The following is a 44,505-nucleotide window of genomic DNA, read 5'->3' on the forward strand; positions in this document are numbered from 1 at the left end:
GAGACGACGACGGAGACTCCTCCACCTACCTGCGCCTGCGCGTCTTCCTTGAAGGGGCGGTGCTCACAAACACCACCACCATCCAGACAAACCCGTAACCCCACACCAGCCCGACCCGTAACCTCGCAGCGTTTTCGGCACAGCCCCCGATTTGCTGTATAGTTTCAGCCGAGGACTCCCCGATGGAACGCAGACTGCCCCACCATATACGCCCGGCGGTGCTGGCGCGGCATCGCACGCGGCTGGAAGGCACTCTGCGCGTCGGCGAATTGCCACGGCTGTCGGAATTGTGCCGCGCGCAGGCGGCGCGCATCGAGGCCGCGCTGGAGTTTGAATACGAAACCGGCAGCGGGCGCCTGATGATGGGCGTGGAACTGCACGGCGAACTGGAACTCACCTGCCAGCGCTGCCTGTCGGCGATGCGCTGGCGTCTTGACCACACCAACCGCCTTGTTGTCGCCGACGGCCCGCAAACCGCCGCAAGCCTGCCGCGCGACACCGACCACATCGTCTGCACGACGGAGGAAATTGCGCCCGCCGGCGTTGTGGAGGAGGAAGTGCTGCTGGCGCTGCCGCAAATCCCGGCGCACGACCACATCGGCCAGTGCGACGCCGCCATGGTCGCGCACCTGGGCGGCGCCGGGCGCGGCGGCGACAACCCCGCAGGCGGCCCCGCCGACGCCCCCGCCGGCAGCCCCGACAACCATCCCGACAACAACCCCGCCAACAACCCGTTTGGAATTCTGCGAAACATCAGACTATAATCCCCACACGACAATCCGCACACCCCCGAGGAACCACACCATGGCTGTCCAGAAAAACAAGAAAACCCGCTCAAAACGCGACATGCGCCGCTCGCACGACGCGCTGAAACCGCCGACGCTGTCGGTGGAACCCAGCACCGGCGTGCGCCACCGGCGCCACCACATCAGCACCGACGGCTTCTACCGCGGGCAGGAAATCATCCCCGACAAGGCCCTGCCCGAAGACGAAGAAGAGGAAGGGGAAGACTGAACCCGCGCACCGGCGCCTGCGGGCGCGCGGGCGCGGCGATGTCGGCACACGATGGGTGAACGCATCCGCGTTGCGATTGACGCGATGGGCGGCGATGTCGGCATCGGCGTCACGATACCCGCCGCCCTCGACGCCATCGCCCACTTCGACGACCTCGACCTGATACTGGTCGGCGACGAACGCCTCATCACCGAAGCGCTCGGCGAGCGCGGCGCGGCGCCGGGCGAACGCCTGCAATGCGCCGCCGCGACGCAGGTCATCGCCATGGACGAGGCGCCGGCCCACGCGCTGCGCGCGAAGAAAGACTCCTCCATGCGCGTCGCCATCAACCTGGTGCGCGACGAACGCGCGCAGGCGTGCGTCACCGCCGGCAACACCGGCGCGCTGACGGCCATCGCGCGCTATGTGCTGCGAACGCTCGCCGGCATAGACCGCCCCGCCATCACCACCGCGCTGCCGACCGTCACCGGCCACACGCAGATGCTCGACCTCGGCGCCAATGTGGACTGCAAGGCCGAGCACCTGTTCCAGTTCGCGGTGATGGGCGCGGTGCTGGCCAACGCGGTGGACAACCTCGACAACCCGCGCGTCGGCCTGCTCAACATCGGCCAGGAGACCATCAAGGGCAACGACCAGGTCAAGGAGGCCGACCACCAGTTGCGCGCCAGTTCGCTGAACTACATCGGCTATGTCGAGGGCGACCACATCTTTGAAGACTGCGCCGATGTCATCGTCGCCGACGGCTTCATCGGCAATGTCGCGCTGAAAACCAGCGAGGGCGTGGCGCGCTTCATCTCGCTCGCGGTTGAGGAGGCGTTTCGCAGCAATCTGCTCTCCAAGATCGCCGCCACCGTGTCCATGCCGGTGCTGAAGTCCATCGCCCGCACGATAGACCCGCGCCGCTATAATGGCGCCAGCCTGCTCGGCTTGCAGGGCGTTGTCATCAAAAGCCACGGCGGCGCCGACGCGCTGGCGTTTCGCCGCGCGATAGACATCGCGCGCATCGAGGCCGTCAAGCAGATACCGAAGTTGATTGACACGCGGCTCGAGGAAATCCTGCTGAACTGACCGATGAAAACCCACGCCGCCATCGCCGGAACCGGATCGCGCCTGCCCGACAAGGTGCTGACCAACGACGACCTTGCGCGCATCGTCAACACCTCCGACCAGTGGATACGCGAGCGCACCGGCATCGAGCGCCGTCACATCGCGGGCGACGGCGAGACCTGCTGCGACCTCGCGTGCGGGGCCGCGCGCAACGCGCTCGACATGGCCGGCGCCGCCGCCGCCGATGTGGACCTGGTGGTGCTGGCGACGACGACGCCCGACAAGATCTTCCCGAGCACCGCGTGCCTGGTGCAGAAGCGCCTCGGCATTCGCGGCTGCCCGGCGTTTGATGTGCAGGCCGTGTGCACCGGCTTTGTCTATGCGCTCGACATGGCGCGGCGCTTTGTCGAGGCCGGCGACGCGCGCTGCGCGCTGGTCATCGGCGCCGAGGTGCTGTCGCGCATCCTCGACTGGAACGACCGCGCAACCTGCGTGCTGTTCGGCGACGGCGCCGGCGCCGTCGTGCTGCGCGCCGCCGACCAGCCCGGCGTGATGACAACGCGCCTGCACGCCGACGGCAGCCACGAGGAACTGCTGCATGTGCCGGACGAACACATCCGCATGAAGGGCAGCGAGGTGTTCAAGATCGCCGTCAAGACGCTGGAGCGCGTCGCCGAAGAGACGCTCGCCGGCGCCGGGCTTGAGCGCGCCGACCTCGACTGGCTGGTGCCGCACCAGGCCAACTACCGCATCATCGCCGCCACCGCGAAGAAACTGAAACTGCCGATGGAGCGCGTCGTCGTCACCGTCGCCGCGCACGGCAACACATCGGCGGCCTCGATTCCGCTGGCGCTCGACACCGCCGTGCGCGACGGCCGCATCCGCCGCGGCGAAACCCTGATGCTGGAAGCCTTCGGCGGCGGCTTCACCTGGGGCTCGGCGCTGGTGAAGTTCTGACGACGCCGCAACCCGCGCACCGGCGCGCGCCGATTCGGTACAATCGGGGGACGATGAACGCGCAAACAACCAGCGGGGGTGCGCCCGCAAAGGCCACGACTGCCGAAGCCGCACCCGCCAAGGCCGCGCCGGACTTCGAGCCGGCGGACTTTCTGAAAACGCTGACCCATCAGCCCGGCGTCTATCGGATGCTCGGCGGCGACGGCGCGCCGCTGTACATCGGCAAGGCCGCCAACCTGAAGAAAAGAGTGTCGGCCTATTTCCGCGGCCACGGCTTGAGCGCCAAGACGCGCCTGCTGATGGAGCGCACCGCCGCCGTTGAAGTCACGGTGACGCGCTCCGAGGCCGAGGCGCTGCTGCTTGAGAACAACCTGATCAAGAAACACCGCCCGCGCTACAATGTGCTGCTGCGCGACGACAAGAGTTATCCGTGGATACGCCTGACAAACAACGACGCCTTTCCGCGCATTGAGTTCTACCGCGGCTCGCGCAAGGCGCCGGGGCGTTATTTCGGCCCCTACCCGAACGCGGCGGCGGTGCGCCAAACGCTGAACCTGCTGCAGAAACTGTTCCAACTGCGCCAGTGCGACGACGCCTTCTTCAGCAACCGCGCGCGCCCGTGCCTGCAATACCAGATCAAGCGGTGCAGCGCGCCGTGCGTCGGCTACATCGGCGAGGACGACTACCGCGCCGACCTGGCGCTCGCCACCGAATTTCTGTCCGGCAACGGCGGCGGGGTCATCGAGACGCTGGCCGCGCGCATGGACCGCGCGGCGCGCGAACTGCGCTACGAAGACGCCGTGCGCTACCGCGACCAGGTCTCGACGCTGCGCCAGGTGTCGGCGCAGCGCGCGGTCAGCGGCGACGGCGGCGACAGCGATGTCATCGCCTGCCACCTGCACGGCGGCTTCGCCTGCGTGCAGGTGTTCAACATCCGCGCCGGCATGAACATCGGCAACAAGGCGTTCCACCCGAAACTGCCCGACGACGAGATGGACGAGGCGGCGCTGCTGACGGCGTTCGCCGGGCAGTATTACCTCGCGCACGACATTCCCGGCGAGATCATCTTCAGCGGCCCGCCGGGCGACGCCGCGGCGCTGAACGCGATGCTGTCGGACAAGGCCGGGCGCAAGGTGGCGCTGACGACGGCGCCGCGCGGCAGGAAGCGGCGCTGCCTCGCCATCGCGCGCAGCAACGCCGAGATTGCGCTGAAGGCGAAACTGTCGTCGCGCGCCGGCATGCGCAAGCGCCTGCACGCGCTGCAAGAGGCGCTCGACCTGCCGCGCCTGCCGGCGCGCATGGAGTGCTTCGACATCAGCCACACGGCGGGCGAGAAACCGGTGGCCGCGTGCGTCGTCTTCAACCAGGACGGCGCGCTGCGGCAGGATTACCGCCGTTTCAACATCGCCGGCGTCACCGCGGGCGACGATTACGCGGCGCTGCGCCAGGCCATTGAACGCCGCTACCGCCGCCTGAAGCGCGGCGAGGCGCAACTGCCCGATGTGCTGTTCATTGACGGCGGCAAGGGGCAGGTCAGCCAGGCGCGGGCGGCGCTGCACGAACTCGGCGTCGGCGGCGTCGAGGTCATCGGCGTCGCCAAGGGCGCGGGCCGCAAGGCGGGGCTTGAAACGCTGATTGTCGGCGACTTCGGCGAGACGATGCGGCTGCGGCACGACTCGGCGGCGCTGCACCTGATACAGCAGGTGCGCGACGAGGCGCACCGCTTTGCCGTCGCCGGCCACCGCCACCGCCGCGGCAAGGCGCGCAAGCGCTCGCCGCTGGAGGACATCCGCGGCCTCGGCCCGGTGCGCCGCCGCCAACTGCTGCGCCACTTCGGCGGCGCGCAGGGCGTGCGGCGCGCCGATGTCGAGGAACTCGGCCAGGCGCCCGGCATCAGCCGCCGCCTCGCCGAGGACATTTACCACAGCCTGCATTCGGAGTAGCGCGGTGACGCTGCCGAACTTTCTGACGCTGCTGCGGATACTGCTGATACCGGTGCTGGTGGTGCTGTTCTACCTGCCGTGGCCGTGGAGCGGCGCGGCCTGCGCCGGCGCGTTCGCGCTGGCGATGCTGACCGATTTGCTCGACGGCTGGCTCGCGCGCAGGCTTGAACAGGAAACACGCTTCGGCGCCTTTCTCGACCCCGTCGCCGACAAGTTGATCGTCAGCGCGGCGCTGGTGCTGATTGTCAGCCGCGAACAGTCGCTGGTGGCGGTGGCGCCGGCGATGATCGTCATCGGGCGCGAGATTGCAGTGTCGGCGCTGCGCGAGTGGATGGCGCAACTCGGGCGCCGCAGCCTGGTGCGCGTGTCGCAACTCGGCAAGGTCAAGACCGTCGCGCAGGCGGCGGCCATCGTGCTGATGCTCTACCACGAGCCGGTCGCCGGCCTCGACACCAACCTCGCGGGCCTTGCGCTGCTGTATGTCGCGGCGGCGCTGACGCTGGTTTCCATGGTGGTGTATCTGCGCTCGGCGTGGCGGCATCTGCGCCCGGACGGGGGCTGACGGGAGATGGGAACGGCGGCTGGAACGGCGGCGCGGGCGGACTGGAGCGGGAAACGAGGTTCGAACTCGCGACCTCAACCTTGGCAAGGTTGCGCTCTACCAGCTGAGCTATTCCCGCATCGCGCCGGGGGGCATGCGCCAATTGTCCATCAACGGCGCGGCGCAGTCAATAGAGGCCATCGGGCCGGAATAATGGTAACCTTTGCGGCGTGGACTCGCCGCGACCCGGCACGGGCTAGTTGGCAGAGTGGTTATGCAGCGGCCTGCAAAGCCGTGTACGCCGGTTCGACTCCGGCACTAGCCTCCATCTCGCGGCGCCCACACGAACGGGGACGTGGCGGAATTGGCAGACGCTTTGGACTTAAAATCCATTGGCCCATGTGCCGTGCGGGTTCGAATCCCGCCGTCCCCATCGGCGGGCGAACGGGCGGCGGACGATGAAAGACAAACAGGCGGGCAAGACGCGGGTTGTCATCGTCGGCGGCGGCTTCGCCGGCGTGTACACCGCCCGCTACCTGCGCCGCCACCGCGCCGACATCTCGGTTGAACTGATCAACGACAACAATTACTTCGTGTTTCAGCCGCTGCTGCCGGAAGTCACCGCGGGCACCATCCATGTAACCGACGCGGTGTCGCCGCTGCGCCTGCTGCTGCCGAAGACGCGCTTCCGGATGGCGCAGGTCAAGGCGCTGGACTTCAGGCGGCAGATGGTGCGCGTCTTGCAGGGGCACAAGACGCGCTATGTGCGCGTGCCCTACGACCACCTCGTCATCGCCTGCGGGCTGGAGGCCGACCTGGCGATGCTGCCCGGCTTCGCCGAGCACGGCCTGCCGATCAAGAACATCGCCGACGCCTACGCCCTTCGCAACCACATCATCCGCTGCCTTGAGCACGCCGATGTCACCAACAACCCGGAACTGAAACGCAAGTTGCTGACCTTTACCGTCGCCGGCGGCGGCTTTTCCGGCGTCGAGACCGCCGGCGAACTCTACGAGATGCTGCGGCGCGCGGCGCGCTTCTATCCGTACATCGAACCCGCCGAGATACGGCTGGTGCTGGTGCACGGCGGGCCGCGGCTGCTGCCGGAGTTGTCGGAGTCGTCGAGCCGCTACATTCACAAACTGTTCGCCAGGCGCGGCATCGAGGTGCGCCTGAACTGCCGCCTCGCCAACGCCACCGGCGGCTCGGTGCAGACGGAGGACGGCGAGCGGATTGACACGATGACGCTGGTGACGACGGTCGGCATGACCGTCGCGCCGGTGGTGTCGTCGTCGCCGCTGAAACTGCAACGCAACCGCATTGTGACCAACCGCATGCTGCAAGCCGAGGGCTTTGACAATGTGTGGGCGCTCGGCGACGCCGCCTGCATTCCGCTCGACGACAACGGCGACCGCTACGCGCCGCCGACCGCGCAATTCGCGGTGCGCGAGGCGCGCCAACTGGCCGACAACATCGCGGCCTGCGCCGCCGGGCGCGCGCCGGCGCCGTTCGCGTACAAAAGCCGCGGCGCGCTGGCGTCGCTCGGCAACCGCCGCGGCGTCGCCGAGATCATGGGCGTGCGCGTGTCCGGCATCGGCGCGTGGCTGCTGTGGAGAAGCCTCTACCTGTCCATGCTGCCGGGCGTCGCGACGCGGCTGCGGATTGCGCTCGACTGGCTGCTCGACTGGTTTCTGCCGCGCAGCATCGTCCAGATCGAGCAGAAGCCGGAGCGCGCGTGCCGCATGCTGCGTTTCAGGAAGGGCGATGTCATCTCGGTGCCGGGGCAGGTGACGCGCGGTTTGTACACGGTGGTCTCCGGCGCGCTCGAGTCCAATGTCAAGGACCCGAAGACCGGCGAGGAACTGGTGCGCGTGCTCGGCGCCGGCACCCACTGGGGCGAGCGCACCATCAGCGACGACACAACCACGGTCGGCACCCTGCGGGCCATCAAGGACAGCACCGTGCTGGTGCTCGACAAGCACGACTTCAACCGCCTGCGGCGCTCGTTCAATGTGCTCGACGACTACTTCTCGCACCTGCCCGAGTCGCTCTACCCGGAGGCGCTGCAACACCACCAGCCTTTCGGCGAAGACGACAGCAAAACCGGCGACCGCGCCGACTGAGCGGCGCGCGAAGCCGGCGGGGTTACATCCAGTCGAAGCGGTATCTGAGGCTCAGCGTAACGCCCCAGTATTCAATGTCGTCGCTCTCGGCGCGCCACAGGATGGTGTTGCTGCGGGCGCCGATGTCGGCCACCCGCGACGGCGGCGCGACGGTGGACTCGTGGCCGCGAAGCGTGTCCCACGGCTCGCGGTCGCCCTCAAACTCGCCGAACTGCGCGTAGCGAAAACGCACGCCCGCCGACAGGCGCTCGTCCACGGCGTAGTCCGCGCCGAGCAGCAGTTGCCAGCCGAAGAGGCTGTCGTCCACGCTCGCCTCAAGGCTGCTGATGGTGCCGCGCGCGGGCACTATCGAGACATCGTTGTCCCTGACGAAATGCAGGCGGATGTCGGCCTCGGTTCTCGACCAGCCGAGACCGGCGCCGATGTAGGGCGTCCAGCGCGAGTCGGTCTTGTGGTCGTAATAGACATTGAAGAAGACATCGTGCGACTCGATGTCTTCCAGGCGGTTGCTGACGCTGCCGCCGGCGCCGGGCATGCCCGCCATCGTCAGGCCGTCGAACTCGGCCAGTTTGGCCGGCGAATTGCCGCCGAGCGGGCGCCAGACATCGTTGTCGTCGTACTCGTTGCTGCGGTGGGAGTATTCCAGTTCCAGCCTGAGCGGCGCGCGTTCAAGGGCGTAGCCGATGCTAAGCCCGGCCAGATGGCCGGCGTCGGCGCCGCCCCAGCGGTTCAGGAAGGAATCGCCGGTCGCCTGCGCGCAGTCGGCGGTCCACGGGCGGTTTGCCGGCGGCAGGTGCAGGTCGCACGCGGTCGGGACGCCGGAACTGAACGATTCAAACTCGGCGCTCGGGGCGACGGCGAATCCCAGGTTCAGGCCGATGTAGGGCTGCCCGGCCAGCGCCTGCGGCGCGAAGAACGGGCACGCCGCCAGCGTCAGAAACAGCGCGGCGGTTGTCGGGGTTGTCTTTTTCATGGATGCCTCCTTGCGGTACCAGGCGGCATTTTATCCGCGGCGCGCGCGCGCGTCCAGCAGCAGGTCGCACGCCTCGCGCGCGGCGCCGCGGCCCGCTTTTGCCGCGGCAACCCAGTCGGCGCGGCGCAGCACTTCGCGGTGGGCGTCGGCGGGCGCGAGCGCGAGGCCGGCGTGCGCCATCGCCGGCAGATCAATGGCGTCGTCGCCCATGAACGCCGTTTGTTCGGCGGCGAGGTTGAAGCGCACCAGCAGCGCGTCGAGCACCGCGGCCTTGTCGCGGCAACCCTGGTACAGATGCTCGACGCCGAGTTCGGCCATGCGGGCGGCGACGATGCCGCTGTCGCGCGCGCTGGCGACGGCGACGCGGACGCCGTGCTGGTGCAGCAGGCAGATGCCGTGGCCGTCCTTGGCATCAAAGCATTTGATCTCGCCGCCGTCGGCGCCGAAGCACAGCCTGCCGTCGGTCAGCACGCCGTCCACATCGAACACAATCAGTTCAATCGCGGCGGCCTTTTGCGGGATTTTGTCGTCCATCGGTGAACAGGTGGTAGAATAGGCCCTTGCGGGCGTTGACCATACTACTATAACCATGCTGCAAAGCACCCCATCGCTGAAAACGGCCCGGCGTTTCGCGCTGACGCCCGGTTTGAAACAATCGCTGCGCCTGCTGCGGCTGTCCGGCGCCGACCTGCGCGAGGAAATCCGCAATCTGCACGAATCCAACCCGCTGCTGGAGGCGGAAAACACCGACCCCTGCGAGGCGCAGGCGTTGTTCCCGTCCGCCGCCGGCGCGCACGCCGGCACGGCGCTCGACCACATTGCCGACGATGGCGGCCTGCGCGAACACCTGTCGCGCCAGGTCGCGCTGCTCGGCCTTGACGAACGCCGCCACGCCGCCGCCGTCGCCGTCATCGAGGCGCTCGACGACGACGGCTACCTGCGCGGCGCGCCGGACGCGGCGCTGACAACGGAGGAAACGGACGCGGCGGTGCGCGTGGTGCTGGCGCTCGACCCCGCCGGGTGCGGCGCGCGCTCGCCGGCGGAATGCCTGGCGGCGCAGATTGCGCGGCGCGACGGCGACGACGCGGCGGCCCTTGCAAGCGCCATCGTCGAACGGCACCTCGACATGCTGGCGGCGCACGACCACGCGGCGCTGCGCCGCGCGTGCCGCTGCACCGACGCCGAACTCGGCGCCGCCGTGCGCCTGATACGCTCGCTGAACCCCAAGCCCGGCGCGCAAATCGGCGGCGACGCGCCGGTGGTCGTGATTCCCGACCTGGTCGCGAGCGACGACGGGCGCGGCGGCTGGAAACTGGAACTCAACCCGAACCTTGTGCCGAAACTCTCGGTCAGGAAAAGTTACGCGCAACTGCTGAAGAAAAGCGGCGCCGAGGGCGACCGCGAATACCTGCAAGAACGCCTGCGCGAAGTGCGCCAGTTGATCTACGGCGTCAGAAGCCGCAACGACACGCTGCTGAAAGTCGCGCGCGCGATTCTCGGGCATCAGCGCGGTTTCATCCGGCGCGGCGAGGAGGGGCTGAAGCCGCTGACGGCGCAGCGCATCGCGCGGCAACTGTCGCTGCACGAGTCCACCGTGTCGCGCGCGACCCGCGAGAAATACATGATGACGCCCGCCGGGCTGCACGAACTGCGCTATTTCTTCTCCAGTTGCCTCGGCGGCGAGAACGGCCATTCGGCGGCGGCGGCGAAGGCCAAAATCCGCGGCCTGCTGTCGGCGGAGAACCGCGCAAGCCCGCTCAGCGACCGCCAGATCGCCGAGCGCCTGAACCGCGACGGCGTCCGCATCGCGCGGCGCACGGTCGCCAAATACCGCGAGAGCATGAGGATACCGGTGTCGTCGGCGCGGCGCGCGATGCCGGCTGCAATCTAACCGTCCGCACCGACAAAACGCGAGGAGGAGCAATGCAAATTCAGATTTCAGGGCAGCACTTTCATGTGACCGACGCCATCGAGCGGCATCTACAGGAAAAACTGGCGCGCCTGACAAAACATTTCGACCATGTCGTCAACATCCATGTCGTTCTGAAGGTGCAGAAAAACCGCCACATCGCCGAGGCAACGATTCATGTCCGCCACCACGACTTCTTCGCCGAGGCGCACTCGGAGGACATGTACGCGACGATTGACACGCTGGCGCACAAACTCGACCGCCAGATCGTCAAACACAAGGAGAAACTCCGGGACCATCACAATCACGAGGGCGCACACCACCCGTCCGGCAGGTAGACCGCGATGCACTTCAGCCGCTATCTGACGACCGCGCAAATCCGGCTGCTCGACTCGGTCAGCAGCAAGAAGAAGACGCTTGAGACGCTGTCCGAACTGCTGACATCGCAAAACGGCGCGCTCAAGGCGCGCCAGGTCTTCACCGCGCTGTTCGAGCGCGAGCAGATGGGGAGCACCGCCGTCGGCCACGGCGCGGCGATTCCGCACTGCCGCATCGCCGGCCTCGAGCGCCCGCTGGCGGCGCTGCTGCGGGTCGGCGCCGGCATTGACTACGACGCCGCCGACGGCCTGCCGGTGCGCCTGTTCTTCGCGCTGCTGGTGCCGGAAAACGCCGACCAGCAGCATCTGGAACTGCTCGCCGGGCTGGCGACGCAGTTGAACGAGCCGGTTTTCGTGCGCCGCCTGCTGGAGGCCGGCAGCGCCGACGAGATACTCGGCCTGCTGCGACAGGGGGCGCAGGCGCAATGAACGACACGCTGACGGTGGCCGAACTCCACGACAAACTGTGCGGCCAGCTGGAACTGGAATGGATCGCCGGCAGGGGCGCCGCCGAACGCAGGTTCGTCAACGCGCGCGAGAATTCGCAAATCGGCATCACCGGTTATTTCAACCCGATTCACTCCAGCCAGGTGCACATCGTGGACAAGGTGGAGATGAACCACCTGCACAAACTCGAGGCGGACATGCTGGAAGTCGCCCTCGGGAAACTGTTCAGCAAGACCTGCCTCGCGGTCATCGTCACCGGCGGCCAGCAACCGATGCGGCAGATGGCCGAGCGCGCCGACGCCAACGACATCGGCCTGTTCACCTCGGACACGCCGGGCGAGCACATCGTCAACGACCTGCGCTACCTGCTGGCGCGCGCGCTGGCCGAGAAGATCACGATGCACGGCGTCTTCATGGAGGTGACGAGCATCGGCGTGCTGCTGACCGGGGCGAGCGGCGTCGGCAAGAGCGAACTCGCGCTGGAACTGATTACCCGCGGCCACCGCCTCATCGCCGACGACGCGCCGGTGTTCACGCGCATCGCGCCCGACATCATCGAGGGCCGGTCGCCGCCGGTGATACAGGACTTTCTCGAGGTGCGCGGCCTCGGCGTTCTCAACATCCGCAAGATGTACGGCAACAGCGCCATCAAGAAAAGCAAATACCTGAAGTTGATCATCCACTTCGAGACCGCGCACCCGGGCAGCGGCGCCGACCGCGACCGGCTCGCCAGCATCCGCGAGACGCGCGATGTGCTGGGGCTGTCGGTGCCGGTGTTCAAACTGCCGGTGGCGCCGGGGCGCAACCTCGCGGTGATGGCCGAGGCGGCGGTGCGCAACCACCTGCTGCAACTCGACGGCGACTACACCGAGCGCGAAATCACCGAGCGCCAGCGCGCCTGCATGGACGGCGGGCCGGCGTGAGAATCGTCATCATCAGCGGCCTGTCGGGCGCCGGCAAATCGGTGGCGCTGCACACGCTCGAAGACCACCAGTTCTACTGCATCGACAACCTGCCGCTGGAGTTTCTCGGCGGCTTCATCGGCGCCGTCGCCGGCGGCGGCGTCGCGCTCGGCGACAACATCGCCGTCAGCGTGGACGCGCGCAGCCTGCGCGCGCCGGGAACCGGCTTCCGGGCGGCGCTTGAACAACTCGCGGCGGCGGCCATCGAGACCGATGTGCTGTTCATTGACGCCGACACCGAAACGCTGCTGCGCCGCTACAACGAGACGCGGCGCCCGCACCCGATGGCGGTTCACAGGCCGGACAGGACGCTTGAGGAGCACATCGCCGACGAGAAGGAACTGCTGAACGACATCCTGATGAGCGCGACGATGAAGATTGACACCGCCGGCCTCAACCAGAACCAGTTGAAGGACCTCGTCTCGCACCACCTGTGCCTCGGCAAGACGGCGCTGTCGGTGCTGATTCAGTCGTTCGGCTACAAGAACGGGGTGCCGGCCAATTCGGACTATGTGTTCGATGTGCGCTGCCTGCCCAACCCCTACTGGCAGCCCGGACTGCGCCGCTACACCGGGCGCGACGAGCCGGTCATCCGCTTTCTCGACGGCGACAAGCGCTGCGGCGAGATGCTCGACGACCTGCGGCGTTTTCTGCGCGCGTGGCTGCCGCAATTCGGTTCCGACGCGCGCAGTTACCTGACGGTCTCGGTCGGCTGCACCGGCGGGCGCCACCGCTCGGTCTATGTCGTCGAGCAACTCCACCGGCGGCTGCGCGACGACATGCCGGCGGAGCGGTGCAGCATCACCCGCCAGCACCGCGACCTCGCCGACGGGCACGCCGCCGCCGCATCGTAGGCGCCCGATGTCCACGGCCATCCTGCTGGTGACCCACGACAAGGTCGGCGAGGACCTGCTCGCGGTGGCGGCGGAGATGGTGCGCCCGCTGCCGACCGACGCGCGCGCGCTGTCGGTGCCGTTCTCGTGCATCCCGGACGAGACCTTCAAGCGGATGAAGCGGATGTGCGACGACATGGACGGCGGCGACGGCGTGCTGGTGCTGGCCGACCTCTACGGCGCGACGCCGTGCAACATCGCGACCCGCCTGTGCGGCGACGCCAGGCGGCGCGTCGTCAGCGGCCTCAACCTGCCGATGCTGCTGCGCGCCATCAACTATTGCGGCCTCGGCGTCGGCGAACTGGCGGCGAAGGCCGCCGAGGGCGGCCACAGCGGCGTCGTCGAGCACCGGTCATGATCGAGAAGCGCATCACCATCATCAACAAACTGGGGCTGCACGCGCGCGCCGCGTCGCGCTTTGTGACGCTGGCGTCGGGGTTTGCGAGCGAGATACAACTGGCGAAGAACGGCCAGGTCATCAACGGCAAGAGCATCATGGGCGTGATGATGCTGGCGGCGTCGAAGGGCACGGTGCTGGAGATGACCGTCAGCGGCGAGGACGAGGACGAGGCCGCGGCCCGGCTTGAGCGCCTCGTTCTCGACCGCTTCGGCGAGGACGAATAATGACGCTGCTGCTGAACGGCCTCGGCGTCTCGCGCGGCATCGCCATCGGCCCGGTGCACATCCTCGAGCGCGGCAAGCCCGAGAGCATCCGCTGCGACATTCCCGGCGAGCGCGTCGGCGACGAGGTCAAGCGCTTCAGAAAGGCGCACCGGCAGGCGGCGCGGCACCTGAGGGACATCCGCAAGTCCATCCCCGGCGACGCGCCGCCGGACATCGCCGCCTTCATTGATTCGCACCTGCTGATGATAGACGATGTGCTGCTGAAGAAGACGCCGGCGGACATCATCCGGCAGCAGAAATGCAACGCCGAGTGGGCGCTGCAAATACAGGCGAACGAACTGGTGCGGGTGTTCGACGAGATGCAGGACAGTTACCTGAAGACCAGGCGCGACGATGTCGAGCACATCATCCGCCTGATACAGGGCTTTCTCGGCGACGAGAACTACTCGCTGAAACAGCGCAACAAGGACCTGAAAGGCTGCATCATCGCCGCCGACGACCTGGCGCCGGCGGACACCATCGTCTTCGAGCACCAGCACATCGCCGGTTTCATCACCGAGTACGGCGGCCCGACATCGCACACCGCGATTCTGTCGCGCAGTTTCGGCATTCCGTCCATCGTCGCGGTCGCCAACGCGCGCGCGCACCTGGCCGAGGGCGAGCGCGTCATCATTGACGGCACGCGCGGCCTGCTGGTCATCGGCGCCGACAACAAAATGCTGCGCGACTACCGCCGCCAGATCAAACTCGACAAGGAACACCGCAAGAAACTCGAGGCCATCAGGAAGAAGCCGGCGCGAACGCGCGACGGCGCCCGCATCACGCTGATGGCCAACATCGAACTCGACGAGGACATCCGCGCGCTGCGGCGCCACGGCGCCGACGGCGTCGGCCTTTACCGCACCGAGTTTCTCTACATTGACCGCCACCACGCCGCCGGCGAGGACGAGCAACTCGCCGCCTACCGCAAGATTCTGCGCGCGGCGGGCGGCAACATCGTCACCATCCGCACGCTCGACCTCGGCGCCGAGAAGGAATTCGACCCCGACTACGCCGGGCCGCTCGCGCCGAACCCGGCGCTCGGCCTGCGCGCGATCCGGCGCTCGCTGAAAAACCCCGATGTGTTCCTGCGGCAACTGCGCGCCATTCTGCGCGCCTCGGCCCACGGCAAACTGCGCATCCTGATACCGATGCTGACGAGCACGCGCGAAATCGGGCAGATCATGGAACTGTACCGAACCGCGCAGCGGCAACTGACGAAGGCGAAAAAGCGCTTCAATCAGACCGTCGCGATCGGCGGCATGATCGAGGTGCCGGCGGCGGCGATGGCGGCGGAGACGCTCGGGCGCGAACTCGACTTTCTGTCCATCGGCACCAACGACCTGATTCAGTACGCCCTCGCCATTGACCGCATTGACGAGGAGGTGAGTTACCTCTACGACCCGCTGCACCCGGGCGTGCTGCAACTGATCGACGCCGTCATCCGCGCCGGCGAGCGCCTGAAGATTCCGGTCGCGATGTGCGGCGAAATGGCCGGCGACCGGCGCTTTGTGAAACTGCTGCTGGCAATGGGGCTGAGGGAGTTCAGCGTCCAGCCCAACGACCTGCTGGAAGTCAAGAGCGTCATCATGGACAGCGACCTGGCGGCGCTGAAACGCAAATACCGCCGCATCGCCGCATCACGCGAACCGGGCAGAGTCGCCGAGATGGTCGGATGAAAAGGAGGATCTTCTGCTTCTGGACGGACAATGCCAAAATGTCGCGCCACCGCCGGGCGTGCCTTGACAGCATCGTCAGAAACAGCAACTGCCGGGTGGAACTGGTGACGCCGGAAAACCTCGGCGGGTTCATTCTGAAAGACCATCCGCTGCACGAGGCGTACCGGTTTCTGCACGCCGCCCACAAGGCCGACTATCTGCGCTGTTATTTTCTGCACCACCACGGCGGCGGCTATACCGACATCAAACAAACCGATTGCGACTGGAATCCGTGTTTTGACGCGCTGGAAAACGAAGAGAATCTGTGGGGCGCGGGTTACCGGTTACTCGAACCCGGAGCCGCCGTAGCCTTGCATGGAGGGGATGAGATGAAAGCACGCCGCAACTGGAAATCACTCATTGGGGGCGGCGCCTTTATTTTCAAGCCTGGCACGCCGTTCACATCGGAGTGGTACCGGCAACTGCTGGAAATCATGGATGAACATTCGCAGGCGCTGCGCAAACACCCCGCCCGCCGCCGCCAGTACCGCTACGAGCTGCTGAAGATGAGCACTTCCAGAAGGGCACGTTTGTGGACGATGCTGCATCCGGGCCACTCCGGATACCCCCTGAGGTGGGTCCAGATACTTGGAGAGATTTTTCATCCGCTGTGCCTGAAACACGCCGACCGGCTGAGCCAGGAATTGCCCGCGCCGGATTTCGGCGCGCCGTGGCGGTAAGCGCCGGGAAATGGCGCCGGCCCGGGTACAATCCGCCAACCGATGAGCCACAAAGCCACAGTCGAGCACCTGACGGAACTGCTGCGCGGCGGCGCCATGTTGCAGGCGCGGGAGATGCTGAACAGCCTGCACCCGGCGGAAATCGCCGACCTGCTGGAGTCGCTGCCGATTCCGCAGCGGCGCATCGTCTGGGAGATGACCGACGACCTGCACAAGGAGGGCGAGGTGCTGGTGCACGCCAGCGACGAGGTGCGCGCCAACCTGATCGAGATGACCAACGACAGCGAACTGGTGCTGGCGACCGGCGGCCTCGACATTGACGACCTTGCCGACCTCATCCGCGACCTGCCGGACACCGTGACCGGCAAGACGCTGGCGGCGATGGACCGGCAGAACCGCGAGCGCCTCGAACGGGTGCTGTCGCACGACGAAAAGACCGCCGGCGGCCTGATGAACACCGATGTCGTCACGGTGCGCGACAATGTGACGCTCGATGTCGTGCTGCGCTACCTGAGAATGCGCCGCGACATCCCCGAACAGACCGACAACCTGATTGTCGTTGACTACTCCAACCGCTGCCTCGGCGTCCTGCCGCTGCGAAAACTGCTGACGAAAGACCCGCACACGCGCGTCGCCGAGGTCATGGAGGCCGATGTCAAGCCGCTGCCGGCGGCGATGCCGGCGTCGGAGGTCGCGACGCTGTTCGAGCACCGCGACCTGGTGTCGGCGGCGGTCGTGGACGACGGCGGCAAACTGCTGGGGCGCATCACCGTGGACGATGTCGTGGATGTCATCCGCGACGAGGCGCACCAGGAACGCAAGGGCCTGACCGGCATGTCCGGCGAGGAGGATTTGTTCGCGCCGGTTACCGCGTCGGCGCGCAGGCGCGCCGTGTGGCTCGGCGTGAACCTGGCGACGGCGTTTCTCGCGGCGTGGTTCATCAGCCTGTTTCAGGACACGCTGGAGAAGATCATCATCCTCGCGGTGCTGGTGCCGGTCGTCGCCAGCATGGGCGGCATCGCCGGCAGCCAGACGCTGACCATCGTCATCCGCGGTTTGGCGACCGGCCACATCGTCGGCGGCAATTCGCCGCTGCTGTTCGCAAAGGAACTGCTCGTCGGCCTGCTGAACGGGCTGTTCTGGGCCGCCGTCGTCGCGCTGCTGACCGTGTTCTGGTTCGGCGACCTGAAAATCGGCGGCATCATCGGCGTCGCGATGGCCGCCAACCTGCTGTGCGCGGCGCTGGCCGGCGTCTCAATCCCGATCTTTCTGAAGAAACTCGGCATTGACCCGGCGCTCGCCGGCGGCGTCGTGCTGACGACCGTGACCGATGTCATCGGCATCATCGCCTTCCTCGGCCTTGCGACGCTGCTGCTGGTTTAGGCGCGGGCGTTTCGACCGGCGCGTTCCTCGAGGCGCTTGGTCTTCTGACAGAAGCGGCTCATTTCCTCCTTGTATGCCGTCAGAATCTTCGCCTTGAAAGGCAGGCGGAAGATTTGTTCCGGGCGGCAATAGCCGGGAGACAGCACCTTGGGGGGGTGGTCAATCAGGTAGCGGTTCAGGTGGCTTTCGTCGTGCCACAGCGCGATGTGGCCGCGCGACAAATCCTTGTCGGTGTTGCGGCGCAACTCGCGCGCCATTTCAAGCACCGCCGATGTAACCCCGCCCCAGAACGCCCCGGCGTAGTACACATCGCCCTCGTCGTCGCCGACATATGCGGTGGATTTTTTGTCGGTCTCAAAACTCCCCCGTATCCTGCGGTAGCCGAACCGGCATGTCAGCGAAGTTCCGCGCAGCGCCTTGAAGAAAAGGCCGGGCTTGCCCGAAAAGGCGAAGGACGGGTGGTCAACCGCCGACAATTGATGGCGCGTTCCGTCCGGAAGAACCTCGTCCGCCACCTCCGACACCATCCGCGCATCCACATCGCAATAGAACAGGTAGTCGAGGCCGTCGAAAAGGTGTCGGTGCGCGTCAATGCACTCGAACTTTTTCAGCGCGACATGCGGCCACGGCTCGTCCTTCATCGCGGTGACGCGCAGCGAGAAATCGCCGTGCTCCTCATCGGCCACATCGTGGTCGGTGAACAGCAGCACCCTGACGGTGTGGCCGGGGAAAAAATACCGCCGAACCGATTCAACAAGGGGCCGGTAAAACCGGATGTAGTCGCCCGTCGCCAGCACGACAAGCCCGACCTTGTGCTTTGCCTGCGCCAAACTACGCGGCGGCTTCCATTGCGGCTTCGTAGGCGCCGCCGGACGCGGCGCCGTTGAGCCGGGCGCGGCGGCACAGCGCCTGCTGCGCCTGCCCCGCCTGCGACGCCTCGCCGCCCCACGCCGTCAGCGCGCACTGTTGCAGCGCGCGCCCGTAGGAAAAGGTGATGCGCCACGGCGCGCCTTCGCGGGCGGCGAGGCGGTTGATGGCGTCGAGGTTGGCGGTGGCCTCGACATCGCCCTGCCCGCCCGACAGAAAGGCGATGCCGGGCACCGCCGCCGGCACCGTGCGCTTCAGGCAGCGCAGCGTCATGTCGGCGACGCGCGCGCTGTCGGCGCGCACGGTGCAGGCCGCGCCGGACACCACCATGTTCGGTTTCAGCACGATGCCCTCAAGGAAGACGCCGCGCGCGGCCAGTTCGGCGAACACCGCGCGCTGCACCGATTCGGTGACCTCGAAACAGCGCTCAATCGTGTGGCCGCCGTCCATCAGCACCTCCGGCTCGACGATCGGCACCAGATCCTGTTCCTGGCAAAGCGCCGCGTAGTCGGCCAGCGCGCGCGCGTTGGCGCGCACGCAGACCGCCGACGGCAGCGCGTCGCCGACGGCGATGACCGCGCGCCACTTCGCAAAACGCGCGCCGAAACCGGCGTACTCGGCGAGCCGCTCGCGCAACCCGTCGAGGCCCTCGGTCACCTTCTCGCCTTCGCAGTTGGCGAGCGGCTTGACGCCCTTGTCCACCTTGATGCCCGGCACGATGCCGGCGGCATTGAGGTGGTCGGCGAAGGCGCCGCCGTCGCCGGTCGTCTGGCGGATGGTCTCGTCGAACAGAATCGCCGCCGAGATATGGCGCCCGAGGCCGGGGGCGGTCACCAGCATCTGGCGGTACAGGCGGCGGCTTTCCTCTGTCGCCTCGACGCCGATCTGGTCAAAGCGCTTCTTGCAGGTCGGGTGGCTCTCGTCCATCGCAAGGATGCCCTTGCCGGCGGCCACCATCACCTGCGCCGTGGTTTGGAGTTTTTCGCTGTTCATGCGGTGCGATTGTATGGAACGGGGCGGCGATTGCAACGCCTCACGGAACGGTGATGATTTTCATCGTGTTGGTGCCGCCGTGCTTGCCGACGGTGTCGCCGCGGGTGACGATAACGCAGTCGCCGGCGTTGACGGCGCGGCAGCGCTGCAACGCCGCGACGACCTCCTCCTTGACCTGCACGCGCTGCCCGGTGCGCGCCACCAGCACCGGATAGACCCCGCGGTAGAGCGTCACCTTGCGGCAGGTCTCGATGTGCGGCGTCACCGCGTAAATCGGAACCGGCGAATCCAGGCGCGACATCCACAGCGCCGTCGAGCCCGACTCGGTCAGCGCCGCGATGACCGCGACATCCATCCGCGTCGCCGCGTATATCGTCGAAAGCGCGATGGCCTTGTCGAAGCGCTCGACCCGCCATTCCAGCAGGCCGGCGCCGGCGCGGCGCCGGTCCTCGCCGCGTTCGGCGCCCTGGCAGACGCGGCTCATCGTCTCGACCGCGAGCGCCGGGTGCCTGCCGATGGCCGACTCCGCCGACAGCATCAGCGCGTCGGAGCCGTCGAGCACGGCGTTGGCGACATCGGAAATCTCGGCGCGCGTCGGCACCGTGCTTTCAATCATGGATTGCAGCATCTCGGTCGCGGTGATGACGATGCGCTCGGCCTGGCGCGCCTGCCGTATCAGGCGCTTTTGCACCGCCGTCAGTTCGGCGTCGCCGATCTCGATGCTGAGATCGCCGCGCGCCACCATCACGCCGTCGGCGACCTCGAGTATCCCGCCGATGCTGTTGAGCGCCTCGACGCGCTCGATCTTCGCGATCAGCGCGGCGGAACTGCCGACCTCGCGCAGCAGCCGCTTGGCGTGGATGATGTCGTCGGCGCTCTTCGGAAACGACACCGCGAGATAATCCACGCCGATTTGCGCCGCGAGTTCGATGTCCCTGCGGTCCTTGTCGGTGATGGACGGCGCCGACAGCCCGCCGCCGGCGCGGTTGATGCCCTTGTTGTTGGACAGTTCGCCGCCGACCTTGACGGCGGTGACGATGCCGCCGGCGCCGGACGATTCAACCTCAAGGACGATGCGCCCGTCGTCGAGCAGCAGCGTGTCGCCCGGCGCGACATCGGCGTGCAACTGCGGGTAGGTGATGCCGACCGCGTCGGCGGTGCCGGCGTCGCGCCCGAGCGAGGGGTCGAGCACAAAGCGCCGCCCGGCCTCGAGCGTCACCCGGCCCGCGGCGAAGCGCTGCAAGCGTATCTTGGGGCCTTGCAGGTCGCCGAGAATGCCGATGTAGTAGCGTTTCTCCGCCGACAGTTCGCGCACGATGCGCGCGCGCCGGATGTGGTCTTCGGCCTCGCCGTGCGAAAAGTTCAGGCGCACGACATCCACGCCGGCGTCAATCAGGTCGAGCAGTATCTTCTCGTCGTCGGTCGAGGGGCCGAGCGTGGCGATGATCTTGGTCTTTCTCGGCGAAACCGCCTGGCGTATCTCGGTCATTGCATCTTCTCCGGTGGCCGGTTTTCCTTTCTCTGGCGCAAAATCTCAATCGCCGGCAGCGCGCGCCCGCCGATGAACTCGAGAAACGCGCCGCCGCCGGTCGAGACGAACGAAATGCCGCCGCCGACGCCGAAGCGGGCGATGGCCGCGAGCGTGTCGCCGCCGCCGGCCAGCGACCACGCCGCGCTGCGCGCCACCGCCCCGGCCAGGCGCCGCGTCCCGGCGGCGAACGGTTCGTGCTCAAAGGCGCCGAGCGGCCCGTTCCACAGCACCCGCGCGGCGCCGGCGATAACCTGTTCAATGCGCGCCGCCGACGCCGGCCCGATGTCCAGTATCCGGTCGCCGCCGCCGACGGCGTCGAGGTTCTTGACGCGCACCGGCGCGGTGTCCGACAGTTCGTCGGCGCACACCGCGTCGCACGGCAGCAGCAACTTGCAGCCGTGTTCGTCAAGGCGCTCGCACAGCGCGCGCGCTTCGGGCACGAGGTCTTTGTCGTGCAGCGAGCGCCCGACATCAAAGCCGCGCGCCGCGAGAAAGGTGTTGGCGATGCCGCCGCCGACAATCAGCGTGTCCACCCGCCGCGCCAGCGATTCCAGCACCGGCAGTTTTCCCGACACCTTGGCGCCGCCGACGACGGCGACCGCAGGCCCGCCGGCGGCGGCGAAGAATTTGCCGAGGTTCTCGATCTCGCGGCTCATCAGCAGCCCGGCGCAGGCGCCCGCGGCGTGGCGGGCGACGCCGTGGGTCGAGGCGTGGGCGCGGTGGGCGCAGCCGAAGGCGTCCATCACAAACACATCGCACAGCGCCGCCAGCGTGCGCGCGAGGCTGTCGTCGTCGCTGCACTCGCCGCGCTGAAAGCGGATGTTCTCGCACAGCACCGCGCGCCCCGTCGCCGCGCGCGCGTCGCCGGGCGCGCCGTCGTGCAGCGGCACCTCGTCGCCGAGCAGTTGCGACAGGCGTTCGGCCACCGGGCGCAGCGAAAGGCGCGCGTCGCGCACGCCCTCGCGCGGGCGACCGAGATGGGAAACCAGCACCACCGCCGACGGCGCCCGCAGCGCCGCGCGCACCGTCGGCAGACTCGCGCGGATGCGCTGGTCGTCGGCGACGCGCCCGTCGCGCAGCGGCACATTCAAATCGGCGCGCACCAGCAGCCGCCTGCCCGCCAAATCCAACTCGCGCATTTCAACAAAGTCGGCCACCGGCGCGCGCCAATCACCCCGCCCGCATCAGCGCGACGGCGGCATCAATCATGCGGTTGGAATAACCCCATTCGTTGTCGTACCAGGCCGACACCTTGACCAGACGCCCCTCCATCACCTGCGTCAGCGTCGCGTCGTAGATCGCCGACGCCGGGTTGTGGTTGAAGTCGGCGGACACCAGCGGCACATCGCAATACTCGAGCAGCCCCTGCATCGCGCCGCCGGCGGCGGCGCGCATCGCCTCGTTGATCTCGTCGCCGCCGGTCGCGCGCGCGGCGGAGAAAGTCAGATCCACGACGGAGACATTGATGGTCGGCACCCGCACCGCGTAGCCGTGGAGTTTGCCGGCCAGTTCCGGCAGCACCAGCCCGACCGCCCTGGCCGCGCCGGTCTTCGTCGGCACCATGGACATCGTCGCCGAGCGCGCGCGCCGGATGTCCTTGTGGAACGAGTCAATCAGCACCTGGTCGTTGGTGTAGGCGTGTATCGTCGTGATCAGGCCGCGCTCGATGCCGACGGCCTCGTGCAGCACCTTCGCCACCGGCGCGAGGCAGTTGGTCGTGCACGATGCGTTCGAGACGACGGCGTGTTCGGGCTTGAGCGTCTTGTCGTTGACGCCGACGACGATGGTCGCGTCCACATCATCGCCGCCGGGCGCCGAAATCAGCACCTTGCGCGCGCCCGATTGCAGATGCAGCGCGGCCTGCGCGCGGTCGCGGAACCTGCCGGTGCATTCGCAGACGACATCCACGCCGAGTTCGCCCCACGGCAGTTTCAGCGGGTCGCGCTCGGAGAAAAACCGGATGGAATCGCCGTTGACGATGAAGCGGTCGCCTTCGGCGCGCAGGTCGGCGTTGAAGCGCCCGTGCGTGGTGTCGTAGCGCGTCAGGTGCAGCGCGGTGTCGATGCCCGCCGTCGCGTTGACCGCGACGACCTTCGCGTCGCCGCCGGCGTGGTTTTCATACAGCGCGCGCAGAATGCCGCGGCCAATGCGGCCATAGCCGTTGATGGCGATTTTCACCGTCATCCGGCGCCTCCCGCAGGCGTACCGGCGCCGCGCCCGGCCAGCGCCGCCGCCGCGCGCCGGATGTTTTCCGGCGTGAAGCCGAAATGCTCGAACACCTCGCCGCCGGGCGCCGACGCGCCGAATTCCTCGATGCCGACGACGCCGCCGTCCAGCCCGACATAGCGCCGCCACCAGTCGCCGCAGCCGGCCTCGACCGCCAGATGCGGCACGCCCGCCGGCAGCACGCGCTCGCGGTAGTCGCGCGGCTGGCGCTCGAAGCATTCGGCGCACGGCATCGAGACGACGCGCGCGCGGCGGCCCTCGCCGTGCAGCAAGTCGCGCGCCTGAAGCGCCAGCGAGACTTCCGAGCCGGTGGCGATGACGACGACCTCGGCGGCGCCGTCGCAATCGCGCAGCACATAGCCGCCGCGCCCGATGCCGGCGATTTGTTCGTCGTCGCGCTCGATGTGCGGCAGCGTCTGGCGCGAGAACACCAGCGCGCTCGGCCCCGCCGACTCGATCGCCGCGCGCCACGCCGCCGCCGACTCGACCGCGTCGCACGGGCGCCAGACATCAAGGCCCGGTATCAGCCGCAGCGCCGCCAGGTGCTCGACGGGCTGGTGCGTCGGCCCGTCCTCGCCGAGGCCGACGGAATCGTGGGTGTAGATGAAGAGGACGCGCTGCTTCATCAGCGCGGCCATGCGCACGGCGTTGCGCGCGTAGTCGGAAAAGGTCAGGAAGGTCGCGGCGTACGGAATCAGCCCGCCGTGCAGCGCGAGGCCCGACGAAACCGCCGACATCGCGAACTCGCGCACGCCGAAGTAGATGTAGTTGCCGTCGCCGCCGGCGGCGCTGACCGGCCTGCTGCCCGGCCACAGCGTGCCGTTGGAGCCTGCGAGGTCGGCGGAGCCGCCGATCAATTCCGGCAGTTTTTCGCTGAACGCGGCCAGCGTCTTCTGCGACGCCTTGCGCGTCGCCGTGTCTTCGGCGGCGGCGGCGGCGGCGGCGGTGAACGCGCGCGCGTGCGCGTCCCAGTCGTCCGGCAGGCGCCCTTCGGTGCAGCGCTCGAATTCGCGCGCAAGTGCGGGGTGCGCGCGCCGGTACTCTTCAAGCGTGTCGCGCCATTCGCGTTCCAGCGCGGCGCCGCGTTCGCGCGCGTCCCAGCCGCGGTAGATGTCGTCGGGCACCTCGAACGGCGGGTGCGGCCAGCCGAGCGTGTCGCGCGCGCGCGCGACTTCGTCGTCGCCGAGCGGCGCGCCGTGGCAGGATTCGGTGCCCTGCTTGCCGGGCGCGCCGTAGCCGATGACGGTCTTGCAGCAAATCAAACTGGGGCGCGCGCTGTCGGCGCGCGCGCTGTCGATGGCGCGGCGCACGCCGTCGGCGTCGTGCCCGTCCACATCGCGCTCGACATGCCAGCCGTACGCCTCAAAACGCCGCGGCGTGTCGTCGGTGAACCAGGCCCCGACGGGGCCGTCAATCGAGATGCCGTTGTCGTCGTAGAACACCACCAGTTTGCCGAGGCGCTGGGTGCCGGCCAGCGAGCAGGCCTCGTGCGAGACGCCCTCCATCAGGCAGCCGTCGCCGGTGAACACATAGGTGTGGTGGTTGATCAGGCTGAAGCCGTCGCGGTTGAAGCGGCGCGCGAGGACGCGCTCGGCCAGCGCCATGCCGACGGCGTTGGCAAGCCCCTGCCCGAGCGGGCCGGTGGTGGTCTCGACGCCGGTTGCCGGGTCGTATTCGGGGTGCCCCGGCGTTTTGGAATGCAACTGGCGAAAGCGCTTCAGTTCATCAAGCGGCATCGGGTAGCCGCACAGGTGCAGCAGCGAGTACAGCAGCATCGAGCCGTGGCCGTTTGACAGCACGAAACGGTCGCGGTCGAACCATAGCGGGTTGGCGGGGTTGTGCCTCAGGTAGTCGTTCCACAGCACTTCGGCGATGTCGGCCATGCCCATCGGCATACCGGGGTGGCCGGAGCGCGCGCGCTGCACCGCGTCCATGCTGAGCGCGCGGATGGCGTTGGCCAGTTGCCTGCGCGACGGTGCGCGCGACGGGCCGCTTGACGGTTGGGGCGGCATCAGGCGGGGCGGGCCGCGGGCGTCGTTCGGCGCGGCGCGGTCAATGGGCCGCCTCCGCGCCGGCGCCGCCGGGGGGCGTGAAGCGGGCGGTGCCGCTCATGCCGATGACGAGGCGGTCGTCGGCGTCCAGTATCCGCGCGACGGCGGCGAGGCTTTTGTCAACCGGGTCGGCCTCCGGCGCCAGGTGCTTGAGCCGCGCGCGGTAGTCGCGCCCGGCGATGCGGACATCGAACTCGTCGCCGACGGACAGCCATTGCAACCACGCCCACGGCAGCAGCAGGTGGAATTGCAGCGCCGTGTCTTCGGCGATCTCGACGACCGGCTTGTGCGCCGCGACTTCCTCGTGTTCGGCGGCGAACACCTTGACGACGCGGGCGTCGAAAGGCGCGGTGATCGCGCAGTACTTGACGCGCTCGCGCATGCGGTTGAGCGCGGCCAGCGCGGCCTCGGACTGCAACGCCGCCATTTCCGCCTGCTCTTCGGTGATCTCGCGGTTCTCGTAATCGCGTTTCTTCGTCTTGTGGTCGAGTTTGGCGAGTTGGAAGGCGATGCGCGCCTCCTCAAGCGATGCGCGCTCGACCGAGCAATCAAACTCGACCAGCATGTCGCCCTGCCGGTAGCGCTCGCCTTCCCTCGCGTGCAGCGCCGACACCGCCGCGTCCATGCGCGCGCCGAGGCGCACACGGCGCGCCGCGGCGACAATGCCGCTGCGCCGCCACGACAACGGCGCGGCCTTGGCCGACGGCGCGGTGGCGGTTGACGGCATGGCGGCCTGCGCCGGTGCTGTCGCTGTTGCGTTTGCCGGCGCGGATTCCTGCGCGGGCGCTGCGCCCGACGCCGCCAGCATCAGCGCGGCGGCGCAATGCGCCGCAAACTTGGCGGGCGACGGCGTCATTCCGGTATCCTGACCGCGAAAAAGCGCGATTGCTCGCCGCGCACGACGAGCAGCGTCGCAAACCGGCCCTTCGTCAGCGACTCGATGATGCCGGCCAGTTCCTCGACCGTGTCAAAGCGCTCGTTGTTCATCATCACCAGCACATCGTCGGCGGCGATGCCGGCTTCGCGCGCGGCGCCGGGGCCCGCGTCCTCGACCAGCAGGCCGCCGCCTTCCAGCCCCGGGCGCTCGCGTTCGGCGCCCGTCAGTTGGCGCAGTTGCAGGCCCAGCACCCGCTTGCCGTCGCCGCGCGGCGCGCCTTCGGCGAAACTTCCGGGCCGTTCGGGCAGTTCGCCGACGACCACCGGCAGCCGGATGCGCTTGCCGTCGCGCATGATCTCGACCTCGACCTCGCTGCCCGCCGGCGTGCGCCCGACCAGCGGCGTCAGCGACGACGACAGGCTGACTTCCTTGCCGTCGAAACGCAGCACCACATCGCCGGCCTCAAAGCCGGCCTCTTCCGCCGGGCTGCCCTTGATGACGCGCGAGACCAGCGCGCCGGTCGGCTTGTCGAGGCCGAACGATTCGGACAGCCCGCGCGTCACTTCCTGGATGTACACGCCGAGCCAGCCGCGCGACACCGAGCCTTTGTCTTTCAACTGGCCGACGACATCCACGACGAGGTCAATCGGAACCGCGAACGACAGGCCGCTGAAACTGCCGGTGCGGGTGTAAATCTGCGAATTGACGCCGACGACCTCGCCGTCGAGGTTGAACAGCGGCCCGCCCGAATTGCCGGGGTTGATGGCGACATCGGTCTGGATGAACGGCACATAATGCCCGAACGGCAGGCTGCGCCCCTTGGCGCTGACGATGCCGGCGGTGACCGAGTGCTCAAAGCCGAACGGCGCGCCGATGGCCAGCACCCACTGCCCGACCTTGACCTTGTCCGGCGCGCCGATGCGCACGGCGGGCAGGTCGTCGGCCTCTATCTTCAGCAGCGCGATGTCGCTGAGCGCGTCAAAGCCGACCAGTTCGGCGGTTATCTCGCGGCGGTCGCTCAGCTTGACGATGATCTCGTCCACATCCTTGACCACATGGTGGTTGGTGATGACATAGCCGTCTTCGGAAAGAATGAAGCCGGAGCCGATGGAAGCGTTCGGCGCCGGCGGCGGCGGCGGCGTGCCGCGCCCGAAAAACCGCTCCATGAATTCTTCCCACGGCATCCCGTGAGGGCCGCCGGGCGGGCCTTCTTCGTCGTCCATCGCCGGCGATTTTCTGACCGTGCTGATATTGACGACGGCGCCCGCCGCCGCCTCGGCCAACTCCGAGAAATCGGGCAGGCCGCGCAATTCGGCGGCGGCGCACGGCGACAGCGCAAGCCAGCACACCGGCAGCAGCCACCGGCGCACCCTCGCGGCGGACGGTTTCCCTCGACAGGCAGACATTGGGTACATGTTATCATCAAATGCCGCCGACAGGGCACCGACACAGGCAACTGACAATGCAAAACTCCGCGCCCGGCCACCGCCCGCCCGGCCCCCGTTCACCCGCTCCCCGTTCGCACTACGATGTGGTGATTGTCGGCGGCGGCGCCGCCGGCCTCAGCCTCGCGCTGGAACTGCCCGAAGATGCGTCGGTGTGCATCCTCACCAAGGGCGCGCTGTCGCAGAGCAGCACCTGGCACGCGCAGGGCGGCATCGCCGCCGCCGTCGGCGATTCCGACTCGGTCGCGGCCCACATCAGGGACACCGTGCGCGCCGGCTGCCGGCTGTGCGACGAGAGCGCCGTCGCCGGCATCATCGGCGGCGCGCCCGGCGCGATTGAGTGGCTTGAGAAGATGGGGGTTGAGTTCACACGCGAGCACCGCGGCGGCGGCGCGCTGCACCTGACGCGCGAGGGCGGCCACCTGCGGCGGCGCATCGTCCACAGCCGCGACACCACCGGGCGCTCGGTGCAGACGATACTCAGCGGCCACGCGCAGCGCAGGCGCAACATCGAGTTTCTGCACGGCCACATCGCGGTGGACCTGATTACATCGCGCAAGACGCGCGGCGAGGGCAACCGCTGCCTCGGCGTCTATGCGCTCGACACGCGGCGCGGCACGGTGGACGCCATCACCGCCGGCGGCGTCGCGCTGGCGAGCGGCGGCGCCGGCAAGGCCTACCTCTACACGACCAACCCCGACAGCGCCTCCGGCGACGGCATCGCGATGGCGTGGCGCGCCGGCTGCCGCGTCGCCAACATGGAGTTCATGCAGTTCCACCCGACCTGTCTTTATCATCCGCAGGCCAAGTCGTTTTTGATCAGCGAGACGCTGCGGGGCGAGGGCGCGCGGCTGACGCTGCCCGACGGCCCGGAGTTCATGCACCGCTTCGACGCGCGCGGCGTGCTGGCGCCGCGCGATGTCATCGCGCGCGCGATTGACCACGAAATCAAGCGGCTCGGACTGGAGTATGTGCACCTCGACATCTCGCACAAACCGGAGGCTTTTGTGCGCGAGCGTTTTCCGGAGATACGCAGGCATTGCCTTGAATTCGGCTTTGATTTGGCGCGCGGCCCGCTGCCGGTGGTGCCGGCGGTGCACTACACCTGCGGCGGCGTCGTCGCCGGCGCCGACGGGCGCACCGACCTCGACGCGCTCTACGCCATCGGCGAAACCGCGCACACCGGGCTGCACGGCGCCAACCGCCTCGCCAGCAACTCGCTGCTGGAATGCATCGTCTGCGGGCGGCGCGCGGCGCAAGCGATGGCACACGATCTGGCCGCGGCGCGCGGCGCGCCGGCGGCGCCGGCGTGGGATGAAAGCCGCGTCACCCCGTCGGACGAGGAAGTCGTCGTCGCGCACGGCTGGCACGAGGTGCGGCGCGTGATGTGGAATTATGTCGGCATCGTCCGCAGCACGCGCCGCCTGCAACGCGCCAGAAAACACATTGAACTGCTGCTGGAGGAAGCCGACGAATACTACCGCCGCCACCGCATCACCGGCGACCTGGTTGAATACCGCAACCTGGCGCAAACCGCGCACCTGATCGTCGTCTCGGCCCTGTCCCGAAAGGAAAGCCGCGGCCTGCACTATGTCAAGGATTACCCGGAAACCGACGCGGCGCTGGATTACCGCGCGACGGTGCTGACGCCGCCTTCATAAAAAATTTTGACTTGGTCCCGGCTTGGTCCCGGCTTCGCCCCTGTTTGGCTTCCTGCCTGGCTTTGACTTGGTCCCGACTTGGTCCCAAGCCCGCACAGTGCGCCTTCAGGCCGTGCCCAGGCGGAGGAAGTGGCGGCGGTAGTGTTTCAGTTCCTCTACGGAGCCGCGGATGTCGCTCAAGGCGCGGTGGCTGGCGCTGGTGTCTTTGCGCGCGGTGATTTCGGGTCTCCAGCGTTTTGCCAGTTCCTTGATGGTGCTGACATCGAGGTTGCGGTAGTGGAAGAAACTTTCGAGGTCGGGCATCAGGCGCGCCAGAAAACGCCGGTCCTGGCAGATGCTGTTGCCGCACATCGGCGATTTGCCGCGCACGGCGTGGCGTTTCAGGAAGTCGAGCGTGCGGCTTTCGGCCTCGGCGCAGTCCACGCGGCTTGCGCGCACTTCATCCACGAGGCCGGATGCGGTATGATGTTCGGCATTCCAGCGGTCCATGCCGTCCAGAACCGCGTCCGGCTGGTGTATCACCAGCGCCGGGCCTTCGACGGGATTTCCAAGGTGTTTGTCGGTAACCAGCGTCGCAATTTCGAGAATGACATCGGTGGCCGGGTCCAGCCCCGACATCTCAAGGTCTATCCACACCAGGTTGAATTCATCAACTTGCATAGGCGCTATTCTATCGGAAAAACCGGAAAACGCCGGTTTCGGTTTGCTGCGGCCATCGCGCTGCTGGCGCTGTCGGCGCACACCGGCGCCGGCGAGCACCGCGGCGCGCCCGCGCACTACCGGGCGGCGTGCGTCGAGTGCCACGCGCAGATGGTCGGCGGCAACGGCGAACTGCTGTACACCCGCCCCGACCGCCTCGCGCGCAGCCGCGCCGAACTGCGCGACCGCATCGCCTACTGCCAGCGGCAACTGGAATTGCGCTGGAGCGATGCACAAATCCGGGAAACCGCCGACTACCTGAACGAACGCTTTTATCATTATCCGGACTGAACCGGCACGACATCAGGTCAGCACGCGCACATATTCCGCAGGGCTGATGACGCCTTCGCGCAGCAATTTCAGGCCGGCCTCTTCCAGGCTGCACAAGCGGCGTTCGTTGACCTGCTGCGTCACTTTTGCGGGCGCCGCGCTGTAACCGGAGACGGCGCGGCGCAGGTCCTCGTCCATCATCACCATTTCATAGATCGCGCGGCGGCCCGCATGGCCGGTGTGGTGGCAGTGCGCGCAGCCGCGTCCGTGGTGCAGTTGCGCCGCGCCGAGCGCCGGCGGCAGCGGCGGCAGCGCCTGCGCCGGACACGGTTCGCGGCAGCGCGGGCAGATGGCGCGCACCAGGCGCTGCGACACCACCAGCGTCAGCGCCGCGCCGACCAGGTATTCCGGCAGGCCGATGTTGACCAGCCGCGTGATTGTGCCGGCGACGCTTGCGGTGTGCAGCGTGCTCATCACGAGATGGCCCGTCAGCCCGGCCTTCATCGCGATGTCGGCGGTTTCAAGGTCGCGTATCTCGCCGACCAGGATGACCTCCGGGTCCTGGCGCAGGAACGCGCGCAGCGCGTCGGCGAAACCGAGGCCGATGCTTTCGCGCACCTCGACCTGGTTGATGCCCTCGATGCGCCGCTCCACCGGGTCTTCCGCCGTCAGGATGTTGATGCCTTCGCCATTGAATTCGCCACTGAGTTCGCCACTGAGTTCGCCATTGAGTTCGCGCAGCGCCGCGTACAGCGTGGTCGTCTTGCCGCTGCCGGTCGGGCCGGTTACCAGTATCATGCCCTGGCTCATCCGCAGCGCGCGCCGGAACAGCGCGAGTTCGCCGCCGCCCATGCCGAGGCGGTCGAGCGCCGAGTCGAAGCCGCCGCTGTCGAGAAGGCGCAGCACGATGCGCTCGCCCGAAATCAGCGGCACCGCCGAGACGCGGACATCGGCGGCGCCGTGCTCGCACGCGAACGAAAAGCGCCCGTCCTGCGGCAGGCGGTGTTCGGCGATGTCCAGCCCCGCCAGCAATTTGATGCGGGTTGAGACGCTGGTGTATTCATTGAACAGGAAGGCGCCGGTCTCGATGCGGCGCAAAACGCCGTCGAGACGGTAGCGCAGGCGCGCGCAACGCTCGTACTTTTCAAGGTGCGCGTCGCTCGCGCCGAAGGCGACGGCCTGGCGCAGCATCTGCTCGACAAACACCACCGCCGACGCCTGCCCGGTCAGCGCAAGACGCCGCGCGGCGGGCGCCGCGCCGTTGGCCAGGTGCTTCACTGCACCCTTCGCCGAACCGTTCATTGCACCCTTCACTGCACAATCTCCGGCAGGATGAACACCAGCAACTCGCGCACATCGTGCTCGGCGGCGCTGTGCCGGAACAGGCCGCCGAGCAGCGGCAGGCTGCCGGCCAGCGGCACGCGGTTAACCGAATCCACCCGCGTGTCGAGGCGGATGCCGCCGATGACGACCATGTCGCCGTCGGCGACCAGCAGGCGGCTTGCGATTTCGCGGCGCGTGATGGGCGGGTTTTGCAGGCGCGTGTCCACCGTGTCCTTGTTGATCTTGACATCCAGCATCAGGTGTTCGTCGCCGATGACGGTCGGCGTCACCGCAAGGCGCAAACCGGCCTGCTTGAATTCGGTGCGCGTGCCGTCCTGCGAAACCGTCTGGTACGGCACCTCGTCGCCCTGAAAGATGACCGCCGGCTGCTTGTCCAGCGTGAACACGCGCGGATTGGAGATGATGCGGCTCTTGCCTTCGTTCTCAAGCGCCGTCAGTTCCAGCCGGATGCGCGGCTTGCCGAAACGCAGGCCGAGACCGGCGGCGGCGCCCGCCACCGGCAGATTGACGAACGGGCCGCCGTTGTCGCCGCCGCCGCCACCGCCGCTGCCGCGGAAGACGATGCCCTGCTCGCGGCCAAGGCGGACGCCGAGGCTGCGTTCAAAGTCTTCGCCGGCCTCGACGATGAACGCCTCGATCAGCACCTGGCGGTGGCGCGTATCCACTTCCCGAATCAGCGACGCGGCGAGCGCGATGTCGCGCTGCGCGCCCTTGACGACCAGCGAATGACTGCGTTCGTCGGCGACGACGACGGCGCGCGCCTGCCGCTTGTCCGCGCCATCCTGCTGCAACAGCGCGTCCAGCAGCGGCTTGACTTCGCCGGGGCTTGAAAAATTGAGCCGGAACAACTCGACCTGCTTGCGCCCGCCGGGCGCGGCGGTGTCGCCGGGCGCCGCGCCGCGCCGGTGCACGCGAATCAGCCGCCCGTGCGGCGGCTCGCTCAGCGCGAGGCCGTGCAGCCCGGCGGCGAGCGCCAGCGCGTCGCGCCAGCCGATGGCGTCGAGGCGCAGGCTGAGCGGCGCCTTGATGCCGGCGTCGGCGACGATGTTGTAGCCCGTCGCCTGCGACAACATGCGCGCAAAAACCGGCAGCGGCACGCGCTCAAGGCGCAGCAGCAGCGGCGTTGACGAAGATGCGGAAACCGGCGACGCCGGCAGTATCGTCACGCGCGCGGCGGCGTCCTTGCAGCAGGCGCGCGCCGGTGCGTTGCCTGTCGTCGGCGCGGCGCCGTGCTCGCGTGCGAATGCTTCCTCGGTGATCAGGTGCTGCGTGGACGCGGAGTCCAGCGCAGGCACAGCGTCCGGCAGCGGCGCGCAGGCGGCTGTCAGGCAGGCGGTGCAGATGCCGGGCAGCGCAAACCGCAGGGCAGATTGTCGAATCAATTGCATCATCGCACCCGGCTCAAAATACATTTGGCAAACGGCGTTCGCCGGAAGCGGTGCGGACATAGACGCCGTCGGCGGTGATTCTGACCACCTCGACGCTGTCGCGGCCAATGGAATCGCCCGCGCGAACCACGCGGAAATCGCCCGCAGGCGTGCGCAACGCGGCCAGCGCGCCAGCGCGCGATGTGTCGCGGGCCGTGCCGGGCGCGCTTTTCGGGCCGCGCTGCGGAGCATTCTGCATTATCAAAATGCCGTGCACTTCGTAATCGTCCACGGCGTAACCGCGCAATGAACCCGAACCCGCCGCTTCATCGCCGGCGGCAAAAGGGTCGCGCGCAGGCTGCGCCCATGCAGTCAGGAAGATGCAGGCCAGCAGCGCGGCGACAACCGGGCGCACCGTGTTGATCCACGCCGTGTTCATCATTGTTCCGCCCCCTGTTGCGCGCCCTCTTCCATCCCGTTGAAACGATAGAACGAGAGTTTCACATCGGCGGACAAGCCGCCGTTGTCGCCGGCGTTGTCATTGTCGCCGGTGTCGCGCATCAGGCGTTCGCCTGCGACATGCACAATCACCGGGCGGTACGACGCCAGCGCGCGTTTGAACGCAAGGTAGTTGAAATAGCCGCCTTTCAGTTTCCAGGCCGTTTGCGCGTGCAGAAACAGCGGCCCCGGCGGGCGTTCGGCGGCGCGCCACGCACCGGCGCCGTCCATGCCGACGACGCTCAGGCCGTAGCGCCGCGCAAGGCGGCTCAGGTCGCGGTGCACGCGGCGCAGCGGCGCCTCGCCGCGCAAATCGCGCAGCACCGACAAACCCGAACGCCGCAGCGCGTCGGCGGATGCCGCCGTGTCGTGCACGCGACGGTGCGCCGCGGCGATGCGCCCGGTCAATTCCGGTATGCCGGCGGCCTGCGCGCGCGCCTGCTCGTTGGCCAGCGCCGCCGGATAGATGAAGCCGAAGAAATAAACCGACAGCGCCGCCGCGCAAACCACGGACGACAGCAGCGGCGGCGTCAGCAGGGCGCGCACGGCGGGCGGAACGGCAATGGCGCGCAGCCGCTTCATGCCGCCTCCGCGCCGGTGTGCAGGCGGCATTCCAGTTCAAACCTTTTCTCGGGCCGCCCCGCCGCGTCGGTGCCGCCGGGGGTGACGCCGCCGACGATGACGCGGCTGACGCCGTGCGCCTGTTCCAGCGTCTCGGCGAAGGCGGCGATTCGTTCATATGAAGGCGCGAAGCCCGTCAGCCGGCACACTTGCGGCGAGATGCAGTCGAGCCGTTCAAGGCGCAGGCCGGCGGACACCGCGCCGCCGAGGGTTTCGAGCAACGCCGGGATGTCTTTCTGGCGCTTGAACAATGCGTCCGCGGCTTCCACCACGCGGCGCCAGTGCGCGAGACGGCGTTCGGCCTCTTCCAGCGCGTTGGCGTGGCGCCGGTGTTCGGCGGCGAGGGCCGCATGGCGCTGCGTGTGCGCGGCAAGCGCCTCGTTTTGCGAGCGCAGTTCCGTCTGCCATATCGCAAGCGCGAACGCCAGCATCACCGAGACCGCGCAATGGACGGCGGCGGTGCGGTAATCCGGCGCCTCGCGCACGATGAAGCCCGACGGCGCCGTGTGCGGCGGCGCGCGCCGGAACCGCGGGCGCGGCGGCGGCAGTTGCCAGTGCGCGAGCGCGAAGGCGCGGCTCATGTCGTGGGCGGGCGCGGCGCTGTCGGTGGCGATGGGGGTGAAGTGTGTTTCCGGCAGCAGGTTTTGCAGCAGTTTCAGGCGGGTGTGCAGTGCTTGGTCGCTGAGGGGGAAAAAGACTTCTATGGTGTTTTTGGCGGTGTCTTCAATGGAGTCTCCGGCGGCACCTTCAATGATGTCTCCGGCGGTGCCTTCAATGGTGTCTCCGGCGGCGCCTTCAATGGTGCCTCCGGCAGTGCCTTCAATGGGGTCTCCGGCGGCGCCTTCGGTAGCGCCTTCAATGGCGTTCCCGGTGATGCCTTCAATCGTGCTCGCGGCAGCGTCTTTGATGGCACTTTCGGTGACGCCTTCAATAGTGTCTTCGGCAACACCTTCAATCGCGCTTTCCGCAACACTGTCAATGACATCTCCGGCGGCGGGCACAAACCCTTCGCGTCGGCGCAGCGGCGCGGCGAGATTTGCGAGCGCCGGGTTGAGCGCGGTTGCATCCGCGTTTTCGTCGAGTATGCAGGCGCGGTCGAAGGCGGTGACTTCAATCGGGGCGACATCAAACTCGCAACTTGAGAAGCGCGCGATGTAGGCGTCGCACTCGTCCAGCACCAGAAAACGGCGCGGCGATTCGGCGCGGCGCGCGGCGTAGTAATAATCGAGGCAGGCAAGCCCCGCGACGCGCAGTTGCAAACCGGCGGCGGCGAACAAATCGCGGCAGAAGGCGACATCCTCCTTCGGCGCCGCCGTCAGCAGCAGCGAGACGCGCCCATCGGCGCCGCGCGAAAGAACCTGCCAGCCCAGATTGTGCGTGCCCGAAGTCACGCCGAAATGCCGCCGCCACAACTGCGGGCTTGCGGTGATGCGCCGTATCTCGCGCATCTTCATCGGCGGCAGCGCAACCACCTCCGCCCTGCCGCGGCTGTACGGCAATGTCGCCACGCAGCCGCCGCGACGCAAACCGGCGCTCGCCGACAACCCGGCCAGCGCCCTGGCGCATTCGCCGGCGTGCGCGCGCATCTCGTCCCAGTCGGCGTAACCGAGCGCGGCGCGCGCCGACGCCGTCACGCGCCTGCTGCGCCGGTCAATCCGCACAACGCGAACCGTCGCCGGCGACAGCGCGACGCCAATACTGTCTTCCGTTGGTGCCATCGCATCAAACCTCCGGCACGCACTTTGGGGCAAAGTCAAGGGGTGCGGGGCGCCAACCCGACAAACGGCCCCAAACAACCGACGAATGACGAATGGGCGCCCGCAGGCGCGCTGCGGCTATAATACCGGCCCGTGCCGAGGTGGCGGAATCGGAAGACGCGCCGGACTCAAAATCCGGTGGGGTAACACCCGTGTGGGTTCAAGTCCCACCCTCGGTACCAGGTTTGCGGGCTTTTGCGCCGGAAGGCGGGCTATTTCTCGTCCAGAATGGACTGCAAGATTTCCGGGGTCAGGCCGCGCCGCTGCGCGCTGCGGCTGATTTCCTGCATTGTTTCCCGAAGTGATTTTCCGGATTCTGTCGCATCACGCAGGCGCAAATTGATAAGCAAGTCCATCTTGCGCCGCTCACTGTCAGAAGCCGAGCGGTAAATGCTGGCCACATCTGAATCAACTGACACGGTTATTTTGTCTGTCACTTCTGTTTCTCCAAATTCAAGCGGTTCCAAACAGTAATGATAGCACTGTTGCCGAATCAAGCACATCCGGAGGCAGCCTTTTTCATCAGTATGCCGACGGCTTGGCAGACAAATAAACATGCTGGCAATCGAGGATTGTCTTGCGCCATCTTGTTCTCCGATACTTATACAGGCTAACTTGACACTTCACAGGCCGGCAGCACCCCGATAAACGGCAGTTCGCGGTAACGCTCGTTGTAATCCATGCCGTAGCCGACGACGAAACGGTCGGGGATGGTGAAGCCGGTGTAGTCGGCGTGTGCCTGGGTTTTGCGGCGGGCGGGTTTGTCGAGCAGTGTGCAGACGCGCAGGGACGCGGCTTGCGGGGTGAAGTGGGCGCGCAGCCAGCGCAGTGACAAGCCGGTGTCTATGATGTCTTCAATCAGCACGATGTGGCGGCCCCGGCAGTCGGCGCGCGGCGCGCTTTCAAGCGTGATTTGTCCGCCGGTTTCGCCACCCTTGTAACTGGCGAGGCGGATGAAGTCGCATTGTACTTCGGTTTCGAGGCGGCGGACGAGGTCGGCCATGAACACCCATGCGCCGGTCAGCACGCCGATGAACAGCGGTGTCTCAACATCGCGCAGGTCGCGCGACAGGTCGGCGGCGAGTTCGGCGACGCGCGCCTCAATCTGCGCGGCGGTGAACAGACATTCGATTGAATCTGCCGCCGTCATGTTCCGCCACACCAATCACTCCGCCGCCAGCACATCCAGGATAATCCGCGTAACGATATGGTCTCTTGTGCCGCGCCGGTGTTGTCTCTCGTGTTCGGCGGTGTTGGAGACGAACGACTTTTTCAGCGGCCACACATCCGACACCTGAAACAGCGCGCACGCCTCGATGCCGACCAGTTCGGCGGCGCCGAACACTGCGGCGCCTTCCATCTCGACGCCGACGCAGCCGTGCTTGCCTGTCATCCAGTCGAGATGCGGAAACTGCATCACAAAACTGTCCACGCTGGCGACGGCGCCGCGGTGCAACGCCGGCCCGGATTGCGCGCAATGCGCCTGCGCCACCGACGCGGTGCGTTGCAACAGGCCGGCGGCGGGCGCGGCGGCGGTGAAGAAGCGGTCCGGCAGGCCGGTTTGCGCGCTGAGATAGCGCGAGAAGCCGTCGCCGCGCAGCATCGTGTCGGGCAGCAGCAGGTCGCCGATGTTCATCGCCGGACTGAAGCCGCCGGCGGAGCCGGTCAGCATCAGTTTTTCGCACGGCGTGCAGCCGAACGCGACGACGGCGTCGCCGATGCGCGGCGCGCCCATGCCGGAGCAGAACAGCGTCATCGCCTCGCCGCGGTGCTGCATGTCCCACAGCACGCCGTCCACCAGCGTTTCCACCCGCTCGACGCAATGCCTGAAAATCTCGGCGCCCCAAATCGGCGACGCGATGACCTTGCGCCGGATGCGCCCGGGTTCGCAGTGCAGCAGCGCCCGGACAAGGTCGCCGGGGGCGACGCCGTAGTCGTCCAGACGCAGCGCGGCGGGCAGACTGCCCGCGTTGCTTGCGTTGCCTGCGTTGCCTGCGTTGCCCACATTGCCCGCGTTGCTTGCGCTGCCCGCGTTGCCTACGCGGTGCGCTTTGTCCGCGTTGCCTGCATTACCCGCATTGCCCGCGCTGCCCGCATTGCCCGCATTGCCCACCATCACAAATGCCGTCCTCGCGGCGCGTACGGGTTTGGCGCCGCGTGAAATTCCAGCGAGACCGGCGTGCCGGTCAGGCGCAGTTGCTTTCGCAGGTACGACGCAAGATAACGCTTGTAATCCTGCGACAGGCGCTCGACGCGACTGCCGTGAATGACGAAGTGCGGCGGGTGGCTGCCGCCCTGGTGCATGTAACGCAGTTTGATGGCGCCGCGCGCCGCCGGCGGCGGATGGCGCGACAGCGCGGCTTGCAGCAGGCGGTTGCATTCGGGCGTCGGCACGCGCACCGCCGCCTTGTCCCAGGCCGACACGGCGGCGCGCAGCAGCCCGGAAAGCCCGCGCCGGTGCAGCGCCGACACGCGGCGCACTTCAATATAGTCGAGAAAGCGCAGCCGGGTGTCCACGCTGCGGCGCACCTCGTTGTTGTCGCCGCCGACCAGGTCCCACTTGTTGAGCGCGATGACCAGCGCCCGCCCCTGCTCAATCACGCGCGCCGCAAGGCTGGCGTCCTGGTCGGTTACGCCCTCGCCGGCGTCGCAAATCAGCACCGCGACATCGGCGGAGAAGATGTTTTCAAGCGCCTTGAGCACGCTGAGCTTCTCGTCGCCGTCGCCGGTGCGGGCGCGGCGGCGCACGCCGGCGGTGTCCACCAGCGTCAGCGCGCGGCCCGCGAAGGTGAAGGGCGTCTCGATGCTGTCGCGCGTCGTGCCCGGTTCGTCGCAGGTAACAAGGCGCTCGTCGCCCAGCAGATGGTTGACCAGCGTGGATTTGCCGACATTGGGCCGCCCCAGAAAAGTGATGCGCACGCCGCGCCGCCCGGCGCCGCAGGCTTCACCCCACTGTTCAAGCAGGTTGCCCAGCAGCGGCGCGATGCCGCGGTTGCTGAGCGCCGCCGTGCAGTAACCGGGCGCGATGCCGAGCGGCGAGAATTCGGCGGCGGCGGCGGCGCGGTCGCGCCCGTCGGTCTTGTTGACGACAAGCCACAGCGGTTTGCCGGACTTGCGAAGTTCGGCGGCGAGCAGTTCGTCGCCGGCGTTGAGGCCGTCGGCGGCGCTGACCACGAGGCAGACGAGGTCGGCCTCGGCGATGGCGCAGCGCGTCTGCGCCTCGACCCATTCGCCGACGGCGGCGGCCTCGCCGGCAAGGCCGCCGGTGTCCACCAGCAGCAAGCCGCGCGAGTCGCGCCGGACAACGCCGTAATGACGGTCGCGCGTGAAGCCCGGGGTTTCAGAGACGATGGCCGCGCGGCTTTTCGTCAGCGCGTTGAACAAGGTGGATTTGCCGACATTGGGCCGGCCCACCAGTGCGATTTTCCGCATCGGCTGTCTTCAATCAGCGCGCAGCGGCGCGCCCGGCGGTGCACCGGACGCCTGAAGGCGCGGCGGTTTGTGCGATTTTTTCATCGGCCCGTCAATCAATGCGTTGTCAGTGCGTTGTCGGCGCGTCAAGCGGCGTGCAGGCGGCGCGTCAGCGCTCCGCTTTGCGTACGCCGGCGATGGCGACGACGGACAAATCGCCGCCGCGGTCGAGCACCGCGACTTTGCGGCGGCCCGCGGCCAGCGGCGCCGCCAGCGCCGACGACGCCACATCGGTGCGCTCCAGCAGCGCGCCGCTCTTGCGCGAAAGCCAGTACAGATCACCGCGCTCGCTGCCGACGACAACCAGCGAGCCGATGCGCAGCGGCGCGCTCAGCCCGCTCTTCAGCAGTTCGCCGTTGCTCCACAACTGGCGCCCGCTGAAACGGTCGAACGCGACGACGCGGTTGTCCACGGTGACGACATACACATTGTCCTCGTCCACATCCAGGCCGGCGTACGACGAGGCGTCCACCGTCCACAGCAGTTTGCCGCGCTTGACATCCACCGCAATCATCCGCCCCTGGTAGGCGGCGGCGTAGAAGAAGTCGCCGCGCACCACCATGCGCCCGTCCACATCCACGATGCGGTCGAGGTCGCTGCCGCCGATGCTGATGCCGAGTTTCATCTCCTGCACGATGCGCCCGTTGTTCAGGTTCATCAGCAGCAGGCGCCCGTTGTCGAGGCCGACGAACACGATGTCGCGGTAGAAAACCGGCGTGCTCATGCCTTTCAGCGTAAGCGACGGCAGCGCCTCGCGGTATTTCCAGCGGGTTCTGCCGGTGCTCGCGGTCAGCGTGAAGATGCCGCCGTCGGCGGTGCGCACGACGACGGCGCCGCGGTGGCTCGCCGAGATGGCGGTGATTTCCTCGCCGAAGCGCCGCCGCCAGGCTTCGTCGCCGGATTCGGCGTCAAGCGCGATGACTTCCCCTTCCACCGTGCCGACCAGCACGAGGTCGCCGCCGCCGCCGACGCCGAAACTCGCCGCCACATCGAGTTTCTTCCGCCATATCGTGCCGCCGTCGGACGCGGCGAAGGCGGTGACGCGGCCCTTGACATCGCAGGTGTAGATGCGCTCGTCGCCGACCAGCGGCAGCAGCGCGGCATCATCACCGCGCGAGCGCGCGCCGGCGGACTCCGACCACGCGGTCTCGATGACAAGACGCGAGGGAACTTCGGTCAGGTAGCCGTCGTCGTCGCCGCCAATCCATTCGCCGACTTTCTGGACGCTGCCGCAAGCGCACAGAAACGGAACAAGAACGAAGACCAGGCGGCGCGCCGACGCCGAAACGGCGTTCACGGGGCGGTGTCCGGCGCGCCGGTCGCAGGCGGCTGGGCCGGCGGCTCGGCGGGCGGCGGCTGCGCGGGTGGCTGTGCAGGCGGCGGCTGGGTCGCGGGCTGCTGAGCCGATGGCTGGGCCGGCGGCGGCTGCACAGGCGGCGGACTGACGCCCGACGGCGCCGGCGCCTCTTCCTCGTCCGGCGTGACGCCGAGCGTCTGCAACTTCATGTCGAGAAAGCCGTAGTTGTCGGGCAGTTTCGACAGCGATTCGCGGTAGGCCGCGATGGCGGCGTTTCTCTGCCCCAATGTGATCATGGCGTCGCCGTTGGCTTCGGCGGCGAGCGCCTCGACGCCGCGCGGGAAACTGAACTGCTCCATGATGGCGGCGGCGGCCTGCGCGTCGCCGGACTCCAGCAGCACCCGCATCAGCCGCACCTGCGCGAGCGCGCGCAGGCCGTCCTGGTCGGTGTGCTCGATGGCCCAGCGCAGTTGCTCCACGGCCTCGAACAAATCGTCTTCGGCGACGCCCAGTTTGGCCATGCTGAGCGCGCCGAGCGCCGGGTACGGCGTGCCCGCGTAGTTGTCGCGCAAGTCGTTGAACAGGCGCTCGCTTTCGGTGCGGTTTTCATCCCCGACCTGGGCCAGCAGCGCGACATACAGGCCGGAGGCCTCGCGCGTGGTCATCTGCCGGTTGTAGTCCCACGCCTTCCAGCCGCCGGCGGCGAACAGGCCGATCAGCGCGCTGGCGACAAAATACTTGCCGTTCTCGTACCACCATGCCTTCAGCGAATCGAGCGATTCGTCGCGCGCCGGGCCGGGTTTTTTCGGGGCCGCCATCAGCGCGTCACGAGGCCAGGTGGTTTTCGATGCACGCCGGCACCTCGCCCAGCGGCTTGCGCTGCTGCGGGAGGTCGCCGCGCATGTCCTTGACGGTGGCGACGCCGTCGCGCACCTCGTCGTCGCCGACAATCAGCGCGAGTTTTGAGTCCGACTTGCCGGCGCGGCGCATCTGCGCCTTGACGCTGCCGCCGCCGCAGTTGACGACAAACCGCAGGTGCGGCATGCGGTTTCGCAACTGCCCGGCAAGGCGGTGAACCTCGCGCCGCGCGTCGTCGCCGACGACCACCGCATAGACATCAAGGCCGGCGGGCGCGTGCGTTTGCGGGCGCGCCAGCAGCGCGATGCGGTCAATGCCGAAGGCGCAGCCGGCGGCGGGCGTGGCGCGCCCGCCGAGGCGCTCGACCAGCCCGTCGTAGCGCCCGCCGGCGCACACCGTGGACTGCGAGCCGCCGCCGGGCACGACCCATTCAAACACCGTCTTTGTGTAGTAGTCCAGTCCGCGCACCAGCAGCGGGTCCGGCGTGAAGGCGATGCCGAGGTCGCCCAGCATCTGTTGCAGCGATTCGTGGTGGGCGCGCGATTCGTCGTCAAGGTAATCGTCGAGGCGCGGCGCCTGCTCAATGACCTTGCGCGTGTCCGGGTTCTTGCTGTCGAGGACGCGCAGCGGGTTGTCGTGCATGCGCGCGCGCGCGTCGGCGTCGAGGTCGCGCGCGCGCGATTCAAGGTAGGCAACCAGCGCGGCGCGGTGTTCGCGGCGGCTTTGTTCGGTGCCGAGCGAGTTGAGTTTCAGTTGCAGGCCGCCGATGCCGAGACGCCGCCACACGCGGTCGCACAGCGCGATGATTTCGGCGTCGGCGTCGGGCGTTTCAACGCCGAAGATTTCGGCGCCGGCCTGGAAGAACTGGCGGCGGCGGCCTTTCTGCGGGCGTTCGTGGCGGAAGAACGGGCCGCCATACCACAGGCGGCGCTGGCTGTTCAGCAGGCCGTGTTCCAGCGCGGCGCGCACGCAGCCGGCGGTGCCTTCGGGGCGCAGCGTCAGCGATTCGCCGTTGCGGTCCTCGAATGTGTACATTTCCTTTTGCACGATGTCGGTGGCGCCGCCGATGGAGCGCGCGAACAACTCGGTCTTCTCCAGCAGCGGCAGGCGGATTTCGTCGTAGCCGAACGCGCGGAAGGTGTCGGTGCACGCGGCCTCGATCGCCGTCAGCGACGCGCTTTCAGCGGGCAGCGCGTCGGTCATGCCGCGCACGGATTGCAGGGCGTTCATCGCGTTCATTCGGTCTCCGGTATCTCCTCGAGATGGAAAAAGGCGGTGTTGTTGAAGTTGTTGATGTGGGGCGCCAGGTTGTATTCGGCGCCGTCGAACCACAGGCGGATGCCGCGCGCGTCGCCGAGCGCGAAATACATCGGCAGCAGCAGGCTGTCGAAGTGGTTTTCGTAGCCGACCGGGACGATGCGGTGTATCACCTTGTTGCGGTCGCCGTCGTGTATCAGCACCCAACTTCTCATGTTGGCGGTGATGGTCATCGAGACATATTCCATTTCCTCGGCGGGCGGCGGCGGCTCGGCGCCGTCTTCTTGCGCCTGCGTGTTTTCGGCGGCGTCGCGCCCGGCCTGCTGCTCGACCTCGTCTTGCAGCCTGCCGATGGCCTCGGCGCCGTCGCTCCATTCATCCGGCTCGGCGGGTTCGGTTTGCCCCTGCTGCACGGCGCCGGTCGCCGGGGCGTTGGCGGCGTCGGTCTGCGCGCCGAGTTTCATCATGTTTTCCTCCCACCAGATGAACACCAGCGCGGCGATGACGATGAACACGACGATGGAACCCCAGATGCGCGTCAACTGCTGGACGCGCTCGTTGACGACGGCGTCCGCCGAGGTGGACTCGGACAGCGGCTCACCGCGGGCCACCGCCATGTCCGGGTTGAGGCCGAGCACGGGTTCGTAGTCCACATCGAGGAAGGTGCAGTAGGCGCGGATGTAGCCGCGCACATAAACCAGTTCCGGCAGTTCTTCGTAGTCGTCCTTTTCAAGGTTGACAATGGTGGAGACGGGCAGGTTCAGGACATGGGCGATTTCCTCGACGGAAATTCCGCGCTTTTCCCTTTCGTATTTGAGGTATTGTCCTGGCTTGGCTTTTTCGGTCATGGCTCGGTTCCGGGCCGGCAAATCCGGTTCAACCGCCTATTTTACCAACAAATTGCGGGGTATGGGGGGTGGGCGCGGGGCGGCGTGCCGGGCGGCGGCGGGACAATGAAATCTGCGGCTGCAACCCGCTGCGGTTCGACTCCGGCATGTGCCGGCGTGCGGGACGGCGATGAGACATGCGCCCGGCGCGGGTTATAGAATGGCGCAAATGGATGCGGCCACGCCCAGAACACCGGACAACTTTTTTCGCGCCACGCGCTACATCGGCTGCGCGACAACGCCGCGCGCGTGCCCCGCCGACGACGGCGCCGAGGTGGTCTTCGCCGGGCGCTCCAACGCCGGCAAGTCGAGCGCAATCAACGCCATCTGCGACCGCCGCAATCTCGCCCGCACCAGCAAGACGCCCGGACGCACGCGCGCCCTTCATTTCTTCGAGGTCGCCCCCGGCCTGCGCATCGTGGACCTGCCCGGCTACGGCTACGCCCGCGTCGCCGCCGGCCTCCGGCAAGACTGGGCGGCCTGGATTACACGCTACTTTGAAACGCGCCGGAGTTTGCGCGGCGCCGTCATCGTCATGGACGCACGCCGCCCGCTGACCGCGCAGGATGAACAGGCCGTTGACTACCTGCGGGAACTGCCGCTGCATATCCTGCTCACCAAGAGCGACAAACTGAAACGCGCCGAAGCGGATGCCGTATTGCGCGATGTGCAAAGCGCGCTGACCGGCGCCGGCATTTCAGTGCAGACCTTTTCAACACTGGAAAAACACGGCCTTGGGGAGGCGCGTGTGAAACTGGCCGGGTGGTTGGGGGGCGGGTGATTGTGGCGGCTGCCGCGTTTGTCCGGCTTACACCGCCGCCAAATTCAACCACCCGCGCCAGATGATGATTGCTTTGCCTTTTGTTTTCTGTCCCGCTCTTTCTTCCATTTCTGGACA

The 44,505-nt window shown here is 67.7% G+C and carries 44 protein-coding genes and 4 tRNA genes; 23 read left to right on the forward strand and 25 right to left on the reverse strand.

The window, feature by feature from the left end; all coding sequences use genetic code 11:
- The first annotated feature begins 182 nt into the window (after positions 1-182).
- Genes OXU50_04510 through pgsA form a run of 6 tightly spaced genes read left to right on the forward strand, consistent with a single transcriptional unit; the run spans position 183 to position 5,523 of the window.
- Positions 183-764: a YceD family protein gene (locus tag OXU50_04510; GenBank protein MDD9869137.1), complete on the forward strand. Its 582-nt coding sequence runs from the start codon at positions 183-185 to the stop codon at positions 762-764.
- Positions 765-804: 40 nt separating this feature from the next.
- Positions 805-1,014 carry a 50S ribosomal protein L32 gene (gene rpmF, locus OXU50_04515; GenBank protein ID MDD9869138.1) on the forward strand — a complete coding sequence of 70 codons (210 nt, stop codon included), beginning with the start codon at positions 805-807 and terminating at the stop codon, positions 1,012-1,014.
- A gap of 51 nt (positions 1,015-1,065) precedes the next feature.
- Positions 1,066-2,082 (forward strand): phosphate acyltransferase PlsX, encoded by a 1,017-nt coding sequence (gene plsX / locus OXU50_04520; GenBank protein ID MDD9869139.1) that lies wholly within the window; start codon positions 1,066-1,068, stop codon positions 2,080-2,082.
- Positions 2,083-2,085: 3 nt separating this feature from the next.
- Positions 2,086-3,018, forward strand: coding sequence for a ketoacyl-ACP synthase III (locus OXU50_04525; protein ID MDD9869140.1), 933 nt, complete (start codon positions 2,086-2,088; stop codon positions 3,016-3,018).
- Between the two features lie 53 nt (positions 3,019-3,071).
- Positions 3,072-4,961, forward strand: a complete 1,890-nt coding sequence (gene uvrC / locus OXU50_04530; GenBank protein MDD9869141.1) for an excinuclease ABC subunit UvrC — start codon at positions 3,072-3,074, stop codon at positions 4,959-4,961.
- A gap of 4 nt (positions 4,962-4,965) precedes the next feature.
- A complete protein-coding gene (gene pgsA / locus OXU50_04535) occupies positions 4,966-5,523 on the forward strand; it encodes a CDP-diacylglycerol--glycerol-3-phosphate 3-phosphatidyltransferase (protein ID MDD9869142.1) in 558 nt (185 codons plus the stop codon).
- Between the two features lie 42 nt (positions 5,524-5,565).
- On the opposite strand, the gene OXU50_04540 is transcribed toward pgsA, so the two are convergent.
- A tRNA-Gly gene (locus OXU50_04540) sits at positions 5,566-5,641 on the reverse strand.
- A gap of 115 nt (positions 5,642-5,756) precedes the next feature.
- On the opposite strand from OXU50_04540, the gene OXU50_04545 reads away from it, so the two are divergent.
- The 3 genes from OXU50_04545 to OXU50_04555 all read left to right on the forward strand — a co-directional run bounded on the left by OXU50_04545 (position 5,757) and on the right by OXU50_04555 (position 7,625).
- A tRNA-Cys gene (locus tag OXU50_04545) sits at positions 5,757-5,830 on the forward strand.
- Positions 5,831-5,851: 21 nt separating this feature from the next.
- Positions 5,852-5,935 (forward strand) — tRNA-Leu (locus OXU50_04550).
- A 25-nt stretch (positions 5,936-5,960) separates the two neighbouring features.
- Positions 5,961-7,625 (forward strand): FAD-dependent oxidoreductase, encoded by a 1,665-nt coding sequence (locus OXU50_04555; GenBank protein ID MDD9869143.1) that lies wholly within the window; start codon positions 5,961-5,963, stop codon positions 7,623-7,625.
- 22 nt (positions 7,626-7,647) lie between these two features.
- Here OXU50_04555 and OXU50_04560 read toward each other — a convergent pair whose 3' ends face one another.
- Together OXU50_04560 and OXU50_04565 are read right to left on the reverse strand one after the other, a co-directional pair.
- Positions 7,648-8,598, reverse strand: a complete 951-nt coding sequence (locus tag OXU50_04560; GenBank protein MDD9869144.1) for an outer membrane beta-barrel protein — start codon at positions 8,596-8,598, stop codon at positions 7,648-7,650.
- A gap of 30 nt (positions 8,599-8,628) precedes the next feature.
- Positions 8,629-9,132, reverse strand: coding sequence for an HAD hydrolase family protein (locus OXU50_04565; GenBank protein ID MDD9869145.1), 504 nt, complete (start codon positions 9,130-9,132; stop codon positions 8,629-8,631).
- A gap of 55 nt (positions 9,133-9,187) precedes the next feature.
- Between OXU50_04565 and rpoN the strand changes: the two genes are divergently transcribed.
- From rpoN to mgtE, 10 genes are read left to right on the forward strand one after another with little or no spacing between them, the layout of a single operon-like run.
- On the forward strand, positions 9,188-10,489 hold the full coding sequence (rpoN, locus tag OXU50_04570; GenBank protein MDD9869146.1) for an RNA polymerase factor sigma-54: 1,302 nt from the start codon (positions 9,188-9,190) through the stop codon (positions 10,487-10,489).
- Between the two features lie 32 nt (positions 10,490-10,521).
- Positions 10,522-10,845 carry a ribosome-associated translation inhibitor RaiA gene (gene raiA / locus OXU50_04575; protein MDD9869147.1) on the forward strand — a complete coding sequence of 108 codons (324 nt, stop codon included), beginning with the start codon at positions 10,522-10,524 and terminating at the stop codon, positions 10,843-10,845.
- Between the two features lie 6 nt (positions 10,846-10,851).
- A complete protein-coding gene (locus tag OXU50_04580) occupies positions 10,852-11,313 on the forward strand; it encodes a PTS sugar transporter subunit IIA (GenBank protein ID MDD9869148.1) in 462 nt (153 codons plus the stop codon).
- Positions 11,310-12,254 carry an HPr(Ser) kinase/phosphatase gene (gene hprK, locus OXU50_04585; protein ID MDD9869149.1) on the forward strand — a complete coding sequence of 315 codons (945 nt, stop codon included), beginning with the start codon at positions 11,310-11,312 and terminating at the stop codon, positions 12,252-12,254. Before OXU50_04580 ends, hprK begins: the two co-directional genes overlap by 4 nt.
- Positions 12,251-13,147: an RNase adapter RapZ gene (gene rapZ, locus OXU50_04590; GenBank protein ID MDD9869150.1), complete on the forward strand. Its 897-nt coding sequence runs from the start codon at positions 12,251-12,253 to the stop codon at positions 13,145-13,147. Before hprK ends, rapZ begins: the two co-directional genes overlap by 4 nt.
- 7 nt (positions 13,148-13,154) lie before the next feature.
- Positions 13,155-13,544 (forward strand): PTS fructose transporter subunit IIA, encoded by a 390-nt coding sequence (locus OXU50_04595; GenBank protein ID MDD9869151.1) that lies wholly within the window; start codon positions 13,155-13,157, stop codon positions 13,542-13,544.
- Positions 13,541-13,810 (forward strand): HPr family phosphocarrier protein, encoded by a 270-nt coding sequence (locus OXU50_04600; GenBank protein ID MDD9869152.1) that lies wholly within the window; start codon positions 13,541-13,543, stop codon positions 13,808-13,810. The genes OXU50_04595 and OXU50_04600 overlap by 4 nt, the downstream gene beginning before the upstream one ends.
- Positions 13,810-15,528, forward strand: a complete 1,719-nt coding sequence (gene ptsP, locus OXU50_04605; protein ID MDD9869153.1) for a phosphoenolpyruvate--protein phosphotransferase — start codon at positions 13,810-13,812, stop codon at positions 15,526-15,528. The genes OXU50_04600 and ptsP overlap by 1 nt, the downstream gene beginning before the upstream one ends.
- On the forward strand, positions 15,525-16,247 hold the full coding sequence (locus OXU50_04610; GenBank protein MDD9869154.1) for a glycosyltransferase: 723 nt from the start codon (positions 15,525-15,527) through the stop codon (positions 16,245-16,247). The genes ptsP and OXU50_04610 overlap by 4 nt, the downstream gene beginning before the upstream one ends.
- 42 nt (positions 16,248-16,289) lie before the next feature.
- Positions 16,290-17,630 carry a magnesium transporter gene (gene mgtE / locus OXU50_04615; protein ID MDD9869155.1) on the forward strand — a complete coding sequence of 447 codons (1,341 nt, stop codon included), beginning with the start codon at positions 16,290-16,292 and terminating at the stop codon, positions 17,628-17,630.
- Here mgtE and OXU50_04620 read toward each other — a convergent pair.
- From OXU50_04620 to OXU50_04655, 8 genes are read right to left on the reverse strand one after another with little or no spacing between them, the layout of a single operon-like run.
- Positions 17,627-18,460 carry a hypothetical protein gene (locus OXU50_04620; GenBank protein ID MDD9869156.1) on the reverse strand — a complete coding sequence of 278 codons (834 nt, stop codon included), beginning with the start codon at positions 18,458-18,460 and terminating at the stop codon, positions 17,627-17,629. The genes mgtE and OXU50_04620 overlap by 4 nt on opposite strands.
- 1 nt (position 18,461) lies before the next feature.
- The gene (locus OXU50_04625) at positions 18,462-19,490 is read right to left on the reverse strand and encodes a fructose-bisphosphate aldolase class I (protein MDD9869157.1); all 1,029 of its coding nucleotides are present in this window, start codon (positions 19,488-19,490) and stop codon (positions 18,462-18,464) included.
- A gap of 40 nt (positions 19,491-19,530) precedes the next feature.
- Positions 19,531-20,979, reverse strand: a complete 1,449-nt coding sequence (gene pyk / locus OXU50_04630; protein ID MDD9869158.1) for a pyruvate kinase — start codon at positions 20,977-20,979, stop codon at positions 19,531-19,533.
- Positions 20,976-22,160 (reverse strand): phosphoglycerate kinase, encoded by a 1,185-nt coding sequence (locus OXU50_04635; GenBank protein MDD9869159.1) that lies wholly within the window; start codon positions 22,158-22,160, stop codon positions 20,976-20,978. Before OXU50_04635 ends, pyk begins: the two co-directional genes overlap by 4 nt.
- 31 nt (positions 22,161-22,191) lie before the next feature.
- Positions 22,192-23,205 (reverse strand): type I glyceraldehyde-3-phosphate dehydrogenase, encoded by a 1,014-nt coding sequence (gene gap, locus OXU50_04640; GenBank protein MDD9869160.1) that lies wholly within the window; start codon positions 23,203-23,205, stop codon positions 22,192-22,194.
- Positions 23,202-25,259: a transketolase gene (gene tkt, locus OXU50_04645; protein MDD9869161.1), complete on the reverse strand. Its 2,058-nt coding sequence runs from the start codon at positions 25,257-25,259 to the stop codon at positions 23,202-23,204. Before tkt ends, gap begins: the two co-directional genes overlap by 4 nt.
- A 40-nt stretch (positions 25,260-25,299) precedes the next feature.
- Positions 25,300-26,154, reverse strand: coding sequence for an HlyD family efflux transporter periplasmic adaptor subunit (locus OXU50_04650; GenBank protein MDD9869162.1), 855 nt, complete (start codon positions 26,152-26,154; stop codon positions 25,300-25,302).
- Positions 26,151-27,581 (reverse strand): Do family serine endopeptidase, encoded by a 1,431-nt coding sequence (locus OXU50_04655; protein MDD9869163.1) that lies wholly within the window; start codon positions 27,579-27,581, stop codon positions 26,151-26,153. Before OXU50_04655 ends, OXU50_04650 begins: the two co-directional genes overlap by 4 nt.
- A 56-nt stretch (positions 27,582-27,637) precedes the next feature.
- On the opposite strand from OXU50_04655, the gene nadB reads away from it, so the two are divergent.
- Positions 27,638-29,281 (forward strand): L-aspartate oxidase, encoded by a 1,644-nt coding sequence (gene nadB / locus OXU50_04660; protein MDD9869164.1) that lies wholly within the window; start codon positions 27,638-27,640, stop codon positions 29,279-29,281.
- Positions 29,282-29,386: 105 nt separating this feature from the next.
- Here the strand turns inward: nadB and orn are convergent, their stop codons facing one another.
- Positions 29,387-29,941, reverse strand: coding sequence for an oligoribonuclease (orn, locus tag OXU50_04665; protein MDD9869165.1), 555 nt, complete (start codon positions 29,939-29,941; stop codon positions 29,387-29,389).
- On the opposite strand from orn, the gene OXU50_04670 reads away from it, so the two are divergent.
- The gene (locus OXU50_04670; GenBank protein MDD9869166.1) at positions 29,936-30,271 is read left to right on the forward strand and encodes a cytochrome c; all 336 of its coding nucleotides are present in this window, start codon (positions 29,936-29,938) and stop codon (positions 30,269-30,271) included. The two genes, orn and OXU50_04670, sit on opposite strands and share 6 nt — an antisense overlap.
- 12 nt (positions 30,272-30,283) lie before the next feature.
- Here OXU50_04670 and OXU50_04675 read toward each other — a convergent pair whose 3' ends face one another.
- From OXU50_04675 to OXU50_04695, 5 genes are read right to left on the reverse strand one after another with little or no spacing between them, the layout of a single operon-like run.
- The gene (locus OXU50_04675; protein MDD9869167.1) at positions 30,284-31,552 is read right to left on the reverse strand and encodes a GspE/PulE family protein; all 1,269 of its coding nucleotides are present in this window, start codon (positions 31,550-31,552) and stop codon (positions 30,284-30,286) included.
- 8 nt (positions 31,553-31,560) lie between these two features.
- The gene (locus OXU50_04680; protein ID MDD9869168.1) at positions 31,561-32,976 is read right to left on the reverse strand and encodes a hypothetical protein; all 1,416 of its coding nucleotides are present in this window, start codon (positions 32,974-32,976) and stop codon (positions 31,561-31,563) included.
- 19 nt (positions 32,977-32,995) lie between these two features.
- A complete protein-coding gene (locus OXU50_04685; protein MDD9869169.1) occupies positions 32,996-33,403 on the reverse strand; it encodes a hypothetical protein in 408 nt (135 codons plus the stop codon).
- Positions 33,400-34,041, reverse strand: a complete 642-nt coding sequence (locus tag OXU50_04690) for a hypothetical protein (GenBank protein MDD9869170.1) — start codon at positions 34,039-34,041, stop codon at positions 33,400-33,402. The genes OXU50_04685 and OXU50_04690 overlap by 4 nt, the downstream gene beginning before the upstream one ends.
- Positions 34,038-35,798 carry a PilN domain-containing protein gene (locus OXU50_04695; protein ID MDD9869171.1) on the reverse strand — a complete coding sequence of 587 codons (1,761 nt, stop codon included), beginning with the start codon at positions 35,796-35,798 and terminating at the stop codon, positions 34,038-34,040. The genes OXU50_04690 and OXU50_04695 overlap by 4 nt, the downstream gene beginning before the upstream one ends.
- Positions 35,799-35,932: 134 nt before the next feature.
- On the opposite strand from OXU50_04695, the gene OXU50_04700 reads away from it, so the two are divergent.
- Positions 35,933-36,019: transfer RNA gene (locus OXU50_04700), tRNA-Leu, on the forward strand.
- Positions 36,020-36,049: 30 nt separating this feature from the next.
- On the opposite strand, the gene OXU50_04705 is transcribed toward OXU50_04700, so the two are convergent.
- The 8 genes from OXU50_04705 to OXU50_04740 form a co-directional block, all read right to left on the reverse strand.
- Positions 36,050-36,274, reverse strand: coding sequence for a hypothetical protein (locus OXU50_04705; protein MDD9869172.1), 225 nt, complete (start codon positions 36,272-36,274; stop codon positions 36,050-36,052).
- Positions 36,275-36,447: 173 nt separating this feature from the next.
- Positions 36,448-36,999 carry a hypoxanthine phosphoribosyltransferase gene (gene hpt, locus OXU50_04710; GenBank protein MDD9869173.1) on the reverse strand — a complete coding sequence of 184 codons (552 nt, stop codon included), beginning with the start codon at positions 36,997-36,999 and terminating at the stop codon, positions 36,448-36,450.
- A 3-nt stretch (positions 37,000-37,002) separates the two neighbouring features.
- Entirely contained in the window at positions 37,003-37,842 is an 840-nt protein-coding gene (locus tag OXU50_04715) for a hypothetical protein (protein ID MDD9869174.1), read from the reverse strand.
- Between the two features lie 110 nt (positions 37,843-37,952).
- Positions 37,953-39,269 (reverse strand): ribosome biogenesis GTPase Der, encoded by a 1,317-nt coding sequence (der, locus tag OXU50_04720; GenBank protein MDD9869175.1) that lies wholly within the window; start codon positions 39,267-39,269, stop codon positions 37,953-37,955.
- Positions 39,270-39,417: 148 nt separating this feature from the next.
- Positions 39,418-40,605, reverse strand: coding sequence for an outer membrane protein assembly factor BamB (gene bamB, locus OXU50_04725; GenBank protein ID MDD9869176.1), 1,188 nt, complete (start codon positions 40,603-40,605; stop codon positions 39,418-39,420).
- Positions 40,602-41,423: a tetratricopeptide repeat protein gene (locus OXU50_04730; GenBank protein ID MDD9869177.1), complete on the reverse strand. Its 822-nt coding sequence runs from the start codon at positions 41,421-41,423 to the stop codon at positions 40,602-40,604. Before OXU50_04730 ends, bamB begins: the two co-directional genes overlap by 4 nt.
- Positions 41,424-41,430: 7 nt before the next feature.
- Complete coding sequence (hisS, locus tag OXU50_04735) at positions 41,431-42,702, reverse strand: histidine--tRNA ligase (GenBank protein MDD9869178.1); 1,272 nt, start codon at positions 42,700-42,702, stop codon at positions 41,431-41,433.
- A complete protein-coding gene (locus OXU50_04740) occupies positions 42,699-43,568 on the reverse strand; it encodes a helix-turn-helix domain-containing protein (protein MDD9869179.1) in 870 nt (289 codons plus the stop codon). The genes hisS and OXU50_04740 overlap by 4 nt, the downstream gene beginning before the upstream one ends.
- A gap of 199 nt (positions 43,569-43,767) precedes the next feature.
- On the opposite strand from OXU50_04740, the gene yihA reads away from it, so the two are divergent.
- A complete protein-coding gene (yihA, locus tag OXU50_04745) occupies positions 43,768-44,388 on the forward strand; it encodes a ribosome biogenesis GTP-binding protein YihA/YsxC (protein MDD9869180.1) in 621 nt (206 codons plus the stop codon).
- Positions 44,389-44,505 lie beyond the last annotated feature (117 nt).

The sequence above is a fragment of the Gammaproteobacteria bacterium genome (assembly GCA_028817225.1).
Taxonomy (GTDB): Bacteria; Pseudomonadota; Gammaproteobacteria; order Poriferisulfidales; family Oxydemutatoraceae; genus Oxydemutator.

What these genes read in the sequence shown, in the direction of transcription:
- OXU50_04560 (MDD9869144.1), bottom strand. Translation starts at nt 8,598, where the DNA reads ATGAAAAAGACAACCCCGACAACCGCCGCGCTGTTTCTGACGCTGGCG.
- tkt (MDD9869161.1), bottom strand. Translation starts at nt 25,259, where the DNA reads ATGCCGCCCCAACCGTCAAGCGGCCCGTCGCGCGCACCGTCGCGCAGG.
- OXU50_04555 (MDD9869143.1), top strand. Translation starts at nt 5,961, where the DNA reads ATGAAAGACAAACAGGCGGGCAAGACGCGGGTTGTCATCGTCGGCGGC.
- OXU50_04695 (MDD9869171.1), bottom strand. Translation starts at nt 35,798, where the DNA reads ATGGCACCAACGGAAGACAGTATTGGCGTCGCGCTGTCGCCGGCGACG.
- rpmF (MDD9869138.1), top strand. Translation starts at nt 805, where the DNA reads ATGGCTGTCCAGAAAAACAAGAAAACCCGCTCAAAACGCGACATGCGC.
- OXU50_04650 (MDD9869162.1), bottom strand. Translation starts at nt 26,154, where the DNA reads ATGACGCCGTCGCCCGCCAAGTTTGCGGCGCATTGCGCCGCCGCGCTG.
- der (MDD9869175.1), bottom strand. Translation starts at nt 39,269, where the DNA reads ATGCGGAAAATCGCACTGGTGGGCCGGCCCAATGTCGGCAAATCCACC.
- OXU50_04610 (MDD9869154.1), top strand. Translation starts at nt 15,525, where the DNA reads ATGAAAAGGAGGATCTTCTGCTTCTGGACGGACAATGCCAAAATGTCG.
- ptsP (MDD9869153.1), top strand. Translation starts at nt 13,810, where the DNA reads ATGACGCTGCTGCTGAACGGCCTCGGCGTCTCGCGCGGCATCGCCATC.
- mgtE (MDD9869155.1), top strand. Translation starts at nt 16,290, where the DNA reads ATGAGCCACAAAGCCACAGTCGAGCACCTGACGGAACTGCTGCGCGGC.
- OXU50_04525 (MDD9869140.1), top strand. Translation starts at nt 2,086, where the DNA reads ATGAAAACCCACGCCGCCATCGCCGGAACCGGATCGCGCCTGCCCGAC.
- hisS (MDD9869178.1), bottom strand. Translation starts at nt 42,702, where the DNA reads ATGAACGCGATGAACGCCCTGCAATCCGTGCGCGGCATGACCGACGCG.
- hprK (MDD9869149.1), top strand. Translation starts at nt 11,310, where the DNA reads ATGAACGACACGCTGACGGTGGCCGAACTCCACGACAAACTGTGCGGC.
- OXU50_04690 (MDD9869170.1), bottom strand. Translation starts at nt 34,041, where the DNA reads ATGAAGCGGCTGCGCGCCATTGCCGTTCCGCCCGCCGTGCGCGCCCTG.
- OXU50_04580 (MDD9869148.1), top strand. Translation starts at nt 10,852, where the DNA reads ATGCACTTCAGCCGCTATCTGACGACCGCGCAAATCCGGCTGCTCGAC.
- OXU50_04655 (MDD9869163.1), bottom strand. Translation starts at nt 27,581, where the DNA reads ATGTCTGCCTGTCGAGGGAAACCGTCCGCCGCGAGGGTGCGCCGGTGG.
- rpoN (MDD9869146.1), top strand. Translation starts at nt 9,188, where the DNA reads ATGCTGCAAAGCACCCCATCGCTGAAAACGGCCCGGCGTTTCGCGCTG.
- OXU50_04675 (MDD9869167.1), bottom strand. Translation starts at nt 31,552, where the DNA reads ATGAACGGTTCGGCGAAGGGTGCAGTGAAGCACCTGGCCAACGGCGCG.
- gap (MDD9869160.1), bottom strand. Translation starts at nt 23,205, where the DNA reads ATGACGGTGAAAATCGCCATCAACGGCTATGGCCGCATTGGCCGCGGC.
- OXU50_04740 (MDD9869179.1), bottom strand. Translation starts at nt 43,568, where the DNA reads ATGACCGAAAAAGCCAAGCCAGGACAATACCTCAAATACGAAAGGGAA.
- OXU50_04565 (MDD9869145.1), bottom strand. Translation starts at nt 9,132, where the DNA reads ATGGACGACAAAATCCCGCAAAAGGCCGCCGCGATTGAACTGATTGTG.
- OXU50_04625 (MDD9869157.1), bottom strand. Translation starts at nt 19,490, where the DNA reads ATGAACAGCGAAAAACTCCAAACCACGGCGCAGGTGATGGTGGCCGCC.
- OXU50_04600 (MDD9869152.1), top strand. Translation starts at nt 13,541, where the DNA reads ATGATCGAGAAGCGCATCACCATCATCAACAAACTGGGGCTGCACGCG.
- OXU50_04730 (MDD9869177.1), bottom strand. Translation starts at nt 41,423, where the DNA reads ATGGCGGCCCCGAAAAAACCCGGCCCGGCGCGCGACGAATCGCTCGAT.
- raiA (MDD9869147.1), top strand. Translation starts at nt 10,522, where the DNA reads ATGCAAATTCAGATTTCAGGGCAGCACTTTCATGTGACCGACGCCATC.
- uvrC (MDD9869141.1), top strand. Translation starts at nt 3,072, where the DNA reads ATGAACGCGCAAACAACCAGCGGGGGTGCGCCCGCAAAGGCCACGACT.
- yihA (MDD9869180.1), top strand. Translation starts at nt 43,768, where the DNA reads ATGGCGCAAATGGATGCGGCCACGCCCAGAACACCGGACAACTTTTTT.
- plsX (MDD9869139.1), top strand. Translation starts at nt 1,066, where the DNA reads ATGGGTGAACGCATCCGCGTTGCGATTGACGCGATGGGCGGCGATGTC.
- OXU50_04635 (MDD9869159.1), bottom strand. Translation starts at nt 22,160, where the DNA reads ATGCGCGAGTTGGATTTGGCGGGCAGGCGGCTGCTGGTGCGCGCCGAT.
- OXU50_04510 (MDD9869137.1), top strand. Translation starts at nt 183, where the DNA reads ATGGAACGCAGACTGCCCCACCATATACGCCCGGCGGTGCTGGCGCGG.
- OXU50_04685 (MDD9869169.1), bottom strand. Translation starts at nt 33,403, where the DNA reads ATGATGAACACGGCGTGGATCAACACGGTGCGCCCGGTTGTCGCCGCG.
- nadB (MDD9869164.1), top strand. Translation starts at nt 27,638, where the DNA reads ATGCAAAACTCCGCGCCCGGCCACCGCCCGCCCGGCCCCCGTTCACCC.
- orn (MDD9869165.1), bottom strand. Translation starts at nt 29,941, where the DNA reads ATGCAAGTTGATGAATTCAACCTGGTGTGGATAGACCTTGAGATGTCG.
- pyk (MDD9869158.1), bottom strand. Translation starts at nt 20,979, where the DNA reads ATGACCGAGATACGCCAGGCGGTTTCGCCGAGAAAGACCAAGATCATC.
- OXU50_04595 (MDD9869151.1), top strand. Translation starts at nt 13,155, where the DNA reads ATGTCCACGGCCATCCTGCTGGTGACCCACGACAAGGTCGGCGAGGAC.